This window comes from Pedobacter psychrotolerans (assembly GCF_004340665.1).
Lineage (GTDB): Bacteria > Bacteroidota > Bacteroidia > Sphingobacteriales > Sphingobacteriaceae > Pedobacter > Pedobacter psychrotolerans.
Window position 1 is genome coordinate 173,015 of sequence record NZ_SLWO01000003.1, and the last position, 57,671, is coordinate 230,685.

47 protein-coding genes (2 of these 47 running past the window's edge) are annotated in these 57,671 nt (G+C 38.5%); 23 read left to right on the forward strand and 24 right to left on the reverse strand.

Features of this window, described 5'->3' with window-relative positions; genetic code table 11:
• A protein-coding gene (locus EV200_RS08165) for a porin family protein (RefSeq protein ID WP_132531002.1) crosses the window boundary here: on the forward strand, nt 1-211 show its 3' end. The gene continues 392 nt to the left of window position 1, outside the view; the window shows 211 of its 603 coding nt (coding positions 393-603); the start codon falls outside the window, past its left edge; it ends in the stop codon at nt 209-211.
• Nucleotides 212-344: 133 nt separating this feature from the next.
• Here EV200_RS08165 and EV200_RS08170 read toward each other — a convergent pair whose 3' ends face one another.
• Genes EV200_RS08170 through EV200_RS08180 form a run of 3 tightly spaced genes read right to left on the reverse strand, consistent with a single transcriptional unit; the run spans nt 345 to nt 5,785 of the window.
• Entirely contained in the window at nt 345-1,130 is a 786-nt protein-coding gene (locus EV200_RS08170; RefSeq protein WP_132531004.1) for a DUF4397 domain-containing protein, read from the reverse strand.
• 12 nt (nt 1,131-1,142) lie between these two features.
• Nucleotides 1,143-2,693 carry a SusD/RagB family nutrient-binding outer membrane lipoprotein gene (locus EV200_RS08175; RefSeq protein WP_132531006.1) on the reverse strand — a complete coding sequence of 517 codons (1,551 nt, stop codon included), beginning with the start codon at nt 2,691-2,693 and terminating at the stop codon, nt 1,143-1,145.
• A gap of 11 nt (nt 2,694-2,704) precedes the next feature.
• Entirely contained in the window at nt 2,705-5,785 is a 3,081-nt protein-coding gene (locus tag EV200_RS08180; protein ID WP_208864528.1) for a SusC/RagA family TonB-linked outer membrane protein, read from the reverse strand.
• A gap of 233 nt (nt 5,786-6,018) precedes the next feature.
• On the opposite strand from EV200_RS08180, the gene EV200_RS08185 reads away from it, so the two are divergent.
• Nucleotides 6,019-6,765: a DeoR/GlpR family DNA-binding transcription regulator gene (locus EV200_RS08185; protein WP_132531008.1), complete on the forward strand. Its 747-nt coding sequence runs from the start codon at nt 6,019-6,021 to the stop codon at nt 6,763-6,765.
• A gap of 37 nt (nt 6,766-6,802) precedes the next feature.
• Here EV200_RS08185 and EV200_RS08190 read toward each other — a convergent pair whose 3' ends face one another.
• The 3 genes from EV200_RS08190 to EV200_RS08200 all read right to left on the reverse strand — a co-directional run bounded on the left by EV200_RS08190 (nt 6,803) and on the right by EV200_RS08200 (nt 12,750).
• Nucleotides 6,803-8,101 (reverse strand): RagB/SusD family nutrient uptake outer membrane protein, encoded by a 1,299-nt coding sequence (locus tag EV200_RS08190; protein ID WP_132531010.1) that lies wholly within the window; start codon nt 8,099-8,101, stop codon nt 6,803-6,805.
• Nucleotides 8,102-8,119: 18 nt separating this feature from the next.
• Nucleotides 8,120-11,269 (reverse strand): SusC/RagA family TonB-linked outer membrane protein, encoded by a 3,150-nt coding sequence (locus EV200_RS08195; protein ID WP_132531012.1) that lies wholly within the window; start codon nt 11,267-11,269, stop codon nt 8,120-8,122.
• Nucleotides 11,270-11,553: 284 nt separating this feature from the next.
• Nucleotides 11,554-12,750 (reverse strand): anhydro-N-acetylmuramic acid kinase, encoded by a 1,197-nt coding sequence (locus EV200_RS08200; RefSeq protein ID WP_132531014.1) that lies wholly within the window; start codon nt 12,748-12,750, stop codon nt 11,554-11,556.
• A 155-nt stretch (nt 12,751-12,905) separates the two neighbouring features.
• Between EV200_RS08200 and nagB the strand changes: the two genes are divergently transcribed.
• Nucleotides 12,906-14,831, forward strand: coding sequence for a glucosamine-6-phosphate deaminase (nagB, locus tag EV200_RS08205; protein WP_132531016.1), 1,926 nt, complete (start codon nt 12,906-12,908; stop codon nt 14,829-14,831).
• A gap of 325 nt (nt 14,832-15,156) precedes the next feature.
• Entirely contained in the window at nt 15,157-16,326 is a 1,170-nt protein-coding gene (gene uxuA / locus EV200_RS08210) for a mannonate dehydratase (protein ID WP_132531018.1), read from the forward strand.
• 2 nt (nt 16,327-16,328) lie between these two features.
• On the opposite strand, the gene EV200_RS08215 is transcribed toward uxuA, so the two are convergent.
• The 6 genes from EV200_RS08215 to EV200_RS08240 form a co-directional block, all read right to left on the reverse strand.
• On the reverse strand, nt 16,329-17,351 hold the full coding sequence (locus tag EV200_RS08215) for a LacI family DNA-binding transcriptional regulator (protein ID WP_132531020.1): 1,023 nt from the start codon (nt 17,349-17,351) through the stop codon (nt 16,329-16,331).
• Between the two features lie 73 nt (nt 17,352-17,424).
• Nucleotides 17,425-18,585 (reverse strand): acyltransferase family protein, encoded by a 1,161-nt coding sequence (locus tag EV200_RS08220; protein ID WP_132531022.1) that lies wholly within the window; start codon nt 18,583-18,585, stop codon nt 17,425-17,427.
• A 263-nt stretch (nt 18,586-18,848) separates the two neighbouring features.
• A complete protein-coding gene (locus EV200_RS08225) occupies nt 18,849-19,952 on the reverse strand; it encodes a glycoside hydrolase family 43 protein (protein ID WP_229676807.1) in 1,104 nt (367 codons plus the stop codon).
• A 31-nt stretch (nt 19,953-19,983) separates the two neighbouring features.
• On the reverse strand, nt 19,984-22,845 hold the full coding sequence (locus EV200_RS08230) for a glycosyl hydrolase 115 family protein (protein WP_132531024.1): 2,862 nt from the start codon (nt 22,843-22,845) through the stop codon (nt 19,984-19,986).
• Between the two features lie 4 nt (nt 22,846-22,849).
• Nucleotides 22,850-23,965, reverse strand: coding sequence for an endo-1,4-beta-xylanase (locus EV200_RS08235; RefSeq protein ID WP_229676808.1), 1,116 nt, complete (start codon nt 23,963-23,965; stop codon nt 22,850-22,852).
• 232 nt (nt 23,966-24,197) lie between these two features.
• Nucleotides 24,198-25,742: a glycoside hydrolase family 10 protein gene (locus EV200_RS08240; protein ID WP_132531026.1), complete on the reverse strand. Its 1,545-nt coding sequence runs from the start codon at nt 25,740-25,742 to the stop codon at nt 24,198-24,200.
• A gap of 199 nt (nt 25,743-25,941) precedes the next feature.
• Here EV200_RS08240 and EV200_RS08245 point away from each other — a divergent pair, with 199 nt between their 5' ends.
• On the forward strand, nt 25,942-26,844 hold the full coding sequence (locus tag EV200_RS08245; RefSeq protein WP_132531028.1) for a coiled-coil domain-containing protein: 903 nt from the start codon (nt 25,942-25,944) through the stop codon (nt 26,842-26,844).
• A 7-nt stretch (nt 26,845-26,851) separates the two neighbouring features.
• On the opposite strand, the gene EV200_RS08250 is transcribed toward EV200_RS08245, so the two are convergent.
• The 4 genes from EV200_RS08250 to EV200_RS08265 all read right to left on the reverse strand — a co-directional run bounded on the left by EV200_RS08250 (nt 26,852) and on the right by EV200_RS08265 (nt 32,694).
• Complete coding sequence (locus EV200_RS08250) at nt 26,852-30,580, reverse strand: sensor histidine kinase (RefSeq protein WP_132531030.1); 3,729 nt, start codon at nt 30,578-30,580, stop codon at nt 26,852-26,854.
• A gap of 88 nt (nt 30,581-30,668) precedes the next feature.
• Nucleotides 30,669-31,550: an ACP S-malonyltransferase gene (gene fabD, locus EV200_RS08255; RefSeq protein WP_132531032.1), complete on the reverse strand. Its 882-nt coding sequence runs from the start codon at nt 31,548-31,550 to the stop codon at nt 30,669-30,671.
• A gap of 85 nt (nt 31,551-31,635) precedes the next feature.
• Nucleotides 31,636-32,271: a GTP cyclohydrolase I FolE gene (gene folE, locus EV200_RS08260; protein ID WP_029281826.1), complete on the reverse strand. Its 636-nt coding sequence runs from the start codon at nt 32,269-32,271 to the stop codon at nt 31,636-31,638.
• A gap of 12 nt (nt 32,272-32,283) precedes the next feature.
• Entirely contained in the window at nt 32,284-32,694 is a 411-nt protein-coding gene (locus EV200_RS08265; RefSeq protein ID WP_132531034.1) for a 6-pyruvoyl trahydropterin synthase family protein, read from the reverse strand.
• 101 nt (nt 32,695-32,795) lie between these two features.
• On the opposite strand from EV200_RS08265, the gene mqnB reads away from it, so the two are divergent.
• Nucleotides 32,796-33,419: a futalosine hydrolase gene (gene mqnB / locus EV200_RS08270; RefSeq protein ID WP_132531036.1), complete on the forward strand. Its 624-nt coding sequence runs from the start codon at nt 32,796-32,798 to the stop codon at nt 33,417-33,419.
• 41 nt (nt 33,420-33,460) lie between these two features.
• Complete coding sequence (locus tag EV200_RS08275; RefSeq protein ID WP_132531038.1) at nt 33,461-34,309, forward strand: menaquinone biosynthesis family protein; 849 nt, start codon at nt 33,461-33,463, stop codon at nt 34,307-34,309.
• 87 nt (nt 34,310-34,396) lie between these two features.
• Here EV200_RS08275 and EV200_RS08280 read toward each other — a convergent pair whose 3' ends face one another.
• From EV200_RS08280 to EV200_RS08290, 3 genes are all read right to left on the reverse strand, one after another.
• Nucleotides 34,397-35,092 carry a response regulator transcription factor gene (locus EV200_RS08280; protein WP_188754111.1) on the reverse strand — a complete coding sequence of 232 codons (696 nt, stop codon included), beginning with the start codon at nt 35,090-35,092 and terminating at the stop codon, nt 34,397-34,399.
• A 170-nt stretch (nt 35,093-35,262) separates the two neighbouring features.
• Nucleotides 35,263-37,095, reverse strand: a complete 1,833-nt coding sequence (locus EV200_RS08285; protein ID WP_132531040.1) for a sensor histidine kinase — start codon at nt 37,093-37,095, stop codon at nt 35,263-35,265.
• Nucleotides 37,096-37,319: 224 nt separating this feature from the next.
• Nucleotides 37,320-37,688, reverse strand: coding sequence for a DUF3127 domain-containing protein (locus EV200_RS08290; RefSeq protein ID WP_029281815.1), 369 nt, complete (start codon nt 37,686-37,688; stop codon nt 37,320-37,322).
• Between the two features lie 71 nt (nt 37,689-37,759).
• Between EV200_RS08290 and EV200_RS08295 the strand changes: the two genes are divergently transcribed.
• From EV200_RS08295 to EV200_RS08360, 14 genes are all read left to right on the forward strand, one after another.
• Entirely contained in the window at nt 37,760-38,950 is a 1,191-nt protein-coding gene (locus EV200_RS08295; protein WP_132532182.1) for a THUMP domain-containing class I SAM-dependent RNA methyltransferase, read from the forward strand.
• Nucleotides 38,951-39,000: 50 nt separating this feature from the next.
• A complete protein-coding gene (locus tag EV200_RS08300) occupies nt 39,001-39,495 on the forward strand; it encodes a hypothetical protein (RefSeq protein WP_132531042.1) in 495 nt (164 codons plus the stop codon).
• A 351-nt stretch (nt 39,496-39,846) separates the two neighbouring features.
• Nucleotides 39,847-40,128 (forward strand): helix-turn-helix domain-containing protein, encoded by a 282-nt coding sequence (locus tag EV200_RS08305; RefSeq protein WP_132531044.1) that lies wholly within the window; start codon nt 39,847-39,849, stop codon nt 40,126-40,128.
• Nucleotides 40,129-40,201: 73 nt separating this feature from the next.
• On the forward strand, nt 40,202-40,846 hold the full coding sequence (locus EV200_RS08310; protein WP_132532185.1) for an HD domain-containing protein: 645 nt from the start codon (nt 40,202-40,204) through the stop codon (nt 40,844-40,846).
• Between the two features lie 121 nt (nt 40,847-40,967).
• A complete protein-coding gene (locus EV200_RS08315; protein ID WP_132531046.1) occupies nt 40,968-42,224 on the forward strand; it encodes a putative DNA modification/repair radical SAM protein in 1,257 nt (418 codons plus the stop codon).
• Nucleotides 42,225-42,238: 14 nt separating this feature from the next.
• Nucleotides 42,239-43,003, forward strand: coding sequence for a TIGR03915 family putative DNA repair protein (locus EV200_RS08320; RefSeq protein ID WP_132531048.1), 765 nt, complete (start codon nt 42,239-42,241; stop codon nt 43,001-43,003).
• 33 nt (nt 43,004-43,036) lie between these two features.
• On the forward strand, nt 43,037-44,062 hold the full coding sequence (locus EV200_RS08325) for a sensor histidine kinase (protein WP_132531050.1): 1,026 nt from the start codon (nt 43,037-43,039) through the stop codon (nt 44,060-44,062).
• A 138-nt stretch (nt 44,063-44,200) separates the two neighbouring features.
• Complete coding sequence (gene miaB, locus EV200_RS08330; protein ID WP_132531052.1) at nt 44,201-45,616, forward strand: tRNA (N6-isopentenyl adenosine(37)-C2)-methylthiotransferase MiaB; 1,416 nt, start codon at nt 44,201-44,203, stop codon at nt 45,614-45,616.
• 83 nt (nt 45,617-45,699) lie between these two features.
• Entirely contained in the window at nt 45,700-46,941 is a 1,242-nt protein-coding gene (locus EV200_RS08335; RefSeq protein WP_132531054.1) for a sigma 54-interacting transcriptional regulator, read from the forward strand.
• A 48-nt stretch (nt 46,942-46,989) separates the two neighbouring features.
• The gene (locus EV200_RS08340; protein ID WP_132531056.1) at nt 46,990-47,496 is read left to right on the forward strand and encodes an LptE family protein; all 507 of its coding nucleotides are present in this window, start codon (nt 46,990-46,992) and stop codon (nt 47,494-47,496) included.
• A 76-nt stretch (nt 47,497-47,572) separates the two neighbouring features.
• A complete protein-coding gene (locus EV200_RS08345; RefSeq protein ID WP_132531058.1) occupies nt 47,573-48,613 on the forward strand; it encodes a hypothetical protein in 1,041 nt (346 codons plus the stop codon).
• Between the two features lie 15 nt (nt 48,614-48,628).
• On the forward strand, nt 48,629-48,979 hold the full coding sequence (gene secG, locus EV200_RS08350) for a preprotein translocase subunit SecG (RefSeq protein WP_132531060.1): 351 nt from the start codon (nt 48,629-48,631) through the stop codon (nt 48,977-48,979).
• A 133-nt stretch (nt 48,980-49,112) separates the two neighbouring features.
• Entirely contained in the window at nt 49,113-49,676 is a 564-nt protein-coding gene (locus EV200_RS08355) for an RNA polymerase sigma factor (RefSeq protein ID WP_165877893.1), read from the forward strand.
• A gap of 2 nt (nt 49,677-49,678) precedes the next feature.
• The gene (locus EV200_RS08360) at nt 49,679-50,017 is read left to right on the forward strand and encodes a hypothetical protein (protein WP_132531062.1); all 339 of its coding nucleotides are present in this window, start codon (nt 49,679-49,681) and stop codon (nt 50,015-50,017) included.
• A 156-nt stretch (nt 50,018-50,173) separates the two neighbouring features.
• Here the strand turns inward: EV200_RS08360 and EV200_RS08365 are convergent, their stop codons facing one another.
• On the reverse strand, nt 50,174-50,452 hold the full coding sequence (locus EV200_RS08365; protein ID WP_132531064.1) for a hypothetical protein: 279 nt from the start codon (nt 50,450-50,452) through the stop codon (nt 50,174-50,176).
• Between the two features lie 90 nt (nt 50,453-50,542).
• Between EV200_RS08365 and EV200_RS08370 the strand changes: the two genes are divergently transcribed.
• Entirely contained in the window at nt 50,543-51,778 is a 1,236-nt protein-coding gene (locus EV200_RS08370) for a DEAD/DEAH box helicase (RefSeq protein WP_188754112.1), read from the forward strand.
• Between the two features lie 133 nt (nt 51,779-51,911).
• On the opposite strand, the gene EV200_RS08375 is transcribed toward EV200_RS08370, so the two are convergent.
• Nucleotides 51,912-53,339 (reverse strand): L-serine ammonia-lyase, encoded by a 1,428-nt coding sequence (locus EV200_RS08375; RefSeq protein ID WP_132531066.1) that lies wholly within the window; start codon nt 53,337-53,339, stop codon nt 51,912-51,914.
• A 110-nt stretch (nt 53,340-53,449) separates the two neighbouring features.
• On the opposite strand from EV200_RS08375, the gene EV200_RS08380 reads away from it, so the two are divergent.
• Nucleotides 53,450-53,944: an RDD family protein gene (locus tag EV200_RS08380; protein WP_132531068.1), complete on the forward strand. Its 495-nt coding sequence runs from the start codon at nt 53,450-53,452 to the stop codon at nt 53,942-53,944.
• Here EV200_RS08380 and EV200_RS08385 read toward each other — a convergent pair.
• The 3 genes in view from EV200_RS08385 to EV200_RS08395 are tightly spaced (at most 22 nt apart) and all read right to left on the reverse strand, a layout consistent with a single transcriptional unit that may run on beyond the window.
• Nucleotides 53,941-54,600: an MgtC/SapB family protein gene (locus tag EV200_RS08385; RefSeq protein WP_132531070.1), complete on the reverse strand. Its 660-nt coding sequence runs from the start codon at nt 54,598-54,600 to the stop codon at nt 53,941-53,943. The genes EV200_RS08380 and EV200_RS08385 overlap by 4 nt on opposite strands.
• 22 nt (nt 54,601-54,622) lie before the next feature.
• On the reverse strand, nt 54,623-55,639 hold the full coding sequence (locus EV200_RS08390) for a PorP/SprF family type IX secretion system membrane protein (protein WP_244312979.1): 1,017 nt from the start codon (nt 55,637-55,639) through the stop codon (nt 54,623-54,625).
• Nucleotides 55,640-55,641: 2 nt separating this feature from the next.
• Nucleotides 55,642-57,671, reverse strand: the 3' portion of a protein-coding gene (locus tag EV200_RS08395) for a PKD domain-containing protein (RefSeq protein ID WP_132531074.1). The gene runs 3,898 nt beyond the window's last position; the window shows 2,030 of its 5,928 coding nt (coding positions 3,899-5,928); the start codon falls outside the window, past its right edge — the gene reads right to left on this strand; its stop codon occupies nt 55,642-55,644.

Below are 57,671 nucleotides of genomic sequence, written 5' to 3' on the forward strand. Positions count from 1 at the left end.
TTCGAGTTTCAGTTCTGCTTATCAACAAGCTACTGATTTTGACAATTATAAAAATCAAGCCTTGGGATTACAGGCTGGTGCAGGTGTTGATGTAGGTGCAATCTCCGTTGATTTACGTTACGAAGCAGGCCTTTCCAACATCAGTAAAAGTGAAAAATACAGCCAAAAGCCTAACTTATTTCAGTTGAGTTTAGGATTTAAGATCTTGTAATAAGTATTTATATTAGAAATCTATCATCATGAGCTTGTCGAAGTACTCTAAAGCATTTCGACAAGCTCAATGTGACAATTTAGAAGAGAATCGATTTATAATAACACTTCTTTTTTATGATAACAAAATCCTATTAATAAAATGAGGTATAATAGCTTATACCAAAAGGCGTGGTTGTAGAACCTGCTATTCCCCTCAGGATAAAGGTATAAGCCTGGCCTTTTGTAAGTGTAGCAGTTAAATTTGTAGTTGATATAGGTGTAGTTGTACCAGCGTTGTTAAACTGATAGATATTCGCCTGACCCGGCAAAGGGATTTCAACAAAACCTGATGCAGCATTAAAAGCAATATTTGAGATGATTACCTGACCTGTAGCCTTTTGAACCAAATCTATATTTGTAGGTGCACCTGTGTATAAATTTACCATTCTCACAAATACCTTTGTCGTATCTAAAACAGGTTTCACTTCTTCCAACAGGTACGATGATGGAATCTTTTTATCTGTAGTGTTATAAGATCCTGTAGTAAACAAGGTATAATACCGGCCTCCATTGGTATTGATGTTGGTACTTAAAACGTTTAAGCTTTTATCTACCGTTGCGGAGGATACAATTTTTGCATCAATCTTGTTCGTACCTAGCGTAATCGGCAGGTATTGACCCGATAGATTAGGGAAAATAGTATTGTAACCAAAACCTGTTTCTCCGCTTAAAGCATTGTAAGCCCCTGTAATTCTGACATCGTTTAAGTAGAAGTTAATGTTCGGACTACCTGGCGTAACGTTAATGAATCGCAGAAACGAGTAAGCCGGATCGCCAACATTGATCTTGGTATACGGTGTACTTTCTACTAAATCACCTTTTTTGCATGCTGTAAATGCAATGGCAATGGCGAAGAATATATAGCATATCTTTTTCATAATAATATCTAATTAAGGTTGAGAAAACCACATTTTGTAAGTATGATAATCAGGTTGATCAGCACCAATCACTTTTAAAGCTGCCACGTTCCATAAGTATTCTGAATTGTAGCGCGGACGATAACGTTGTGCGGGCTTGCCGCCGTTATCTGCATAAAATGAATTGGGAAATACAAAAACGCCTGCATAAGGATTATTACCTTTTACATCTCCTGTGTTATAGTTGTACTTACGCAGATCACACCAGGTTTCTACAAAGCCATAACCATATAAAGCCAGGTATTTTTGCAACATAATATCCCTCAGGGTTAATGCAGAAGCACTTTGTTTTACGGCGGCGCTGGCCATGTAAGTGTTTTTTTGAGTGGTGGTTATAGCTGTACCCAGGGTGCTCACAAAATCGATACTTGATGTTATTCCATTCAGGTATGCCGTATAGGCTATAGATAAGTCACCTTTTCTAAATGCTGCTTCTGCTTTGATAAACTGCATTTCGGAATAGGTCATGATGGGGAACCCAACATTATCTTTAAAAAGGTACTTACCAAAACCTGCGCCTGGATTGGCTGATGCCAACACACCCCATGGATTTGGAATTTGGTTTTTCAAAGCCGCCGTGCCGGGATCACTGGAACCTGGTATGGTTCCCCTGTAAACATTATCAGCTGAAGGCGTAATCATCGTCGAGATTCTGGGATCAATAACCGCTCCTGTAGTGCCCGTAAAATAGGTTCCATCCAATAACCCAACAATCATTCTGGTTTGGCGATAAGAAGCCAGGTTTGCCCTCAGCGGACCGAAGAAATTACCGTTTGCAGATGTAGAGCCTGTGTTTGGCACAATAAAGTTATCGGCATTGCTGGATAAGGCTTTGTCTACATATTCTATAACTTTCGCCGGATTGTAATTGGCTTTGTTTACCAGGTTGCTGGCGTTTCTAGCTAATATACCATAGTTGAATTTGATCCATTTGGCATTATCTCCGGCATAAACCAAATCAGCAGCACTCATTTTTGCTACGCTCCCGGTTCCATCAGTTCGAGAGAAATTCGCGATTGATTCATTAGCCAATCTAACCACCTCAGCATATACATCTTCCTGCTTATCATAATCAAATACAAAACGATTCGGTTCATAGGCCTGTTTTAAAATAATATCGCCGTGATAGTCAGTTGTAGTTTGCCAGCTCCAGGCTTTCAAAGCTTGTGCTAAGCCTATAAAATTGTATTCTTGTTTGACCTGAGAATCGTCAATAATGAGATTTAAATTTGCACCTAAGCCATAATAATTGGTCCGCCAGATTTCTCCCATTGCATCACTGCCAGGAATCCAGCCGTGACTTTCTCCAACGTTCACTGCTCCTCCAAAATATTGAATTACTCCACCAAGGTACCTCGCATCGAATTGAATACCCCTTTCCATTTGTGCAAATAGTGGCGGCGTTAAAGTTCTGTTTTCAGGTGTTTGTGGTGTAGCCGGATCTGTATTTACATCCAGATATTTTTTGCAGCCTGCAGATAGAAACACTGCCAATACCACCATTACTGTATATATCTTTTTCATCTTTCTAATCATTAAAAACCAACTCTTAAACCAAAGTTATAACCCCGTGGTTGCCCAAAAGATCCGAAGTCAATTCCTGTTCCTCCTAATCCGCCAGCGGCAGCACTCAAACCATTCACCTGTGGATCTACACCTTTATAGTTTGTAATCAATAATAAATCTGTTCCTGTAAAAAACACACTTGCGCTTTTGAATACATTGCTCTTCGCAAATACACTTTTCGGTAAATTATAAGATAAGGTGATATCCTTTAACCTGATCCAGTTTACATCCTCTTGCAAGAAATCCCTGGTGTTGTAAAACGTAGAATAATAAGATGTGGTAATGTAAGGCGTAACGAGGATATTGTTTTTAGTTGGATTACTACTGTTTTCCAAGCCGTCTTTTAGTACTCCAGTAATCACACGCGGAACTTCACGGTCTAGTGTTAAGGTTGACATTCCTCTGGAATACAAGTAAAATTCGGTCGCATTGTAGATATCGCCACCTTTTCTCATATCTAGTAAGAAGGATAAATTGAAATTTTTGTAAGTGAAGCTATTGGTTAAACCCACAGAAATATCTGGAGCTCTATCGCCAATAGGTGTAAAGTTAGTTCCTTTAATGGGCATCCCATTTTGAGGGTTAATCAATACGTCGCCAGCATTATTCCTTAAGTAATCTATCCCTGCGAATGCAGAAAGTGATTGACCGACGGTATACTGCGCCCTTACATTATCATACAACCAACTATCAGATACATAAAACACATCCTGACCTGCTGGCAGTTCCAGAATATTTCCACGGTCTCTGGCAAAATTGGCTGAAATATCCCAGCTAAAGTTTGTCGTTTTAACTGGATTTCCTTTCACCAATAATTCAAAACCACGTTTGCGAATTTTTCCACTATTGATATAACCTAAAACAGCTCCTGTTGCATAACTCAACCTTGGTGCCGTAATTTGCTTATTTGAAACGGTGTTATAGTAAGAGAAATCGAATGATAAACGGTTATTGAAGAACCCGAGCTCTAAACCACCTTCAGCCATGGTGCTAAATTCGGCTTCCAAATCTGGGTTTCCCGCAGTCACATCAGTAGCAAAACCACCACCCGTTGTGGTTTGCGCAACCAATTTCGTTTTGGTAACGTAAGCATTTCTGGCATCTTTACCTGACTGACCGTATGAAGCCCTTAACTTACCAAACGATAACCAGCCTAATTTTTTAAGTGGAGCAAGGTCTGAAAACACAAAACTTAATGAACTTGCCGGATAAAAGAAACTATAGTTTTTAATGGGTAATGTAGAAGAAAAATCTTGTCTTCCTGTTAGTGTTAAATACAATAAGTCATCATAGCCTAACTCTGCAACAGCCAATGCGCCAACTTTTCGCTTTAATTCATCAGCATAAGCTACGCGTTGCGTAGTTGGATCAGTGTTGTTCATGCTATAGAAGTCTTGCTGGTAGAATCTTGTTCCAAACTGTGCATTGGTTTGGTAAGAAGCATCTGTTAAATCTCCACCAATGCGGAACACTGGTTTAAACTTTCCAAAATCCTTTTTAATGGTAGCAATTAAGGTTGCATTGTATAATCGCTCATTGGTATTATAAGTGTTTATACCCCCACCTAGGTAGGTTGTGCTCGTCTTATTGGCCTCGTAAGATTGCGGATGATAGGCGGAGAGCCCTTGTCCTGCATTAATATCAGCACCTCCACGTGCTGTAATGCTTAACCACTTTGTGGGCACATAATCCATTCCAAAGTTAGCAAGCATCCTATTACTTTTTTCCCAGTTTGGGTTCTTTTCAACGGCCCAATAAGGGTTGTCAAGTTCGGCGCTTAAACTTCCGGTAATGGTTCTTCTATCTCCGGTAGCCGTTAAATAATTTCTCATATCATCAACCAACGGCCATGTTAACGAACTTAACATCGGACTACTTGCGCCTTTATAGGTTTTGTTGGTTTTAGAATTGATAAAGTTGATTGACCCATTCATTTTCAACTTATCACTAATGGTGGATGTAACGCTCAATTTTCCATTCAATGTGTTAAAATCCGTTCCTGGTACAACACCCGTTTGGTTGGTATAACCCAATGACGTTCTAACAGAAAGTTTTTCGCTCCCTCCTTCTATGGAGGCATTGTGTTTTTGTGTGAAACCGGTTTTATAGAAGTTCCCTACATTATCATAAATGGTTCTGTTGCCTGGAATTTTAGCACCGAAATAAGTTCTGGTCCGCACTTCATCATCAAAAAAACCACCAGCACCACCGCCGTATACAGATTGAACATCTGGAAAGCGGTAAGCGGTTTCTACTCTGAATGAGTTATTATAAGTGACTCTCGCCGTACCTGATTTGGCTTTTTTAGTGGTAATGACTACCGCTCCTGAGGCACCCTGTGTGCCATAAAGTGCCGCAGCTTCCGGGCCTTTTAAAATGGTAATGGTCTCAATCTCTTCCGGATTAATATCCATGGCACGGTTACCATAATCATTCTGGCGGTTGAAAGTTCCTTGTCCAACCAGGTTATATTCGCTGAACGTACGGTTTGAAATTGGTAAACCATCAATTACGAATAATGGCTGATTATCTCCATCCAGCGAAACCCCACCGCGAATAATCATGGTAGCCGAAGCACCTGGCGTACCATTTGTAGGCGTAATGGTTGCACCTGCAACTCTACCCTGTAAGGCATTCAGAAAGTTATCACGCTGGGTTTGGGCTACCTCACCACCTTTAATGGTTTGCGTGGAGTAGCCTAAAGATCGAGAAGACCTTTCAATACCCTGAGCTGTCACAATCACATCGTCCAGATTGCTCGCATCAGCTGCGAGCACGATATTAATTGTTGTGTTGTTACCTGCTGTTTTTTCCTGCGTCCTGAAACCGATGTAGGTAAATTGAAGCACATCTGTTTTTAATGCTTTAATCGTATAATTTCCGTCGCCATTGGTTTGCGCTACGGTTGTGGTTCCTTTAATGCGAATGGAAACCCCGGGGATTGGGCCATCTGTAGAGGAGACCTTACCCGTGATGGTAATTTGTTGTGCAATGGCGTGTGCCAGCAACAAAAAAGTACCCATAAAAGTGAGTAGTAGTTTTTTTTTCATAAACTGCCTGGTTTGAAATGAAATGTTTAGTTGATATAGTTGTTTGCCAATATTTTCAAAACACGCATAATCACGCATATTTTTCCAATATTTAGCTAATATCATAAATGTTTTTCATTTAAAAAACAAATAGTCAAGATTTTAACATTCTTATCCCAATATATTATTGCAATAAAACGCAAAAACACGCAATACAAATAAATCCTATATTTACTTTCGAAAAACACCCCAGTATGCTTAAAAAAGAACGCCACGATTTTATTATGCGCCAGATCAATTTACACAACCGTGTACTTACTTCCGATTTGGTTCAACTACTTACTGTATCTGAAGATACCATCAGAAGAGACTTACAGGAGCTCGCAGATGAGGGTTTACTTTTTAAAGTTCATGGTGGTGCATTATCTAAATCTTACCACAGTTCTTTCGATGACAGTACGGTTTATGCCAGGGATAGTAAAATTATCATTGCCAAAAAGGCAACCAATTTAATTACAGACGGAATGGTGGTTTTAACCGGAGGTGGTACCACAATTTTAGAGTTTGTAAAACAATTGCCTAAAAACATTGAAGCTACATTCTTTACCATTAGCCCCTTAGTGGCTGTTGAACTGGCCAAATACAATAATATCGAGGTGATATTGATTGGCGGTTTATTCTCTAAAAATTCTCAGGTTACTTATGGCGGACAGGTGATTACCCAGCTTGCTGAACTTAAAGCAGATTTATGCCTGATGGGTACCAGCGCCATCCATCCGGAGCAAGGGCTTACCGATACTTACTGGGAAATTAATCAATTAAAAAAAGCAATGTTAGCGGCCTCAAAAAAAACTGCGGTATTGTGTATTTCAGAGAAACTTGATATTGCACTGCGATTAAGGGTTTGCCCGATTGGAAGCATCAGCTATCTCATTACAGAACTTGATCAGGATCATGAGTCATTAACCGGATACCGGGACAAGGAGGTTAATATTTTATAGAAATGGGGCTTCGAAGATTCTGAGCCCCATTTGTTTTTTAAAAACCAGGATCAGCAGGGGTATTGGTATTATTATCTCTTTCCTGAAAAGGGTAAGGGAAAAAGTTACGTTTCCGGCTTGCAACTGGTTGGTTAAACCTTCGCATATCTTCAATTTTTAAACCTGAAGCATATAATTCAATAGAACGGTGTTTATAAATTAAATCCAGCAATTGTTGTTGGGTATATGGCCCGGTTAATGCCGGTAATGCAGCTGCTACGCCGAACGGATCGCTGGTTTTGGTTACGACCTTGTTTAACTCCGCTAATGCATTAGTTAAATCTGGCTGCCTTGTCAATACTTCAGCTTTAATCAACATAATTTCTCCTGGCAAATAAACCGGAAATGGCGTTGAAGTAGTTGTAGCAAAACCGCCCATTCGAATGGTTGCCGTTGGAGTACCCGCGAAGAAAGTATAAAATGGTATTCTCTTATCTACTACATCAGGAACGTTGGTGCCCGTTAATCCAAGATTAATATTTATTGGCTGAAAAACATTATTGGAAGAAATAACGGTAAATAAAACATTTGGCGAAGTCGCATCAAATGCAAAAGATGATGTTTTGGTTAGATCTACCAAATTTGCTTCTGTTAAAGCCAAAGGGTAATTCCCAGCAAACAGGGCATATCTTGCTTTCAAGGCGTGCAAAGTATTCACAATGTTAATGGTTGGCGGAATATTACTGTTAAAACTTGATGAAATTGGGTTTGCAGCAATCACGGTTAGCGCATTATCCAATACAGCAATTGCCTTTGCGAAACCTGCCGCTCTGACAATAAAGGGCACGTTTTTACCAGTTCCATCCGGGATTCTTTCCCAGTACTGCGAGAGGTTTCCAATCGCCATAGCCTTAAAAATGCTCGAATATGCAATCAAGCCGGATGCATAACCCTTATCTCCAAGGTTACCCGCATTCGCAATCACTAAGTCGGCATCATAAATAATCTTATTAGCGCTTGTCCACAGGTTAAATAGAATGGTATTCGTACCATCAACGGCTGCTCCGCCTGTACTTAACTGCAACTCGGGTATATTCCCTGAATTGAGCAAAGAAAACTCATTGGTGATAAAACCGTTCGCAGCAACAGAATTAAACATCACTCCGGTTCTGTTTAACGTGTAAACCCTTTGCAAACCAATTGCTACAGCAGTTAAACCTTGCTGGCTAGTTAAGGCAACGTCTGTTTTTGCCCTGGATGGATCCTGATATTCTTTAGTGCAGGAGGCTAAACAGAATGCCCAGGCAATAGCAATACAGGTGATATATTTTGAAGTGGTATTTCTTAAACTTTTCATAAATTTTTCCTTTATCGATTAAAATTTAACTTGTAAACCTAAACTAAAGGTTCTTGGAATCGGAACCGATCCAAAATCGATGTTCCTTAAAATGGTAGACTGACCGCCTGAATTCACTTCTGGATCGTAACCTTTGTAATTATCCCACGAGATCAGGTTTCTGCCACTCAGGGTAACGGTCAGATCACGCAGGTATTTAATTTTTCCTACATTATAACTTAAAGAAATCTCTCTTAACTTCACAAAAGAGCCATCATCAATCCGCCACTCTTCTATCGCATAAACGCCAGCGACATAACCTCTCGGCAGCTGACCTAGTTGTTCTGCTTCAGCAACTTTTCCACTACCCACTCCCTGGCGTGTTCTCCAGTCGGCATTCCAAACATCACCACCCTGAACAGCATCTAACTGTACATGAAGGTTAAATTTTTTATAGGAGAAATCATTCACAAATGAAGCGGTATAATCTGGATTCGGGTTACCCAATACTTTACGCAAGGTTGTTCCGGTAGGTAAACCATCTGCGCCACGCTGTGGTGTAAAGGTGGTTGCCGAATTCTGAACTCCACGCTCTAGCTGCGGAATTCCAGCTGCATTGGTTAACAAACTGCCATCGGGATTCCGGGCAAAGAAAGTTCCATAAAATACCCCTATTGCTTCACCATCAATAATGGCTACTGGCGCACCAGGGTTCGTTGCAAACAACCTCAAACCACCTACATTAAGCGCCTGATTTCTATTTCTGTTGAAAACCACAGTGGTATTCCAGCTAAAGTCTTTTGATTTTATCGGCGTTCCATTCAAAACCAGTTCAATTCCCTTATTTCTCAGCGATCCGATGTTATCCAGAAAACTAGAAAATCCGGTAGAAGGTGCGGTAACACTGGCAATTAATAAATCACTTACCTTCTTATTGTACCAGTTAAACTGCAAGCCTAACCTGTTTTTAAAGAATGATAAATCTGTACCCAGCTCCAGTTCACGCTGGCGTTCTGGCTTAACATTTTCGTTAGCCAAAGTTGCACTCGAAAATAAGGATGCCCGAGCTAAGAAAGACTGTGTTGAATAAGCATTAATCCTGTCGTAAGCACCAATCCCTGTTAAATTGCCAGATTCTCCATAAGCAGCCCTGATTTTAAAGGTATCCCACCATGATGAAACACCGAGGTTTTTCCAGTAATCAGCAGATGACAACACATAACTTGCATTGCCTTTAAAATAGGTTTGTGTCCGGTTATCAGCACCGAATACGGTCGATTGATCCACACGAACAGCGCCGGTTAAGAAAAAGTGGTCTTTATATTTAAAAGTCTGCTGTAAATATCCTCCGGTTACCGAAAGCTGTGTTCTGCCATCTACACTAGGCAGTTGGGTAGCCGCAGCATTAACGGTTTCAATCAGCGGAGCCAAACCACGACCATTTACCAATTGATATCGCGTTTGTTCATACTGAAAAGAGTACCCTAACTGTGTGGTAGAAGCAATTTTATCACTGATTTTTGCCTGATAAGTCGCATTGATATCATTATTAAACTGAAATGCATTGTTACTGGCCGCACTGGCATAACCATTTAGTGTTCCATCCAGTGTTGCGCCACCACCATAAAAATCGGGGTTTACATTATAAGCAAACGGCGGAATATAAGTGGATCCATTAGAACCGGAATTATCTACACCAACCAAGAAGTTTAAAGTCAGATTTTTTACCGGATTAAGTTTCAGATTAGCGCTAGAAATGATTCTGTTGGTTTCCTGGCGTTGCTTAATATCCTCAATTACGGAAACCGGATTCACCCGGCCACGCTCTCCAACCGCCAGCAGATTACCATTGGCATCTCTCGCAAAAATATCATGGAAGTTGCCAATAATGGTTACGGAGTTCATCGGTGAAAAAAATGAGTTACCATCTGGTTTCTCATTGGCGGCACTCCTGATGTAATTCATACCTACACTTAAAGATGCCCAATCGGTAATCTTTTGATCTACGTTTGCCCGCAGATTATACCGGCTAAAATCTGTATTTTTAATAATGCCTTGATTGGTAAAATAACTTGCTGAAGTATAAAACTTGGTATTGTCTGTTCCTCCGCTGATGGAAACCGTGTTATCGGTGCCGTATCCGGTTTGGAAAATATAATCCTGATAGTTGTATCTCGTAACTGGCGTGGTATTGGTTAATAAGGCTGCGGTAGTAGCCGGAGGAGTTACCGCAGTTTGAATCACATCTTGTGTAAATGAATTCACTGAACCACCAAATTTAACCGGCGACTGATTCACCTCAATCTGTTTCCGCAATTCACTTACGGTTAGGCTGGTGTTAAAAGTAACCTGCGCCTTGCCGCTGGCACCTCTTTTGGTAAAAATCTGAATCACACCTGAGTTGGCCCTTGAGCCGTAAATAGCGGCTGCGGCAGCACCGTTTAAAACTTCAATACGATCAATATCTGCCGGATTAATATCGACCATCCGATTTTGACCTATGCTTCCCACTACGTTTCCACCATCATAATTTGATGAAGTATTGGTCACTCTGGTGGTGGAATTATTTACGATTACACCATCAATGATATACAGTGGTTCTGAAGATGAGTTCACAGAACTAATTCCCCTTAACCTTACCGACATGCCGCCAGCAGGGTCTCCAGAATTCTGACTGATTTGTGCACCTGCAGCTTTCCCTTGTAAAGAAGATAGCACATTACCACTTGGTGCTTTATTTAAATCATCACCCTTTACGGTGCTTACATAACTACCTAGTTCTTTTCTGGTTGTTCCGGCAGATGTTCCTGTTACAATTACCTCATCAAGGCCAACAGCATCGCCGCTTAAAACACCATTTAACGCTACAGTTGTATTTTCCCCAAGTGAAACGGCTTGTACAGAAGATTTATAGCCAACAAAAGAGAAGGATAGCTGATAACTTCCAGGCGCCAGGTCTACTGAAAAAGTATAGGCTCCGCTTCCGTTTGTACTCGTGGCCAGATTTGTATTTTGTATTTTAACCACCACCCCGGGAATGGGTGTATTATTAGCCCCATCAGTTACTTTTCCGCTAATGGTATACCGTTTACTTTGGGCATGAGCCTGCACTGTAAATAAGAGCAGGAGAAATGGGATCATCAATGTCATAAATAACTTTGATAACCATTGAAGGTAAATTTTTTCCATAAAATTAGGTTAGGATTAGGATTTTAAACAAATTTAGTAAAATCACTTATAACGCCAATTTTTATTCTTTTTGATGTAGCCTATACGAAATATTAATGCAAAAAAAAATGGAAATCCCTCTCTATGAAAGGAAGTGATTGATGTTATTTTGTGTTGTGCTTCTTATTAAAGAGAGGGAATAAAGGTTAGTGGTTTAAGCTATAGTTTAAACACTTTGTTTTTTTTGCTCCCAGCCCCCTCTCTTTCAGGAGAGGGGATAAAGGGGAGAGGTCCTTTTTCCTCTCCTATTCCGGCAAGCTGATTTTACCCATGCATACCGAAGGGATTCCTTTTCTATTTCCAAAATCAATTGGTGCGCCACATAGTGTTTCATTGGCCAAAACAGCAAACAACACAGCTTCCTTTGCATCAGGGTTGATGTTTAAATCATGGGTAGTTACGAAGCTGGATTGCGGCAACAATTCCTTTAGTAAGCTCACCAATAAAGGATTATGCATCCCACCGCCACTCATAAAAACACGTACTTTTGATTCCTTGCCGAAGCATCTTTGAATGGCATTAGCAATGATTTGTGCAGAGAAATGACACAAAGTAGCCATTACATCTTCTTTTTTAAGATCTGCTGTACCCGAAACTTTTTGTGCAGCATCGAGATAATTCAGATTAAACAACTCCGGGCCAGTAGTTTTAGGAAAATCTGCAGCAAAAAAATCATGATCAATCAAGGCAGATAATAAATCCAGGTTTAAATTTCCTGATAAACCTATGGCAGCATTTTGATCATAGAACTGATTAAAATGTTGTTGCATAAACTGATCCATTAAAGTATTGCCCGGCCCCACGTCAGTAGAAAAAATTTCATCTGCATTCAAGCTTGCCGGGAGGTATGTAAAATTGGCAATGCCTCCAATATTTAGCATGATGCGGTCCTCTCCCGCTTTTGAAAAAATCAAATAATCGCCATATACTGCCAAAGGAGCACCCTCACCACCTGCGGCTAAATGCTTCTGGCGGAAATCAGATAAGGTGATGATCCCTGTTTTCACTGCAACATGGTCGCCATCACCTATCTGTAGTGTTCCATTTGGATAATCTTCCATTTGATGCAACGATTTTGGTGCGTGGAAAATCGTTTGTCCATGGCTGGCAATGAAATCAATCTGCTCATTTTGATAACCCCATTCTTTCAGAGCTTCATTAATTAATTGCGCATGGGTATCGGCAATCAACTCATTCATCAGGCAAACCAATTGCAAATCCACCTCTTTTTTAGAAAAGACAGCCTTTATTTTTGTCCGGAAATCTGCTGTAAAATCTCCGGTTTTAAATTCCAGCACCTCAATATCTGTATTAGCACCGCTCCCCTTAACCTTGCACAGTGCAATATCCAAACCATCCATAGAAGTTCCGCTCATTAAACCTATAATCAACCGTTCGGATTTATTTGCTCTTAAATAGAGGTTTTGGATTTGCTTATTCATTGTCTTGATCGATTTTTAAAAATTGTTGAAGGTTGTTTCTGTACACCAGGCACTTTTCTCCTCCATTTAAACAATAAAAGTAAATAACCTTTATTAAAAACTGCATATAACTCGCTATCTTTACTGCTCCGTACATTAAAAACCATACAAAAAAAATGGCTAGATTAAATCTACTGGAGGAGACACGTTTCGAGAAACTACCCGTAAGCGTGTTCGAAAATCCAAAAATTGCTTCGATTAATGTGGCGCACCGAATCGCCAATCTCATTAAATCCAAACAAGCAAGCAACACACCTGCAGTACTGGGCTTAGCAACAGGTGTTACCCCAATTGCAGTTTATGCCGAACTGGTAAGACTGCATAAAGAAGAGGGTTTAAGTTTTAAAAATGTGATTACTTTTAACCTGGATGAATACTATCCAATGGCGCCAACGGCAGCCCAAAGTTATGTCACCTTTATGAACGACAATCTTTTCGATCACATTGACATCGACAAGAACAATGTTCATATCCCTGATGGTACACTGGCACTGGAAGATATTCCGGCTTTTTGCCTTGATTACGAGAAGAAAATTGGTGATTTGGGTGGATTGGATATTCAGATTTTGGGAATTGGCCGTACAGGCCACATTGGATTTAATGAACCTGGATCGGCACCAAATTCTGGTACACGATTAGTAACCTTGGATGATTTAACACGTAGAGATGCTGCCCGTGATTTCGGCGGAAAAACTTTTGTGCCTACCAAAGCCATTACCATGGGTATTGGCACCATCTTCAAAGCTAGAGAAATTATCTTAATGGCCTGGAGCCGTAAAAAAGCATCCATCATCAAAAAAGCAGTAGAAGGAGAAATCTCTGGTGAAGTTCCGGCAACGTACCTACAATTATCTGATCATGTTGAGTTTATCCTGGATACACCTGCTGCTTCAGAACTGACCCGTTTTGATACGCCTTGGTTGGTTAAAGATTGCGTATGGACTGATGCGCTCATTCGTAAGGCTGTAATCTGGTTAGCCAATAGCTTAGGGAAACCGGTATTGAAGCTAACAGAAGATGATTACAACAATAACGGGATGGCACAACTGGCTACTGAAAAAGGACCGGTTTACAACATCAACATTCATATCTTCAATAAATTACAACATACAATTACAGGCTGGCCAGGTGGAAAGCCTAACGCCGATGATTCTCAACGTCCGGAAAGAGCTGAACCAGCTAAAAAACGGGTAATTATATTTTCGCCGCATCCTGATGATGATGTAATTTCTATGGGCGGTACTTTCATCCGTTTAGTTGATCAGAAACATGATGTGCATGTGGCTTATCAGACCTCTGGAAATACCGCTGTTTGGGATGATGATGCCTTGCGTTTTGTAGAATTTAATGTAGATTTTACAGAGAAAATGGGCATGGATAATACTCACCTGAAAGAACTTTATCATAAAATGAGAACTTTCATTGAAGATAAGCAACCTAACCAGGTAGATACACCGGAAATTCAAACGGTAAAAGGATTGATCAGAAAAGGTGAGGCGATTGCAGGTGCAAGATATTGTGGCTTGGAAGATGATCACATTCACTTTCAGGCACTTCCTTTTTATGAAAGCGGAAAAAACCAGAAAAACCCGGTTACAGATGCCGATATAGATTTAACTATTGAGCTGTTACAAAAAGTAAAACCCCAGCAAGTTTTTGCTGCCGGCGATTTTGAAGATCCACACGGAACGCATATTGTGTGTTTCAATATTATCCTTGCCGCTTTAACCCGCCTCCGTAAAACGGAAGACTGGGCTAAAGATTGCTGGTTATGGATGTATCGTGGTGCATGGCATGAATTTGAAACCCATGAAATTGAAATGGCTGTACCAATTTCTCCTCAGGAACTGGAGCGCAAAAGGAATGCAATTTTCAAGCACCAAAGTCAGAAAGACAGGGCTGTTTTTCCCGGAGATGATTCAAGGGAATTCTGGCAACGGGCAGAAGACCGAAATCGTGAAACGGCTAAAGCCTATGATGAACTTGGGCTGGCAGAATACGAGGCAATGGAAGCTTTCGTAAGATGGAAGTTTCAAGATTAATAAATTAAGATTTAAATCCCCACCTTGAAAAATGTGGGGATTTTTTTGTTTAATCAACTTGCGAAGTCTCAAAGGCCAATAGCCCAGCAAGACTTCGACAGTTTAAACGAAAAACCCTGAAAGACTGACGAAGTTTTTCCATCACTAAATCCCACCGAAACTTAGTAAGTCGGATCAACCTAAATAAATTTAGCTTGATTCACCGTTGTTAACCAATATTTTAAATAACTTTAAGTTTTATCTGTTTGATAAATTTCCAAAAGCTTTCATCAAACAGACTACAACGAGGCTGATTGCATTAAACCAAAAACAAGACTATATAAAAATGAAAATGATTGAAACCATGCGTTGGTATGGACCAGATGACATTGTGACTTTAACAGACATCAAACAGGCTGGCTGCAGCGGGGTAGTTACCGCACTTCATCACATCCCTGTAGGTGAAATATGGACTGTAGAAGAAATTCAAAAAAGAAAAGCAGACATTGAGAAGACGGGTATGATTTGGAGTGTTGTAGAAAGCTTACCTGTACATGAAGACATTAAAAAAAGAGCTGGTGCCTATCAAACCTGGATAGAAAATTATAAAATAAGTCTGGCAAATCTTGCATCCTGCGGAATAAAAGTGATTACCTATAATTTTATGCCCGTGTTAGATTGGATGCGTACCAATCTGAAATACGAAACTGAAAGTGGTGCGCTGGCTTTAAGATTTGAAAAATCGGCGTTTATCGCGTTTGATTTATTTCTGCTGAAAAGACCAAATGCAGCTGCCGATTATACGGAAGATGAAATAACAAAAGCAACCCATTATTTCGAAAAGTTAACTGATACACAAAAGAATGAACTAACTGGAAATTGTTTACAGGGCCTACCGGGTAGCAAAGATCACTTCACTCCTGAGCAAGTCTTGGCATTATTGGATGGCTTTAAAGGAATTACTTCTGATATTTTAAAACAAAATCTGGTACATTTTCTGAAAGAGATTACGCCTATCACAGACGAACATGATATGCAGATGGCCATCCATCCCGATGATCCTCCTTATCCTATCTTAGGATTGCCAAGAATCATGAGCACAGAAAAGGATGCGCAATATATTATCGATCAGGTACCTGCTAAATCAAATGGTCTTTGTTTCTGTAGTGGTTCATTCGGAGCCAGACCAGATAATGATCTTCCGGGAATGATTAAAAGATTAGGTTCAAGAATTCACTTCCTGCACTTAAGAAGTACACAAAGAGATGAGGAAGGAAACTTTTACGAAGCCAATCACCTGGAGGGCAACGCCGATATGTTTTCGGTGGTCAGTGAAGCAGTAAAGCTAATGCATGCAGAAAACAGAACCATCCCTATGCGTCCGGATCATGGTCATCAGATGCTTGATGATCTCAGCAAAAATCCTTTTCCGGGTTATTCTGCTATCGGAAGGTTAAAGGGGCTTGCCGAAATCAGGGGTTTGGAAATGGGTATCAGAAAAAGTTTATTTAATTAAAATCAGGAAGGCAATTTAGCACTAGATTGCCTTTCTACTACTGTTGGATTTAACACAATGTGCTCAGTATTATGATAGGGATTTTCCTGACTGATCATCTTTAGAAACATTTTTGCACATTCTTTTCCCATTTGTGAGGCATGTTGATCAATCGTAGATAAGTTTGGCGTAATATAGGCTGAAAATGCCTCGTTGGCAAAGCCGATTACCCCAACATCCGGCGGCATTTGATTTATTTCCTTTAATTTCTTGATTACACCCAATGCCGTAAAATCGTCTCCGGCTACAATGGCATCCGGTTTATTTTGAAGTCTCATTAATTTTCCGGCACCAAATCGGCCATCTTTAATTGATAATCCGCCAAAGTGAATGTATTCTTCTAAAACAGGCAGATGATTATCTTGTAAGGCGGCCTTATAACCCTTAAGCCTATCATTGAAAATTTTGATCTGATGAATGGTGGTAATGAATGCAATGTTACGGTATCCCTGATCAATTAAGTGTTGAGTAGCCATATAACCTGCCTTAAAATCATCAAGCGTGATGGTTGGCACAGCCAGCTCTTCGTTAACCCGATCAAAAAGGATAAGTGGTTTATTTTGCTTTATGATCTCCTGAAAATGTGATACATCCTGTGTTTCTAAAGATAATGAAGCCATAATGCCATCTACCTGAGCTTCTAGCAAAGTTTTTACACCATTAATTTCATTCTCAACTGATTCATTTGATTGATAAATAATTACGCGATAACCACTATCCTTCAACCCATCTTCAATGCAATGAATAATAGATGCAAAAAAATGAGCTTGAACACTGGGGACAATCACCCCTATGATGTGCGTTTTACCCGATTTAAGTGCTGAGGCCAATCTATTCGGACTATAGTTCAGCTTTTCGGCCATTTCAACCACTGCTTTACGGGTTGCCTCACTTATTGCCGGAAAACCACTTAAAGCTCTCGAAACAGTTGAAACCGTAATATTCAGTGCTTTAGCAATATCGTATATGGTTGTTTTTTTACTCAATTTTAGATGTAATGATGGCCGTACTTTTCTTTGTTTTTTTATATTTCAACCGATTGTTTGGCCAATTTAACAATTAAACCTTAATGATGATATTCTTTTTGTACATGAAATACAAGAGTACATAGAAACCAAGCACATAAGTGATGGCCCAAAGTAAAGATGCGTTTATGGGAGAAAAGAAGGGTGTATAGAATGTGGTATAAACTTTTTCAAGTAAAGCCGATTTTGTACCATCTGCATTAGAAAGTTTAATCAGGTTTAAAACGCGTGGCATCAGCCCTGCCAGAAAAAAAACAGTGATGGCATTTACCCCGTAAACCACAAAAGGTGTGGTTATTCTCTTATAATCCTGAACATCAATAAGCCAGTAACAAAGTGCAAGTCCGATAGATGCCAAACCGCCAGCATACAATACATAAGAACTCGTCCACAAGGCTTTATTGATGGGAAACTGCAAATCCCAAAGTAAACCCAAAACAACAGCAGCCACACCTGAAGTAAACAACCAGGCTACTTTTGTAGGTTGATCTACTTCTTTTTTACGCAGCCACACGCCTACCAGAACGCCAAATAAACAAGTCGCTATAGCGGGTAATGTACTCAATACACCTTCGGGATCCCAGGTTTTTGATGATGCCCAGGTATGTGCTTCCGTTAAAATCCCTCTATCTATCCATGCGGCCAGATTGGTCTCTTTCTCAAGATTTGCATAACCTATTCCAGGCACAGGCACGAAAGTCATAAGTGCCCAGTAAATGGCTAAAATGGCGATGAATAGTTTAAATATTCCTTTGTTGGAAATGCGAAGAAAAATGATGCTGCTGATCACAAATACAATTCCTATACGCTGCAGAACCCCTAACAATCTCACCGTTTGAAATGCTTCAAGTAGGCTTTTGCCATCAATAATGACCGCCATTATCTTGCCGAAGATGGCCAGAAAAAATCCTAATAAATAGAGTGTAATCCCTCTCTTAATGGCTTTGATGATTGTTTTCTGATGTGTAGATGGATCTGCTTTACTACTGCTCATGGCAAATGCGATCGAGACACCAACAATCCATAGGAAAAATGGAAAAATTAAATCTGTTGGTGTACAGCCATTCCATTCAGCGTGTTCTAAAGGCGCATAGATATGGCCCCAACTGCCTGGATTATTCACTAAGATCATTGCGGCGACAGTTAATCCTCTAAAGAAATCGAGAGAAAGCAGGCGTTGTTTAGGCTCGGTCATGATTTAGCATTGGGTTTAAAAACCCAATTTAAAGCTTTGCTTTTATATCGCGAAATAAATTGACCATCAAGCTAAAAGTTTTAAAAGGCTATAACGTAATGGCAAACTTCATCAGTCTAAAAAGTAAAATCTAATCATCCATAAAACTTGCGAAGTCTTTCCAGTACAAATCCTTCAAGACTTCGCAAGTTGAAAATTCAACCTACGAAGCTTAAAGGGATAGAGCGCAATCTGAAATTTTGTTAGTCTCAGGGTTTACCGAATTATTTCTTCATCGGCTCAATTAAAGCAATTGTTCCATCAGCATTATGGGTCAACTCCGTAACTTTTACATTCCTCAGGTGAGTTTTGTCAGAAAGCTGGGTATCATGATAAAAGATATACCATTTGCCTTTTACTTCAATGATAGAGTGATGGGTTGTCCAGCCCTGTACTGGATTCATAAATGTACCCTGATACTTAAATGGCCCATAAGGACTATCTCCAATTGCAGAAGCTAAAAAGTGTGTATCGCCGGTAGAATAGGTAAAATAGTATTTGCCATTATATTTATGCATCCATGCGCCCTCAAAGAAACGTCTGTCGTGGTCTTTTGTCAATAAGGGTTTACCATTCTGATCTAAAATAACCACATCTTTTACTGCACCATCAAACGTTAACATGTCTTTGCTCAGCTTTGCAACTTTAGCTGTTAATGCAGGTTCATTTTCTTTTTGAGAATCTGTTTTTGAACCATTTGCATCATACTTACCATTGTTCCAACGTTGTAATTGACCACCCCAGATGCCCCCAAAGTACATGTATGTAGAGCCATCTGCATCTGTAAATACGGCCGGATCAATACTATAACTTCCTTCTATTGGCTTTGGTTCTGCTTTAAATGGACCAGCAGGATCTTTAGCTGTAGCCACACCAATCCGGAACACATCTTGTTTATCCTTTACCGGAAAATATAAATAGTAGGTTCCATTTTTAAATGCCGCATCGGGTGCCCAGAGTTGGCGCCCGGCCCATGGAATATCTTTTACACTTAAAGCTACGCCATGATCATTAACCTTTCCGTTAATACTATCCATACTCAAGATATGGTAATCATTCATTGCAAAATGATCTCCGTTGTCATTTTCGGGTATACCAGCATCAATATCATGAGATGGATAAATGTATATCTTTCCATTAAAAACATGAGCAGATGGATCTGCTGTATATATTTCACTAATTAAGGGCTGTGAAAGATACTTCGACTTTTTACTGGTATCAGCCGTTTCAGCAGTGCTTGTTTTTTTGGCATTTTGCTGGCAAGAACTGGTTACAGCAAGTGCCACAATTAAAGCCAGGCCAGATACTTTTTTAATGTTTTTCATCATCTTTAAAATTTATAAATGGTTACGATTTATTTTATTTACTTACAAAAGTTTCTGGTGGGCCAAGAAAACTAGGTTTCAATCCGCCAAGGTCCAGCACCAATTTTTGTAATACTACTCCTGGCGTAATCATCCAATATTTGAGGATATGTTTACCACTATTTTCGAATTTCAGTGCTGTTTTAAAGATTTTAATATTATCTGCAACAGATTTCCTCCAGGCACCATCTGTTTGATAAGCCGTACTGATATTGACGATAACTGGTGGTTGATCATCAATAGAAACGGCAAATTTTAATCCATCACTATTGGTAAAATCAATGGTTGGTGAGATATAGGTATTCAGATTAAATGTACCCGGAGTATTTAAATCAATATCATATTCCAAATGTGGCGTATTTACATCCAGGTTTTGAACTGCTGAAGTAACAGGAACCGGAAGCACTCCACCAGTTGTCTTTCCGTAGTTTGGAATGGTTTTCCAAAATACTGGTCGGTTGTTTATCGCCCTGCTGTAATTTGGTGCCTCAATAGAAATATAACCATTGCTGGCTACGAAAGTATTATTTTGCTGATCGGTAGATTTTGAACGATCTAATAGTAAAGGAACCAATAGTTTTGTGCCGTCACTCCCGGAAACCTGGAGATTAGTGTTTATTTTTCCCTTTGGAGCATTGTCCCAATCGATTCTGATCCAGATTCTCATTTCATCATTTAATATTCCTTTCGCCGTACTTAATTTAACATAAGCAGGAGCTTTAATCTGATAGTTTATGGCACCATTACCCTTATTAAATAATTCAATATAATGTGATGGATTGCTATCAACATCAAAAATTGGAAGCGCAACCTTTACTTTTTCATTGCTGACCCATGAAGAATCACTTCCTTCTATAGCCAAACCCATTTGGGCCTTTGCTTGTGCTGAGCCGGAAGCCTGAATTATGGTTTTTGGGATGGCGTTCTTTTCAGGTTGCTGCCAGTAAGTATAGCCTATATGGGTTTGATCCATCATATGATCCCACTTACCATTGGCCATAGTTTTATTATAATATTGCGTAATCTCTTCATCACGTTTATACAATTCGGCAACCTTATCAGCCATTGCATTTGTTGCGAAACGACCTTGTTTGGCATAAAGTTTATTCTTGGCTACATGATAATAAAGATCATAAAGGTTGGCACTGGCTTCTACCGGATGCATTACCAATTGATAGAAAGCATCTTTTTGATCTGTAGGGATATTGTTATAAATGAATCTGGCTTTTTGTTCCAGTTTTCTGTAATCGGCAACTACATTTTCAAATTCGTTGTAATTGGTTAAACTGTAAGTACGGTCATTCAGCAACTCTGGCTTAACCCGCCCATTGTATTTGCTATATTGATCAAGTATTTCAGCTATTTCCACGGCATAGGTTGCACCAAATTGTTTCTCAGACCAATTGATGGTATATTGTTTTAGCTGCTCTGCAGGAATAGCATCCGGGGCCCAGGCATAATCCAGGAAGAATGAAATGGGAAATTCCATTGGTTTCAGGTCACCCACATTTACAATCCAGATCTGATTGGCATTGTATTCATAAGCGAGATTCATCTGCTCCCAGATTTTTTGAATAGGATTGGTATTAATCCACTTGTAATTTCTCGGATCGCCTACATAATCGAAGTGATAATAAATGCCATAACCTCCTTTTCTTGGTGCTTCATTTAGCTTTGGAAGTTTTCTGATATTGCTCCAGTTGTCATCGCAAAGCAGCAAAGTAACATCATCCGGCACCCGCATACCTTTATCATAATATGCTTGTACCTCTTTGTAAAGCGCCCATAGTTGAGGAGTTTCTGAGGCTGGTTTTTTCGTTACCTTTTCAATGATTTCACGCTGGTCTTTCACAATCTTTTCCAGCAAGGCTGTAGCCGTTCCCTCCGTCATTGGTTCATCTCCATCACCGCGCATGCCAACCGTAATGATTTGCTCTTTATCTGCAACACGTTTTAAACCACTTTCCCAAAAAGCCCTCAATTGCTCGGGATTCTGATCATAATTCCATTTGCCACCTTTATATCTTTTCCATTCATCATGCGCCCGGGCCAATGGTTCATGGTGAGAAGTTCCAATTACAACACCATATTCATCAGCCAAAACCGGATTCATTGGATCATCATCATTAAAAGCACTTCCCCACATGGCTGGCCACAGGTAATTGCCTTTTAAACGAAGAATCAATTCAAACACTTTACTATAAAACTTACTGTTAAATCCACCAAATTCCTTTTTACTCCAACCCGAAAGTGCCGGTGCTTCATCATTTAGAAAAATACCGCGATATTTTATCGCCGGGGAAGCAATGAGGTGTCTGCCGGAAGTGGCAAAAAGCACTTCGCTTTTTTTAACGGGTACATCTGCCCAGTAATACCATGGCGAAACACCAATTTGACTGGACAGCTCGTATATGCCGTAAATGGTTCCACGTTTATCGCTACCTGCAATTACCAGTGCTGAATCTATCCCAGGTATCGGATTTTTGACTACTTCTATTAAGGTACTTTCCCACTTACCTGCAACGCCAGCCACATTAATTTTACCTGCCCTGATTAATTGATCTATGATGGCGCTATTCCCTATCGTACCAATAATAATTGCAGTGCCCGCCGTTTTATCCCTAAGAAAAGTTGGTTTTAAACCGGTAACCTTTTCTACATCAGTCTGAAGATCAGTAGCTGCCCTTACTACACCAGGCCACTCATTTCCACTCACTAAGATAGCAGACACAACTCGTTTGTTGGCCAAAGCAAAACTTCCTTTAACGTAGCCTTTTGATATGAATGGATCCGCTCCCGCAGCCACACCAATGGTTGTTAAACCCAACATTACCATTACCAGGATTAGTTTCTTCATATCATTATTTTTTAAAATTGATGACTTCCCAGTAAGCCTTTTTAGGTTGAAGATGGTGATCAAAAAGCAATGGGTAATTTTTTCTTCCTGCTACGGGGTAATTATCCAGCCAGGAATAGCGATCGGAGATATTCCAGAAAGTGACATTGGTAATCACATTTTTATATGCTCGAAAAACTTTAAAAACCATAGCATATTTTTCCATTTGCGCTTTTTCCAATTCAGGCGTAAATGCATCTGATTCGCCTGGTTTTCGGGCACGTTTGATCTTCTCCCAGGGATAAATGGAAATATCCAGCTCGGTAAACTGAATTTTTAAACCTAGTGATGAATAGCGCTCTATTGCGGATCGAAGTTCAGCTTCTGTAGGTTCTACCACAGACCAGTGAGCCTGCAAGCCTACACCATCAATTGGTACACCTTTATCTTTTAGGCTTTTTAGAAGTTTATAAATCTGTTCCCACTTTTCAGGTCTTTCCGTATTATAATCGTTGTAAAACAGCTTCACATCCGGATCTGCCTCATGTGCATATTCAAATGCCTTTGAAATAAAATCTTCACCGCAGATCTGGTACCATTTAGAATTTCTTAAGTATCCGTTTGGATCATCATCAACAGCTTCATTAACTACATCCCATGCATAGATTTTTCCTTTATACCGGCTCACTACTGCAGTAATGTGTGTTTTTAATCGTTGTAGCAATACCGCTTTGGTTACCTGTTTACCTTCGTTATCTTTGAAAAACCAATCAGGTGTTTGCTCATGCCAGCATAAATTATGACCCCTAACCTTTATGCCGTTCTTTTGTGCAAAACTAACGATGGAATCGGCATCCTTCCAATAGAAAAGACCCTCTTTAGGCTGAATGGAAGCCATTTTCATGGCATTTTCTGCAGTAATGCTATTAAATTGTTTTTTGATCAATTGAGCCTCATCTCCCTGCAGATTCCTTACGGCTACGGCTACACCAATCGGGAAATATTTTTGATAGTAATCTTTTAATCCCTTTGCTTTGGGATTCATGGCGTGCTGCGCATTGCTTGAATGAATATAAATCATCAATGCAAAACAAATCCATAACGACCTGGTCAATCTTAACAACTTTGGGGCACTGCTCATTTCTATTTGGTTAATCAGACAAATCTTACAAAATCAGGTTAAGGATTCTCCTGTTCAATTGATTCTGTTATATATTCTATCCTATTTAGAGGAACTAAAGTAGAACTAATTTTATAAATCTGCAATCGGTTGCATAAAAATTTTACAATTCATCTGGTTTGCTTATAAATTCATAAAAGAGCGGGATCATTAAACAAAAAATCCCGCTCGTGAAAGCAGGATTTTGTTATTCTTATTCTTTAGCCAGCGGAACTTCTACACCAATTGGACCGCTTGGCTCACTTTCGTTTTTAAGCCGATCCAGGGCTGTGACCAGATAACTGTATCGCTTGCCATTTTCTATATTAGTATCAATAAAAGACACATAATCTTCAAAACTAATTCTGATGATATTTTTTGGATCAAGTATGGAAATTTTTTCCCCTTCAGAGAAACGATAAATCACATAACCGGATGCTGTTTCTCCATCTTTCGCCTTTAAAGGTTTCTCCCACTTTAAATGCACACCATCTTTTAACGCATCGGCTGATAATTGCTGTGGTTGATTGGGTGGCACTTCATCCAGCCAGGGCATTTGTGGCGGCAAAGCCTGATATTTATAATAATTATTTTTAAGTGAGTCGGCAACAGATCTTGCCACTGTGCTTAATGATTTGGAGCTGAAATACACACTGCCCTGAATACGGTTGTTTTCCCTTAAATATCGGATTTGATTTGGGATTTCTGCAGGATTACGCCAGGCCAGCTCAGCACGTGAATTCACCAGATATGCAGCCTGCCCGATATAAACATGTCGGCCATAGCTATTATTACTCCACCAATCTACCAAGGTACCAAATGGCGCAACTCTCCTGGTAAAAGAGAAGTATATCTGCGGATTGATATAATCTACCCATCCTTCTTTCACCCATTTTCGGCTATCAGCAAATAACTCTGCGTAATTGGATAGGCCGCTGGTAGCCGAACCTTCCGGATCTTCGTTTTTATTTCTCCAGATTCCAAAAGGGCTGACTCCAAATTTCACCCATTTTTTGTAGTGGTGAATACTGTCATCAAGTTCTTTAATTAACAGATTAACATTATTTCTTCGCCAGTCTCTGATATCAGTAAAGTCTTCCTTATATTTATTGAATGTGTCCGAATCATTAATGGTTTGTCCTTCAAGTTTATAAGGATAAAAATAATCATCAAAGTGGATGCCATCCACATCATATTCCTTAACTACATCTAAAATAACCTGAACTATATATTCTCTGACGTCGGGTATACCCGGATCAAACTGCTTTTTACCACCATAAGTAAAAAACCATTCAGGGTGTTTTCTAAAAGCATGATTTTCACTAAAAACAGTACTGCTGCTCATACTGGCCCGATAAGGATTAAACCATGCATGCAATTCCATTCCTCTGCTGTGAGATTCTTTAATGGCAAAAGCTAAAGGATCATATCCTGGAGCAGGTGCTAAGCCTTGTCTCCCCATTAACCACTGGCTCCAGGGTTCGCGAGATTTGGCATAGAAAGCATCACCCGCCGGCCTCACTTGCAAAAGAATGGCATTCATACCTTGCGCTTTATGACGTTCAAGAATTCCAATCAACTCCTGTTTTTGTTGATCAACGGTTAAACCTGGTCTTGATGGCCAATCGATATTCGTTACTGTAGCTACCCAAACGCCCCTAAACTCTCTTTTTGGTGCAATTTTTGTTGATGGTTGAGCATTTGATATATATGGTAGTATAAGTACAATTAAAAGTGCGTATAGAAAGTTTTTAAGCATTATTCTGTCTTGTTTATTATTCGGGATGTTTATTTGTGCGTGTAATACAAATGAATGTTAGCAATTAAACGATTTTTTTTAAAAACTCTTATAAATTTTATTATTAATTCTATTTTGCGCCTTGCTAAATTAATTGTATCCCCAAATACCTATGGGACAACAAAAGTATATTAATTTGAGAAGATACAGCATTATTTAAATGGAACCACAAAAGATTAATAAGGGAGATAGGAATAAAATTTACTTTCTGATCATAGTTATAGCCGCACTTGTTGGAACAAACGCTTACTTATTTTTTAAAGACAAACAACAAAGCAAAAAGTTTGTAACCGTAAGTACAGAAAAAGATAAGCTTCGTTTAGAAGTAGAAAAAATAGAGGTAGAACTGGATAAAGTAAATGCACTAAATCTTAATTTGAATGATAAACTTGTTGAGGAGCAGAAACTGGCCAGAGCAAAAATTGAAGAACTGAAGATTGCCCTGGAAAAGGGGGAGCTTACACAAGCAGAGTTAGATAAGGCCAATAAACAGATTAGTGATCTTAAGGTTTTTGTAAAGAATTATAACGATCAGATTATTCAGCTCCAGAAAGACAACATTTTTCTTAAAAATAGCCGTGACAGCTTAGAAAACACGTTAAAAAACATGAGCAGTAAGGCTTCGAGCCTTGAGGATGAAAATGCAAACCTCAATGCTAAGGTTAAAACCGCAGCTTCATTAAAACTCCAAAATGCTGAAATTGTTGCTTTTAGAACAAAATCAAGTGGCAAAAAAATTCAGGTGACTAAATCATCCTCTGCAGAAAAATTAAGTGTTCGCTTTAATATCATTCCAAACGATCTCGCCGAAAAAGGCCACCACAATATATACTTAAGGGTATTTGACCCAGCCGGGAATTTACTTGCTGATGATGACGATCGTTTTGAAGCTGATGGCCAGGAAATGCAATTCAGCCATTCTATCTATATTGATTACAATAACGACAATAGTTCTTATGTGATCGACTGGAAAAATCCAAAATCATTTATGAAAGGTATTTACACTATTATTTTATACACCAATGGAAGCACATTGGGTAAAGCTCAGATTGAATTAAAATAATCTTAATTTATACTAGAGGAAATGTAAGATAGAAGGTGGTACCAACATCTGGAACCGAAGTAAAACTGACATCTCCACCCGCATTTTCTACCGCTTGTTTTACAAAAGCCAACCCCAGGCCTGTTCCTGAAGTTTTAGTGGTAAAGTTTGGCACAAAAATTTTATCATGTAATGCCAGAGGAATTCCCTTTCCATTATCTTTAATTTCAACGAAGGCGTGTGATTTATCATTATATAAAATAACGCTTACACAACACTGATCATGACCTTCAACTGCCTCGATTGCATTCTTAAACAGGTTATTGAAAGTTCTAAGCAACTGATCAGGATCTGCCAATATCAGAATCTGCTGACTTGATTTATCCAGCAGGTTTATTTCTACATCTCCGGTATTTTTGTAAACTTCTCTTGCCTGCTCTAAAACGGGCAGGATTTCTATCCGCTCTAATTTAGTATCAGGCATTTTAGCAAAATTTGAAAACTCAGATGCAATTTTTGAAAGGCTATCTATCTGCTCGATAAATGATTTACTAAACTTTTTAAACTTAACTTCAAAATTGGGATCATTTTCTCTCCATGATTTCTCAAGCAGTTGTACACCTAATTTTAAAGGTGTTAATGGGTTTTTAATTTCATGCGCTACCTGTTTAGCCATTTCCCTCCAGGCACTTTCCCTTTCTGAACGGGCGAGTTTAACCGCACTTGCTTCTAACGCCGCAATCATACTATTGTACTCCTTAATCAATGATCCAATTTCATCGTGTCTGCGCCACACAATAGGCTCATTCCGTTGTCCTATCCTGGTTCTGCTAATGCTCTCCTGAATGAAAGTTAACGGACTTGTAATTTGATTGGCCAGAAATACAGCCAAAACACCTACCGCAACAAATACCAATGCATAAATATTAATCAGGTTACTTACAAAAAGGGCAATCTTATCTGAGTATTCTTCTTCATTAGAATAATTAGGCAAACCGATATAGGCGATGGTTTCATTTTGCGCATTCCGAATGGGTGCATATGCTGCTGCATAGGTTAGGTTACCTACCTTCTCCTCTGGATTAATATATTCTGATCGCTTTAATTGTTTAAGATAAGTATATGCCAATGGCCCCATCTTTTTGCCAATTACTTTATAACTATACAACTTTGGATAAGTTGTCATAATTAAATTGCCCTGGGTATCATAAAGATTCAGATCTGCATTATTGATATCTGCGAAATTGTTAAAATCTGCAACTGCATTTTCATCATCCTTAATGCCGCCACTAAACACCTGCTTCTCAAAATTCTGTTGTACTTTTCTAATTTTATCTTTAATGGCTGCATTCTGCTGCCCGCGGTATTCATTATCCATGTAATAGTAAGTTACCCAGCCTACAATAAGCAAAGTAGCCACAACAGAGAGCACAATAGAAACCTGAATACGTGTTTTATATAATATTTTGTTTGCGTTAATCATGAGTGAGCGATTAATGCTAAACCAGCCTACCCGTTCATCATCTAGGTTTTTAATTAACCACACCAGTCCATAAAGCAATATAGAGAAGATGATAAAGACCAGAAAGAAAAATGATAAGGCTGCCAAACGCTCTACGTAACCAACTTTTTCTTTACTGATGACCACCATTTTATTGTCTGATGGCTTATAGATCAGGTGGCTGTATTGAAGTGTTTTGTCATTACTGGTTACAAAATCATCTTTTTTACCTTTGAAATTTCTTCCATCCAAAGGATAGGTATAATTCCCAGATTGATTCAACAGGCGGTTATTGTTGTAGAAAGCAATGGAATATCCTCTGAAATCTTCATCTCTGATTAACTTTTGATCACCCAGTAAGTCGGGCAGTCTGTTATTATAATTGTAAGGTTTTGATCTAAGCTCTATCACCAGCGTACCTAATAAAGATCCCTGATCAATAACAGATATAATTCCAAAGTAATCCTGATAACCAAAGGTGTTATTTACCTGGTAAAAATAGTTCCCTCCATTTATTTTTACAGAACCAGATTCAACCAGTTCTTTGTATTTAGAGAACGCCTGACTTTTAATATTATCGATGCTTTCGCCATCTTGATTATAGGGATAAATTTGATAATCATATCGTGATAAATACCCATCCATATAACTTTTGATATGGTTTTTTAACACCGGATAATTGGTTTCTGCTCCCTGCTTAAAATAGCGCACCAAAAAATCATCATTGAGCAATTGTGATTCAAGTACTCCTAACGAAATAATCGCATTAGGGTCTTCGGAAGACTGTATTTTACGGGCCAGCGGTTCGCGCAGGCTACGTTCTTTAATATCTTTGTACTTGATGTATTTGATAGAGGTGTTAAATGCCAGACAGAAGAAAACTATGGCAAACAATCCTACCGAAAATCTTATTCCCTCTACATAAATACCTCTCGCGATAATAAATAATATAAGCGCAAAAACAATAAAAAATGCAGTAAAGTCAGTTAATACCTTATAAGCAAATAATGCAGCGAAACCAGTTAAAAAGATAATCAGTCTTTCTTTATTGGTCACCTTAAGAGGAAGGCTAATAGTGGCAGCGATAACGGTAATCAGATAGATTTGAAACCACACCAGACAAAGTATGATGATACTCACCCAACTGGAGCCACTCAATTTTAAAATATTTATAATTTCAAAATTAATTCTGGAATTATAAATCAGTCCGAAGAATACCTCATCACTAAAATAGGCCACAATACCGATGAAGACCAATAAAATCGCATGAATGAAGATGCCGAGAACCTTGCTCCTTCTAATCCATGCGGGAAACTGATACTCTTCTTTATGATTATAAACAAATAGCAGAAACCAGGTTAAGGAAAATACATTCAGTAAGAAATCGCCCAGAGATGGCATCAAAAAACTATCTCCGTAAATTCTTGGATCAAAAAGTGATAGGGAAAAATGATGGTTAAACCAGCCATAATATAAATCGGAGAACCGAAACACGGCGAAAAAACCCAGTAAAAGAAACGTACCTGAAACGAGGTAACCTTTCTTAGCGATGAGTGCACTTAATGAATTGAAAAACATGCAGATACAAAGCATGCCCCCAATAAAGAGCCAAAGTTGTGTAATCGAATAATAATCGTTGGTGTAGCCTGGTTTTATTTTTAAGCCAAACAAAAATTTGTCATCAAGGCTTTTTATAGCATAAACATCCTTATCAGTGAAAGAGGCTAGCGTTAATATTTTAGAATTGGTTAGAAATGGATCTAAATCATTTTTAAAATATTGGGTTTCTTTAAACGGATATTGGGATTGGATGCCAATCAGAAATACAAAACTAAAATCGCCATCTGTACGCTTAATGACTTCATACCAACCGTTGTAAAAAAACAGTACCGATTTTCCTTCCCTTATTGTAGAAAGATCAATATCCGTAACTTTATAGGTACTCCAGAATTTTAGTTGATTATGGTGAAAAGTTAAGAGATTAATCCCTTTATTTTGCCTGTAATTGGTTAAAAAATCAATGGCATCTTTAGGATTTTGATGCAATTGCTTTGCTTTTTGTACTTCTTTTTTATTAGATAAAAAATCTGCAACGATCTTTTCCTTGATCAGGAGATTGGTTTGAACCTCTCTCGCATATCTTTCTAGCAGCTCCGATTTGGTAGTAAATTTGCTTAAAGTGATAGAGGTTGTAATCAGACAACAGGCCAATACAAACAGCAGAAATCTAAGTTTTACACCAAAGCTCAATGTCATTAATTTTGATAATGATAAATATAGACAAAAACAGCGCCACAAACGGTGTGTTTATGGCGCTGTGTAATTATTTTACTGCATAAAAAGATCAGGCAATAGTTGCGCTACTGGTTTGTACTTCTCTGCTTACCTTTTTCACTAATCCCTGTAAAACATTACCTGGACCTACCTCAACAAATTCTGTGGCTTGATCTGCCAGCATATTTTCAACGGTTTGTGTCCACCGTACGGCTCCGGTTAATTGTTTAATCAGGTTTTCCTTTATTTGTGAAGGGTCTGTATATGGCTTTGCATCCACATTCTGATAAACCGGGCAAACCGGAGTGGAAATACTGGTGGCTTCAATTGCAGCTTGTAGCTCAATTTTAGCAGGCTCCATTAAAGGGGAGTGAAATGCACCACCCACATTTAATTTTAAGGCTCTTTTTGCCCCGGCTTCGGTTAATTTAGCGCAAGCCAGATCTATTCCTTCAATACTACCGGAAATAACCAATTGCCCAGGACAGTTATAGTTTGCCGGAACAACCACTGCATCAATTTCAGCGCAGATTTTTTCAACCACATCATCAGCTAAGCCTAAAATTGCAGCCATAGTAGAGGGTTGTGCTTCGCATGCTTTTTGCATGGCATTTGCACGTGCAATAACCAGCTTAAATCCGTCTTCAAAAGACAAGGCATTTGCGGCAACAAGTGCAGAAAACTCTCCCAATGAATGTCCGGCTACCATATCAGGCTTAAAATCCGCTCCTAAAACCTTTGCTAAAATAACAGAATGCAAGAAGATTGCGGGCTGCGTTACATTGGTTTGTTTAAGCTCCTCATCTGTTCCGCTAAACATAATATCACTAATGCGAAAACCGATAATTTCATTTGCTTTTTCAAATAATTCTGCAGCTTTGGGATTTTCATAAAGATCTTTACCCATGCCTACAAATTGTGCTCCTTGTCCAGGAAAAATATATGCTTTCATACCCTTAATCCCTTGAAGGGGAAAATAAATAGTTTATTAAATTAATTGATTATAGTTACAAGTGCTGGCCTTTAGAGGCCGGGGTTTAATCTAAACTCGCCGTAATTAACCTTAAGAATTCTGCTCTTGTTTTATCGTTACTTAAAAATGTACCTGTAAAAGCAGAAGTTGTGGTAACGGAGTTCTGTTTTTGAACGCCTCGCATAGACATACATAAATGCTTACACTCCATCACTACTGCAACGCCCATAGGACTCAGGGTATTTTGAATACAATCTCTGATTTCGTTGGTTAAACGCTCCTGTACTTGTAAACGACGGGAGAAAGCATCCACAACCCGAGGTATTTTGCTGAGGCCAACTATATGTCCGTTAGGAATATAGGCAATATGTGCTTTACCAAAAAAGGGCAACATATGGTGCTCACACATGGAGTAAACTTCAATATCTTTCACTACAACCATCTGGCTGTAATCCTCCTTAAACATCGCCGATTTTAAAATCTCGTCTGGTTTGATATCATAGCCATGGGTTAAATATTGGAGCGCCTTTGCAACGCGTTCAGGTGTTTTTACCAAACCTTCACGTTCGGGATCTTCACCTAACTGACTCAAAATATCCTTGTAATGGGCAGCTACTGCCTCAATTTTTTCATCGTTATAGCGATCTATTTTAACATAGCCATCTCTCGATTCGCCATTTAATGCCTCTTTAGTACTCATTAATATAGGGTTTTAACCAAAGTATTCAACATAGTTATTTTCAGTTTCGTAGATTTTAACGCTGTGCAACAAGGCGCCAGCTTCTGTAATTGGTGTCAGTAGCTGATTCCAGATTTCAATAGCTAAATTTTCTGTAGAAGCCAGCTTGCCTTTCATAAAGTCTACATCCAGATTTAAATTTTTGTGGTCAACTTTATCTACGACATAAACGTTCATCACATCTTTTAACCACTTTAAATCTACCAGAAAACCGGTTTCAGGATTAACTTCTCCCTTCACTGTAACATATAACCAATAATTATGGCCGTGCCAGTTTGGATTTGCGCACTTGCCATAAACTTCATTATTTTTGTCATCATCCCAATCGGTTCTTGCCAGCTTGTGGGCCGCATTAAATGATGCTTTTCTCGTTATATAAATCATTACTATTGAATAAACCGCAAATATAATGATAATGCCTTAAGCCTAAACATGAAAGCATGAAGAAACCAGAGTTTAATGAAACAATCCGTTAATTTTACCTTATGAAAACTTTAATTGTTGCCGCCACAAGAGCCGAACTTGCTTTTTTTTATCAGCATTATCACCTTCCGGAATATGATTTTGTAGAAAGTAAGCATTTCGATGTGCTGATTACTGGCGTGGGCATGGTGGCAACAGCCTTTGCTCTTGGTCAATATTTAACCAAAAACTACCATCTGGTGGTGAATTTCGGAATTGCCGGCTGTTTTGATCGTGAGATTGAATTGGGCACTTTATTAAATATTACTGAAGATAATTTTGCTGAACTAGGGGCAGAAAACGGAGATGAATTTCTAACCATAAAGGATCTAGGTTTCGGAGAAAATCATTTTATATCGAGAAGCAAAATAAATATTGATTTGCCATCCGTGACAGGCATAACCGTGAATTGCGTAACCGGAAGTGAACAAAGCATTAAAAATCTAAAGAAAAGATTCAGCCCCACTACCGAAAGCATGGAAGGTGCAGCAGTTTTTTATGCCTGTAAACAAGCAAATATTGATTGTATTCAAATCCGTAGTATTTCCAATTATGTTGAGCCAAGGAATAAAGATAACTGGAAAATCGGTCTGGCAATTAAAAACCTGAATGAGTGGGCAATAGCCTTTATTGCAGAAATGAACTGATTATGACGTTTTAGTTTATCGTAAGCCTTAATTTTGATATTATGAAACTTACACTTGGATTTTCTCCTTGCCCTAACGATACATTTATTTTTGATGCACTCATTCACCATAAAATAGATACCGACGGATTAACATTCGAGGTTACTTATGACGATGTTGAAACCTTAAATCAAAAAGCCATGAAAGGCCAGCTGGACATTACCAAACTAAGCTTTCATGCCTTTGCTTATGCCGCCAGTCAATACGCACTTCTTGATGCCGGCAGTGCTTTAGGTTTCGGTGTTGGCCCATTGTTAATTAGTCATAAATTCGACCAGGAAACATTAGCAGAAAGAATAAAAAGTGATCCTGGCAGTCTTCGTGTCGGAATACCAGGGAAATACACTACAGCCAACTTTTTATTAGGCATTGCCTATCCTGAGCTTCAAAACAAACAGGAATTGGTTTTCTCTGAAATCGAAACAGCCTTGCTGGAAGATCAGATAGATTTAGGCTTAATTATCCACGAAAACAGATTTACCTACAAAGATAAGGGCTTAACCAAAATTGTAGACCTTGGCGATTATTGGGAGAAATTAACGGCTTGTGCCATTCCTTTAGGCGGAATTGTGATCAACAGAAACTTAGATCGTGAGGTGCAATTAAAGGTTAACCGACTCATTCGCGAATCTGTTGAATATGCATTTGCCCATCCAAAATCCGGGATCGATTTTATTCGTGAACATGCGCAGGCCATGGATGAAGCCGTAATGTATAAACACATTGAACTTTACGTAAATAAGTATAGCATTAACCTGGGCGAAGAAGGCCGAAAAGCGGTAGACACTTTATTTAATCTTGCTGAGGAAAGAAATATTATTCCTGCTATTCAAGAGAATCTGTACATTTAAAAGGATTGAAAGTTTAAACGTTGTAAAGTTGATTTCGTTGCCTAAAACATTTCAACTTTACAACATCCTAACGTTTGAACATTATACCTAACTCACCAATAACTTGTATCCCTTACCGTGAACGTTAATAATCTCAACATTCGAATCTCCTCTTAAGTACTTCCTTAATTTACTTAAAAATACATCCATACTTCGCCCGTTGAAATAATTATCATCATGCCAGATACTTAAAAGGGCTTCTTCTCTGGTTAAAACCGTATTTTTCTTCAAGCATAACAAGCGCAGTAACTCTGCTTCTTTTGTAGAAAGCTTTTGTTGCAGCTCATGATGGGTGATAATTTGTGTGGTATAATCAAAATTATATTCGCCTATTGCAAATTGCGTTTCCGGTGCTTCTTCAGCCTGATCACCCTTGCTTGCCACACGTTTAAACATGGCATTAATTCTAAGCAAAAGTTCTTCAATACGAAAGGGCTTGGTAATGTAATCATCACCTCCTAAATCATACGCAGCAGATTTATCTTCTAGCATGGTTTTGGCGGTGGCAAATATAATTGGAACCTGGGCGTTTACTTTCCTGACATCTTTACCCAGTGTGAATCCATCCTTTTTAGGCATCATCACATCAAAAATACAAAGATCAAAATTTTGTTTATTAAAGGCCTTTAAACCCTCCTCCCCATCATTGCATAGAACTACATCAAACTTGCCTTTTAACTGCAAATAATCTTGTAATAATAAACCTAAATTCGGATCGTCCTCTACCAGAAGTATTTTTTTCATTTTCTTAATTTTATTCACATATGTAGCATTGGCTACATTAAATGTTTGATTCTGAATATGCATGGTGGTTTAATTATTGAAGATGATTAATACCACGATGTTAGGCAAATTCTCCAAGCAAAAAACCAATGTATCGACCAATCATACTTATCTGCCGATATATACGTGATTTATAAAGGTAAAGATATTTCAAAAGTTGTTCCTTTATCCTTTTCGCTACTTACTTTTATAGTGCCGTTTAATTTTTTTATAATATCCTGAACATAATTTAAGCCCAGGCCAAAACCTTTTACATCATGTAAATTGCCAGTAGGTACACGGTAAAACTGATCAAAAATTCTTTTCGATTGTTCCTTTGTCATCCCTATTCCCCGATCAGAGATTTCGATAATCAGTTGCTTATTGGTATTTCTAGTCGAAATTGTAATCTCAGGTACTTCCGCACTATACTTATTTGCGTTATCAATCAGATTATAAAGTACGTTAGAAAGATGCAGTTCATCGCCATAAACAACTGCATTTGTAGCATCGGTATGAAGGTTGATAATGGCATTACGTTTGTGTAACTGCAGTTCCATGCTGTCTAAAACAATAATGATCAGATCATTCATATCCACCTCAGTGTTTTCCATTTTAAGCTCCCCTTTTTCTAGTCTGGCGATACTTAAAACACGTTCTATATGACTTCCTAAACGGACGTTTTCATCGTAGATAATATTTGCAAGCCTACTCAACCTGCTTTTATCTTCGGTAACTTCCGGATCTTTTAGCGCTTCACTGGCAATCATAATCGTTGCCACGGGTGTTTTAAACTCATGGGTCATATTATTGATAAAGTCGGTTTTCATTTCTGATATTTTCTTTTGCTTTAGAATAGCATAAAGGGTATAAGAAAAAATGAAAACCAATACCAGAAGCAAACCAACCGATGAAGCAAGGGTTGCGCTTAGATTCGATAAAATGGCAGAATTTTTATTAGGAAAACTCACGATTAAGGTTCCGGGATCACGAAATAAATCATTACCAAAAAGTGGAATTTTATAGGTGTTTTCCGGTAAAAATTCTTTTTTAATATTTGAAGCTTCCATGTATAAAACGGAATCTTTTTTTGCCAGTGAAATTTTAAAAGAAGGCTTCTGATTTATGTTATGTGTAAGCAACTCCTCTTTTAGCAGGGTGCCCAGTACATCAAAATTAATGCGTTGATATAAAGGAACATTTACTTCCTGCAATTCTTTAGAAACATCTTCCACCATACTTAAACGGGTATAAGAAAAAGTATCTTTCCCGAGGGATGCAATTTTAAGTTCAAGCCTTTTTTTGGCAATTTCATCCTGCCTTCTGAATTTTTTCTCCAGATCGTCAGAAATTTTAGGTAATCCAACTAGTAAAGGATTTCCCGTCATTGGATCAGCCACTAAGTATCTGATGGTGTCTGGTAGGTTTTGAGGCGTTCTGAAGTTAAAAGTTTTTGAATCAGGAGAAATCAGCTTTGTCCTCATGCTATAACCCTTCAGGTTTAAACTATTCAAGTCAACCAACGCATCTACTTCAACATCTAAACGGGTACCCGTAATGGAAGCCTTTGGTGCAGAAAGTGATTTAAATTCATTTTCAGAAATCAGCTTTGGTCCACGATACGAAGCCCTGATAATGCTATCCTGCTGGTTCAGGTAATTTTCGATCTGGTTCTCTCGCTCGGCTTGTCTCAGTTCAGATTCCTGCGCATATTGCTGTCTTAAATCTTTAATATCAAGTGCTCTTTGTCTGGAATCCTGCAGTCGCCTCAGTTTATTTTCAGCATCTTTTTTATTGAGGTGATCGGCTACATTTAAGCGTTCTACTTTTTTAACCACGTTGGCTAAAGTCTGATTTACCTGTTCATCAAAAAGCTGAGATTTTAAGTAATAAGCCTCCCTGATGTAATATAACTGCATCACAAAAACGCCCAGTAGCGCTACAGTCATTAAAACAGTTATAAACCAAAAGCTTCTTTTTTTCATTAACGTGGTATTGCCTTACCTTTTAAAAGAGATAACAGAAAAGGATTTTTAATTAATCAGATACCAAAAATAGTGATTAGTGAAATGAGAAGATTGTTTTTAACATATTTTAACAAGGGTTATGATGCTGAAAATGAAGATTTAAGAAAATGATTCTTAAAAAAAATGCCGGAGCAAAAGCCCCGGCATGGTTCAAAATTGTTTGCTTAAAAAAGATTCTTTATTTAGAAAGGCAAATCATCATCTTCACCTGGCGCATTGCTAACATCAACCGGAGCTGCATAAGCTGGGGCTGCTGCTGATGGAGCACCTGCTGCAACAGCATTGATTCTCCAGATTACCAGACTATTGAAATAAGATGTTTTACCTGTTTTATCTGTCCATGGGCGACCACGTAAATTAAAGAAAACCTCAACCTCATCACCCGCTTTAAATGTATCTAATAATGCAGTTTTATCTTGTAAAGCCTCAAAACGAATATATTCTGGGTATGTTGGATTTTCTGCGTATTCTACTATTAAATCACGTTTTTTAAACGTTTCACTCACTTGCTGCGTTGCACCTACTTCGTGTACTTTTCCTTTAATTTCCATAACTAATACTAATAATGTACGTATAAAAGCCAAATCTCTATAATTTTATTGATAACTTCGCATATATTATGATGCAAGTTTTCCACAATAAAAGCAAGGTAATTATCACCTGCAATAAACGCCTTTCTCCTTATTTACAAGATGAAGTTACAGCCTTAGGCTATACCATAGAAAGAGCTTTTCAAACCGGCGTTGAGCTGAATATCACCCTTACAGAGTGTATTAAGCTAAATTTAAACCTGCGTTGCGCCAGTCAGATTTTATATTCAATTAAAAGTTTTAAGGCCATTACGCCTGATGACCTATACAATGAAATATCAGCTATTGAATGGGAAGAATTAATTGATTTTTCCGGATATTTTTCGGTAACTTCTAATGTAGATAATCCTAACATTACTACACCGCTATTCGCCAACCTAAAGGTAAAAGATGCTATTGTAGATCGAATGAAAGAGAAAAAAGGGATTCGCCCTAACTCTGGTTCAGATGCAAATAAGGCTGTAGTACATTTATACTGGAAAGATGCAGATGCAGATGTATTTATGGATACCTCTGGTGAAACACTGGCAAAACACGGTTATCGTAAAATCCCTGGAAAAGCACCTATGTTAGAAGCCTTGGCTTCGGGTGTGATTTATGCAACCAAGTGGGATCGTAAATCACCTTTTATAAACCCGATGTGTGGTTCAGGAACGTTGGCTATTGAAGCTGCGTTGATTGCCACTAATCGTGCGCCTGGTTTATACCGGATGAACTATGGTTTCATGCATATTTTAGGTTATGAAGAGGAAGCCTTTTTTGCAGAACGAAGAATTTTAAAAGATCAGGTAATTAAGAATACTGATCTGAAAATTATCGCTTCCGATCTTTCTGAAGATGCCGTAGAAGTTACCCGCAGAAACGCAAAAACCGCTGGGGTTGATACTTTAATTGAGTTTGAGGTATGTGATTTCGAACTTACTCCTGTTCCTGAAGATGGAAAAGGAACTGTCGTTTTCAACCCGGAATATGGCGAGCGTTTAGGTGTTCATAGTAAATTAGAACTCACTTACAAACGCATGGGTGATTACATGAAAACCCAATGCAAAGGTTATTCAGGATACATTTTTACCGGCAACCCTGATTTAGCTAAAAAAATAGGCTTAAAGGCTTCCAGGAAATTGGAATTTTATAATGGAAAGCTGGATTGCCGCCTGCTTGAATACGAATTATATGATGGTTCACGCCGGGCTCCGCAAACCGAACAGGAACCTACTTCGTAAATCTAAATGTATGTACGCTCTCTACGTACCATACGTAAAATAAATAAAATATGGAATTTGATGACATGAACCACATGCCTGAATGGGAACATTTTAGTCGGTTTGGCAGAGATGATGAGGATGAAGAAAATCTATCTCAATATGATGCCGAAAAAGTAAGGCTAAAAGTTAATCGGGCAAAGCTTTTATACAACCAGGCCAGGGCAATTTATAAATGCGCTGCAATTTTCTGCGAGACCTTAGAAGGTGAAATGGCCGAAATAACTTCTGGCTTAATTATGCAGAATGCAATGATGCTTTGCCCAAAAATTATTGGTGCAGAGGGTGCAGATTTGTATCTGTTAAGAATGGAAAATGCATCTATTATCCGTACAAATTGCCGAGAGTTGGAAACCCAGATTAAAGCTGCAGATTTATTTAGCTTGTGTAATGCTGACTATAAAAATATTGTTCTGGATGAAATTGAGAAATTTCGACTGTTGTTTATTGAATGGGTAAAGAATTTCGAAAAAGATGAAAATGTAGATGACTGGGGGCTATATTAACCCCAGTTCTTTCTTAGAGAATCATTAGAAATAGAAGAACGATAGCACATTTAATTACGAAGCTATCCATTAGTTACCTTTGCTCCGCCTACACAATCCTATCCACATTTAATTATCCTCATAACCTAAAGGATGCTTTTTAGCGTCAATTTTATTTCCATAAATGTGTAATTTACTGATTAAAAGGCTCCGAACAGAATATATTAAACTTTTGACAGGTTGATTTGTTTACATTGTACTGTTCATTTACCCATTTACGTAATTCCTTATAGTGCTAAAAATTATAAATTGGAAAAACTGTAAGGATAAAAGGCTCGTATATATTGAAAAATTAAAAAACCAATCCTTTTTATGGAAGATGTATTAGCTTTAAAAACAAAAAACGTTGCCGGGAATATTAGAAAAATTAGAGAATACAGAGATTATACTCAAGATTATCTTGCGGCAAAATTAAAAATTTCTCAAAATGCCTACAGTAAGATTGAACTCGGTTACAGCAAATTAACGATTGATCGGTTATTTCAGGTTTCAGAAATTTTAGAAGTTGAGGTCACGCATTTATTAACGTTAAACCCTAACGATTTAATCAAGATTATTGCTGATGACGAGCATAGAGCAACAGCGGCGAGTTAATTAACTTACCGCTGTTGATATCATTTCTTCCTCCCTGCATCTATTTCCAATATCTTTGTTGCAAATTTTTATGATGCAGGATCCCATTCAAAAAACCATTACGTTTGTTAAACAAACCTTAAAAAATGCAGAGGCTGGCCATGATTGGTTTCATATAGAGCGTGTTTTTAAAACCGCTATAAATATTAATCAGGAGGAAAAAGGAAATAACCTGGTCGTTGCGCTGGCCGCACTTTTACATGACATTGCTGATCCCAAATTTAATAATGGCGATGAAACCTTAGGCCCTAACCTGGCGCAGTCCTTTTTACAATCTATAGCAGTTGAGGAAGAAACAGTGAATCATGTTAAAATGATTATTCAGCATATGTCTTTTAAAAATAGCTTTGATGAAAACAGTTTTACTTCAAAAGAAATGCAAATCGTTCAGGATGCAGATCGTTTAGATGCTATCGGGGCCATTGGCATTGCAAGGGCTTTTACTTATGGCGGCTTTAAAAACAGAGTGTTGTATGATCCTGCAATTAAACCAGAAGAACATCTTTCAAAAGAAAGCTATAAAAATACCACTGCACCAACCATCAACCACTTTTATGAAAAGCTTTTGCTTTTAAAAGATATGATGAATACTGCCGCTGGAAAGAAAATAGCTGAAAAACGACATCAATTTATGCTGGATTACCTGGATCAATTTTACAGTGAATGGGAAGGTAATTAACTGCACCTGCATTTCTATATTTAAACTCATCTTCTTTTTATTCCCTGACAGAGTAAGCTTACAGAACTTATTTACTAACAAATTTAGCTAAATAGCTATATTTGTTAGTAAATAAATCCCTATGTCAGACCGAATTCGTGAAAAGTTAAATATCCTTGCCGATGCGGCGAAATATGATGTTTCGTGTTCATCAAGCGGGGGCACGCGTAAAAATGATAACAAAGGTATTGGCGACAGCCATTCATCTGGCATTTGCCACACCTACACAGAAGATGGCCGTTGCGTTTCTCTTTTAAAAATTCTTTTAACCAATCACTGTATTTATGATTGTTTATTTTGTGTTTCGAGAAAGAGCAACGACATCAAACGTGCTGCTTTTACAGTAGATGAGGTGGTGGATTTAACCATGAACTTTTACCGGAGAAATTATATTGAAGGGTTATTTTTAAGTTCTGGTATTTTTAAAAATGCAGATTTTACCATGGAACGGCTATTGCTGGTTTGCAAAAAACTTCGCCTCGAACAACGTTACAATGGCTATATTCATTTAAAAACCATTCCGGGTGCCAGCGAGGAATTAATTAAGGAAGCTGGTTTATACGCCGATCGAATGAGCATCAATTTAGAAATGCCTACCGAAGCAGGTCTAAAGCTTTTAGCGCCCGAAAAAAGCCATGCCGATGTAATTAAACCTTTGGAATTTGTTCAGCAAAACATTGTTCAATTTGCTGAAGATAAAAAATTAATTAAGCATGTACCAAAATTTGTTCCGGCAGGCCAAAGTACGCAAATGGTGATTGGTGCTACGCCTGAAAGTGATAAAGACATTATGTACACCGCAAATGCTTTTTACAAAAACTTCTCATTGAAAAGGGTTTACTATTCTGGCTATGTACCCATTAGCAATGATAGCAGAATGCCAATTTTAGGCACTCAGCCTCCTTTACTTAGAGAAAACCGATTATATCAAACCGATTGGTTAATGCGATTTTATGGTTTTAAAGTTCAGGAAATTCTAAATGACGCTAATCCGAATCTGGATGTAGATATTGATCCAAAGCTGAGCTGGGCAATCAGAAATATGCAACACTTTCCGGTAGATATTAATAAGGCAGATTATAAAATGATTCTCCGGATTCCAGGCATTGGTGTGATGTCTGCAAAAAAAATTGTTCAGGCCAGAAAATTTGGAAAATTAAGAATCGACCAACTGAAGAAAATTGGTGTAGCGTATAACAGAGCTAAGCATTTTATCACGTGTGCAGATAGTCCCTATCAGATAAAAGACTATCAAGGCACACAGATTAAGGCTTTTATCATGGCAGATAGTCAAAGTAAATATTTGAAAACAGATAATAATCAACTGATATTGTTTTAATGTAACAAGCCCTAATGATTTATCTTTTCGATGGTTCACTTACCGGTTTACTTACGGCCGTTTTTGAATGGTTTGAGCGAAAGCCCGGACGTACTTACTTACAATTGACTGGTATTTTTCAACCCGATGCCTTTACGGAATCTTTTGAGGTGATCAACAATGAAGATAAAGCAGATCGCGTTTGGAAAGGTCTTCAAAAAAAATTGAAGAAAGATTGGCAAAGAACTTTTTACTGCAGCTATTTATCTGAAATTCCCGAAGCCTTTAACCATCTTTTTCAATTCGCTATTTATATTTTTGAAAGTGAAATAGGTGCGGCGGCCAATTATGGTAATGATCATGTAGTTGCCTTATCTAAATATGCCAAAAGTGTGGAAAGAGAGAAACACCGGATGGAAGCATTCATCAGGTTTCAAAAAACCGGAGATGGCATGTTTTATACGTCAATAGATCCCGATTTTAATGTATTGCCTTTAATTTCAAATCATTTTAAAAACCGTTATGCCGATCAGCAATGGGTTATTTACGACTTGAAACGCAAATATGGCCTTCATTATGATTTAAATACTGTAGAGGAAATAACCATCAATTTTTCCGATGGTGCTAAAAGCCCCAATCCTTCCCCGGCCTTAATGGATGAAAAGGAAGAACTTTATGCTGTTTTATGGAAGGATTATTTTAAAAGTGCCAATATTGTTGCCCGAAAAAACACTAAACTTCACCTGCAACATGTGCCAAAAAGATATTGGAAGTATTTAACTGAAAAGCAACTGGCTTAACATCCATTTAATATAAAACCACTAAATTGCACCATGAAATTAAGTGTACTGGTTTTAATTACAGCACTTGCTGTTGCGCTTTCCATTGGCATGGTCAATTTTTATTTCGAACGCAGCTGGTACTACTTCGGAATTTCCTTTGGTGTTTCATTTCTCAGTAGCTTTCTTGTTTTTTATTATTTGTTAGAAAAATATATCTATAACAAAATAAAGCTCATCTATAAACTGATCCACAATTTAAAGCTTGGAAAGGATTTAAAAGATGCTTTGGGCGAATATGTAAGTTCAGACCCTATAAACGATGTTGAACATGAGGTTAAGGAATGGGCTGGCGCTAAGAAAAAAGAGATTGATCTCCTTAAAAAACAAGAGCAGTTTCGCCGGGAGTTCTTATCCAATGTTTCACACGAATTTAAAACACCTCTTTTTGCTATTCAAGGTTATATAGAAACGTTACAGGATTGCATCACTAATGATCCTGAAATGGCCATGAAATTCCTTAAAAAAGCAGAAAATAATGTAGAAAGACTCAGTTATTTGATTAATGATCTGGATGCGATTGCTAAACTGGAAACTGGTGAATCGCCCATCAACTTTCAAAAATTTGATTTTGTTACCTTAGCCAAAGAGGTAATGGAAAACCTTGATGACAGGGCAAAATCTAAAAATATTAAGCTTTTTTTTAAAGACAAATACACCGCAGTTACTTTCGTTAATGCAGATCGAGAAAAAATCCGTCAGGTATTAATTAACCTGATTGTGAACAGCATTAAATACGGAATAGAAAACGGTGAAACAGCCATTAAGATCTTTGAACTTCACGATCAGTTTCTAATTGAAGTGACTGATAATGGTATGGGCATTGAAGAAAAACACCTTGCAAGACTTTTCGAACGTTTTTATCGGATTGATACCCACCGTGCAAGAGAGGTAGGAGGAACTGGTTTAGGTTTAGCGATTGTTAAACACATCTTGGAGGCTCACCAACAAACCATTTCTGTAAGAAGTACGCCTGGAATAGGAACTACTTTCGCATTTACCCTGCAAAAAGTAAGTTAACTTTCTAAATCAATTTTAGACTTACCGGGCAAATATAGTCTAGTTATAATCCTAAGGTAAACATTATAACAAAACGTGCCAATTTGTCACTTTTAATTTATTTTGTGTATTTTTGCAATCCCAAAATCTTTTTAAAGAATGATTGATTTACAAGTACAGGACAAAACGCATGATGAGGCCAGACAAGGTGAAGCCCTAATTTTAGATACACCGATAAAAGCCGACGCACGTAAATTATATATTGAAAGTTATGGTTGCGCCATGAATTTTGCCGATAGTGAAATTGTTGCTTCTATTCTTTCAGAAACAGGATTTGAAACCACAGGAGATTACCATCAGGCAGATGTGATTTTTATTAACACTTGTTCCATCCGTGAAAACGCTGAAACCCGGGTAAGAAATCGTCTATCACAATTTGGAGTGGAAAAACGTCGCAACCCTAAATTAATTGTTGGCGTTTTAGGTTGTATGGCAGAACGCCTTAAATCTAAATTTCTGGAGGAAGAAAGATTAGTAGATGTGGTGGTGGGTCCTGATGCTTACAGAGATTTGCCAAACCTAATTGAACAGGTAGAAAGTGGTCACAAAGCTGTAAATGTGTTATTGTCTCGTGAGGAAACTTATGCAGATATTAGCCCTGTTCGTTTAAATAGTAACGGAATTACTGCTTTTATCTCCATCACGCGTGGCTGTAACAACATGTGTTCTTTCTGCGTAGTGCCCTTTACACGTGGGCGTGAGCGGAGTCGAGATGCACATTCTATTATTCAGGAAGCAAAATCATTATTTGAATCGGGTTATCGGGAAGTTACCCTTCTAGGGCAAAACGTTGATTCTTATACATGGACTTCTGAAGATGGAACTGAAACGGTGAATTTCGCACAGCTTTTAGCGCAAACGGCATCAATTCATCCAGATTTAAGGGTACGTTTTTCTACCTCTCACCCTAAAGACATCACCGATGAGGTTTTAGAAACCATCGCCAGATACGATAATATTTGTAATTACATCCATCTACCAGTTCAATCTGGCAATAGCCGCATTTTAGAATTAATGAACCGCACCTATACCCGTGAGTGGTACATCAATCGTATTGATGCTATTAAAAGGATTATTCCGGGTTGCGCGATTTCAACAGATATTATAGCCGGATTTTGTACCGAAACTGAAGAGGAACATCAGGAAACGCTAAGTATTATGGATTATGTGGAATATGATTTTGCTTATAATTTTACTTATTCTGAAAGGCCAGGAACACTTGCAGCCAGAAAACTAGCCGATGACATTCCGGAAGAAGTTAAAAAACGCCGTTTAGCTGAGATCCTGGCGAAGCAACAAGCACATTCTTTATTGCGTTTACAAGAATGGGTAGGAAAAACCGTTAGGGTTTTAATTGAAGGTACCTCAAAAAAATCTGATCAGGATTATTGCGGCCGTGGCGATAGTGGCGCAATGGCAATTTTCCCGGCTATTGAAGGTGTTAAACCAGGTGAATATGCGAATGTTTTCATTGAAAAATGTACATCAGCTACGCTAATTGGAAGAATTGTATAGGCGATCGCTATAACCTTATAGTAGTAAGATTGCTTCGTACCTCGGAATGACGAAGTTGATCTAACTTAATACTCATAACATAAATGGATACACAAAATATTAAACAACGATTCGGGATTATTGGCAATTCGCCCCTACTTAATCGTGCCATAGATATAGCCAGCCAAGTTGCACCAACAGATATGTCGGTTTTGATTACAGGCGAAAGCGGAAGTGGTAAGGAAGTTTTTTCACAGATTATCCATCAGATGAGTGCACGCAAGCACGGATCATTTATTGCGGTAAACTGTGGTGCTATCCCAGAAGGAACAATCGATTCTGAACTCTTTGGACATGAAAAAGGTTCTTTTACAGGTGCACATGAGGCCAGAAAAGGTTATTTTGAAGTAGCCAATGGCGGAACCATCTTCTTAGATGAGGTGGCAGAATTACCACTTGGAACCCAGGCACGCTTGCTGCGAATTCTAGAAAGTGGCGAATATTTGCGTGTGGGTTCATCTAAAGTTCAGAAAACAGATGTCCGTATTATTGCTGCAACAAACGTTGATGTTTATAATCGGGTAAAAAACGGAAAATTTCGGGAAGATTTATATTACAGGCTAAATACTGTTCCGTTACGGATTCCAGCTTTACAGGAACGGAAAGAGGATATTTATTTGCTTTTCAGAAAATTCTCTGCAGATTTTAGTGATAAATACCGTAGCCCATCGCTTCACCTGGAGCCAGATGCTGTACAAATTTTAACCAATTATAGCTGGCCTGGTAATGTTCGCCAACTTAAAAATATTGCTGAACAGATTTGTGTGCTCGAAAAAGATAGAAACGTTACCGGCCCCGCCATATTAAACTATATTCCTAATGAGTCGGGCAGCAACCTGCCAATGGCCATTAATTCACAATCAAAGGAAGACTTTACAGAAAGAGATATTCTTTATAAGGTTTTGTTCGATATGAAAAAGGACATGGTTGAATTGAAGAAGCTGGTTGCCGAAATTATACAGCATGGCGGCAATACGGCAAGCGTTCTGGCAGATAACCCTCAGTACATTAACCAATTGTACAGGGATGTTGAATTACCAGGCGGCCATGAACATACTTTTACCATTCAGCAGCCTACCCCGAGTAATGGCAGCAATGCAAACAATTCGGATTACTATGCTCATGACGCAGAAGAGGTTGAGGAATCGCTGTCATTAATCGACAAAGAATCTGATCTGATTAAAAAAGCATTGAAAAAGCACAAAGGCAAACGGAAATTTGCGGCCCAGGAATTAGGTATTTCAGAACGGACACTTTACCGGAAAATAAAGGAACTGAGTTTATAAAGCCACCAAAACCCTGAATTAGTCAAACATTAAATCATTCCAACTTAAATGAAAATTAAAATATTTGCACTTCTTTTAATCACCGTACTTACGGCATGTGCTTACAAATTCAATGGGGCATCTACAGTAGGTTTAAAAACGGTTGTGGTGAAGGTTTTTGAAAATAATGCTCCTTTGGTTGTACCTACACTAAGCAATCAATTTACGGAGGCTTTAAAGACAAGGATTCGGAATCAAACCAGCTTAAGTATATCTACAACTGAAGGTGACGCCATATTTGAAGGTAGAATTACGGGTTATGATATCAAGCCTGTTGCGCTACAATCCAGCTCAACACCAACGGCTGGCGCAAATAGGCTAACCATTACCGTAGCAGTTAAATACACCAACAATACCGCAGGAAAAGAAAAGCAAAGCTTTGAAGAAAGTTTTACGAAATACTTTGATTTCCCGCTTAATGGGGCCTCCATACAATCTGCATTGCCAGCAGCAATAGAAAATATTAACAAACAGCTTACAGAAGATATTTTTAACCGTGCATTTGCACAATGGTAATTAGATTTACATCCATTCACGCATAAAACTTTCTAAAAACCGCTTACATTTTTTAACTTAGCGACAAACCCTTATAATGGATCATCAGCAGCTATTGGTAAATTTACTTGCTCAACCTGGAAAGGTTGGCCCGGAGCATATACCAATGCTTCAGGAATTGGCAGTACAATTTCCATATGCACAGCCGATTCATTTGCTTTTGGCGAAGGCCGATCCATCTTTCATTCCAAAGGCAGCTTTATACAGCCATGGAAATGCACTGTTTCATATTCTAAATATAGTTTCGGTTCAAGATGAAGCCTTGAATGAAGAAATACAACCAGAAGAACAGACAGAAACGCCAGAATTTGTTGCTGAACAGGTAGATGATGAAACCACTGAAGAAATTTCAAATGATAGTGAAGGAATTTCTGAAGCAGATACAGTAATAAATCTTACGGAATCGAACCAGAATCTTTCGGATTGGCCTGTTGATGACGAATCATTTATTGAAAATATTGCGACTACTGACTTCTTTGCCTTTGAGCAAAAATTGAGTACAGATGTTATTCAGTTTGCTCCCGAAATAGAAACGGTTGTTCCTGATAGTCATGAAGTTAATTTCGTTTCTAAATATGATGACGATCAACTGCCCTATACTTTTTTATGGTGGCTTTCTAAAACCCGTAAAGAACATGAGCAAATTTTTCAGCCTTATGTTCAGCAAAAACCAGCTATTGTTAAACAAACTGTTCAGCAAAAAGATCCTGCGGAGTTTCAACAACAATATGTTGAACATATTTTTCACATTCAAACACCGTTCGAAGTTGCAGATCATCTAGCTGAATATCCATCAGCTGATGTAAAGGATGTTAAAGGTGCAGAAATCATAGAGAAATTCTTAAAAGAAGATCCTACAATAAAGCCGCCAAAGCCAGAGCAGATTGATAATGAAAATAAGGCAAAGAAGAGCGCTGAAGATCATTATGACCTGGTTTCAGAAACTTTAGCTAAAATTTACATCGAACAAATGCTTTACCACAAAGCCATAGATACTTATAAAAAATTAAGTTTGAAATATCCAGAAAAAAGTGGTTACTTTGCCGACCTTATCCAATCTATAGAAAAGAAATTTTAAAATATAATATTTACCATGGTAACCTTTTTAATCATTTTATTAATTATTGTGTGTGTAGCGCTAGGCTTATTTGTTTTAATACAAAATCCTAAGGGTGGTGGTTTAGCAAGTGGTGGTGGCACAAGCAATATGTTTGGTGTGCAACGTACCGGCGATGTTCTTGAAAAAGGATCATGGGTTTTGTTAGCAGCCATCGTAGTTTTAACATTAGCTATTACCACTATTGCAAAAAGTGGTGGAGGCGCTACCGCTGTAGGAAACTCAGCAATACAGGAACGTTTAGATAAAACACCTTCTCCATCTCCAATTGGCGGAAACCTTAACAATACGGCACCTGCAAAACCTGCAGATACAACTAAAAAATAAACAGACTTTATTCAGTCTGCTAAAGCTTTCCTCTAAAAGGAAGGCTTTTTTTGTTTTAGCCTATTTGATACATTCAGCTAAAAACAGAATAAATTTAAAGTAATTCTGAATCTGATCCGTTTACTGGTTTATAATGCAATTAGTAGTGCCGAATAACGAACCTCAAAATATTATTTCTACTGTAGCTTATTATGGCAAGCGCCTGTTCAGCTTTATCCGTGGGCGGGTAAATACAGATGAAGATGCTGAAGATATTTTGCAGGATGTTTGGTATCAGCTTAGTAACCAGCCTGAGGTTGGTGCCATTGAACAGATTAGTGGTTGGTTATACCGAGTGGCCAGAAATAAGATTACCGATCGATACCGCAAACAAAAAGAAGAGTCGCTTGATGATTTTATTGGTGAAAGCGAAGAAGGTGGTTTTAATTTCAGAGAGATTTTGCTTGCCCAATCCTACTCACCCGAAGAAGAAGGATTGAAAAAACTTTTTTGGGATCAACTATTTATAGCGCTTGATGAATTACCTAAAAACCAGCGGTATGTATTTGTTCAGAATGAATTGGAAGAACGTAGCTTTCGGGAACTGGCCGATGAAAGTGGTGAAAATATCAAGACGCTTATATCCAGAAAGGGCTATGCTGTAAAGCATTTACGGAGCCGTTTACAAAACTTATATCAGGAATTTATAAACTATTAACGATGAGAAATAGAAAATACAGTAAAGCCAAGAAATTTATTTTCTTTTTACCTGTTGTTGCACTCATTGCAACCATATTGGGCTATATCATTATGTCGCTATGGAACTGTATTTTACCCGAAGTTGCACATACCGGCCGGTTAAATTTCTGGCAAGCCCTAGGGCTTTTGGTGTTGTGCAGGTTACTTTTCGGTAATTTTAATAAAGGAGGCGGCGGTTTTCGTGAAAAGGCAGTTAAAATGCGTTCAAAATGGCAGAGCATGAATGAGGAAGAACGGGCTCAATTTAAAGAGGAATATAAAAATAGGTGCAGCAGCTGGAGAAGCCGGAACAAAGAATAGCTATTTCATTAATTGGGATTATTAATTCCGATTCTGTTCCTCAACTTTTTATCTTCTAAGAAAACGCATCTTAAAATATTCAACACTAATCGCTAGTCGGGATTTCTAATCCCGACTGTCTGACTTGAGGATTTCTAATCATCCTCATAACATCCTTCAAAAAATATCTATCCTGATTCTTTTTCCATTAGTCAGGATTTCAAGGTTAGTCGGGATTTCCAATCCCGGCTGTCTTGCCTGAGTATTTCTAATCCTCCTTAAAACATCCTTCAAAATATTTATCCTGCTTCTTTTTCCATTAGTTAGGATTTCAAGGTTAGTCGGGATTTCTAATCTTGACTGTCTTGCCTGAGGATTTCTAATCCTCCTCATAACATCCTTCAAAAAATATCTGTTCCATCGCTTTTGACATGCAAATAAAATTGCAATAATCATTTTAAAACCCAAATCTATCTGATATTTAAATCTGGTTTGCTATTCGCCTTAATTTGAGGTACTTTTGCTAAAAGAAATAAATACAACAGATTGAACTTTAACGATTTTAACTTTGGCCCTGATTTATACGAGGGTCTGATGGCGATGGGGTATAAAAGCGCCACACCAATACAAGAGCAAGCCATTCCGGTAATTTTAGATAATCATGATCTGATTGCCTGTGCCCAAACCGGAACCGGAAAAACAGCTAGTTATTTATTACCAGTGATGGATAAAATTAGCCGTGCTGCTAACAGACATAACAATACCCTAATTTTAGCCCCTACCCGTGAGCTTGCACAACAGATTGATTTGCAGGTTGAGGCTTTAGCTTACTTCACCAATATTAGCTCACTAGCCGTATATGGTGGTGGCGATGGTATTGCATACGAACAACAAAAGCGTTCTATGGTGGATGGTGTAGATATTATTATTGCAACTCCTGGTCGTTTAATGGCTCATTTATCATCTGGCGTTTTAAAACTTGAACATTTGCAGCATTTAATATTGGATGAAGCAGATCGAATGTTAGATATGGGTTTTTATGATGATATCATGCGCATTGTAAGTTACCTGCCGAAGAAAAGACAAACCCTTTTATTTTCAGCCACCATGGCACCTAAGATCAGGAAAATGGCCGGAAGTATTCTGAATGAACCTCAGCAAATTACCATTTCTATTGCAAAGCCGGCAGAGGGAATTGACCAGCAGGCCTACAATATTCACGATCAGCAAAAGCAGGCTTTATTAACTGACCTCTTCAAAGATGGAAAATATAAGAGTGCCATTATTTTTGCATCCACCAAAGAAAAGGTTAAAGCCTTATATAAAACATTTAAAAGCTTAGGTATTAAGGCAGATGCGTTTCACTCAGATTTAGGTCAGAAAGAGCGTGAAGACATTTTACTAGCCTTTAAAAACAGAAGACTTCCCATCATCATAGGCACAGATGTTTTGTCTCGTGGAATAGATGTGGAAGGTGTAGATTTAGTGATCAATTATGATGTACCCGGTGATCCGGCGGATTATGTGCATAGAATCGGTAGAACAGCCAGAGCAGCAACTAAGGGAACCGCAATAACGCTGGTAAATGGCCGGGATAAACGCAAATTTGATAACATTGAAAAACTGATTGAAAAAGCAGTTCCAAGAATGCCCCTCCCAGAGCATATTGACTCAATGGAAATTACGCATGTAGAGGAGAAAAAGCCACAACACGCCAGAAATAACAATGCAAAGAAAAAGGTGTGGCACAAAAAGAAACCTAAGCCTGATACGCAAACTTAAACAAGATTAAACGCCGATAGAAATTCTATTGGCGTTTTTTGTGAGGTAGATAGTAACCGACTGAGACTGGTCTTCCAATCACCGTCTCCGGAATCCGACTAAAGACTTCGGACTAGAGACTCCTGACTCTAAACTAACACTCTGGCAAGCTGATTGGAATGTTAGTTGCTAAACCTCCATCAGAAGTTTCTTTATACTTCGCATTCATATCTAAAGCGGTTTCCCACATGGTGTTTACCACGGCGTCCAGACTAACTTTCGCCTTATCAGGATTGCTTTGCAAAGCCAGCTGACTAGCGGTAATTGCTTTGATAGCGCCCATAGTGTTTCTTTCAATACATGGAATTTGAACTAATCCTCCAATTGGATCGCAGGTTAGGCCTAAATGATGCTCCATAGCTATTTCTGCGGCCATTAGAACCTGGCGCTGAGAGCCACCTAAACATTCGGTGAGTGCCGCAGCAGCCATTGCAGACGACACACCAATTTCTGCCTGACAGCCACCCATAGCTGCTGAAATGGTTGCTCCTTTTTTAAAGATACTTCCAACCTCTGAAGCACAGGCAATAAACTGAATGATTTTATCTTCCTCATAACCATCGCAAAAGGTTATAAAATATTGAAGCACAGCAGGAATTACACCCGCAGCACCATTTGTGGGTGCGGTTACCACACGCCCGAAAGAAGCATTTTCTTCATTTACGGCCAGTGCAAAGCAACTTACCCAATCTAAAATATAATTAAAGCCGTTTCCACCCTTTCTAATCGCTTCTACCCAAGAGGTATAATCCTGGTATTCGCTTTTAGCCATTAGTCGCTTATTTAGCGGGAAAGCCCTTCTGGCAACATTTAAACCGCCGGGTAAAAATCCAGTGGTATGGCAACCCCGGTAAATGCAATCCCTCATTACAGCAAAGTGCTGAAGAATCCGCATTTTGGTTTCCGCCTCAGGTCGCCAGGCAAGTTCATTTTCCAGCACAATTTCACTTACTTTCAATCCTGTAGATAAACACCAGTGTAAAAGTTCTTTCGCTTTCTCTACAGGGAAAGGTAAATCAACCTGTGGTTTCTGGCTATTATCTTCCCCTTCTTTAACAACAAAGCCTCCACCAATAGAGTAATAAGTCTCGGAAAAAGCCTTACCATTTGATAAAAATGCCTGAAAGGTAACTGCATTGGGATGAAAAGGAAGACTTTCGGCAAAAAGAAAAAGCAGATCATTTTCATAATCGAAATCTATTTCTAAATCTCCGGCAAGCTTAAGCTTTCTCTCTTTTTGAATGGCTTCAAATGTTGGTGTAACTGCATCCACATCAAAAGTAACTGGGTCAGCACCTGATAATCCAAGTAAGATTGCTACATCCGTTCCATGGCCCTTACCTGTTTTAGCCAAAGATCCATAAAGTAATATTTTAATCGTCTCCACTCGATCGATTAGACCTTGTTGGTTTAGCGATGCTGTAAATTGTTGCGCAGCACGCCATGGCCCAAGTGTATGTGAGCTTGAGGGACCAATGCCTATTTTAAAAATATCGAAAACGGAGATTTGCTCTTTTATCATGAAAAAAGTTAGTTATACAAAGCTATGATTGTTTTATTGAAATTAAGATCAATAAGTTTTTTAAGCCGTGATTATTTTTTACCTTACTTTAAATTTAATAATGCTCTATAATGAATTTTAATACAAACTACGAAGAAGTAGATTTTGAGTACTGTCGTGCTACATCAGGCTTAAGACTAACTAACTACATCATTGACATGATTTTTTTTTATATGATCATGTTTGGTCTGGGCTTCGTGATTGGAATTCTATCTCCAAGCTTACTCAATGTTTTTGATGGCTTAATGGGTCGATTAATTTCACTAATACTTTATGGCATCTCTATGTCGATTATTGAAGGTATTTCTAATGGTAAATCTATTGGAAAACTCATTACAGGAACAAAAGCCATTAATTTAGACGGAACTGATATGAATTTTGGTCAGGCATTTACTAGAAATATAATCAGGGCTATTCCCTTTAATGCTTTCAGTGCATTCGGAACGCCTTGTAATCCTTGGCATGATCGCTTATCTAATACCATAGTTGTAGAAGAAAAAAAAGTTGCTTTGCTTAGACAGAAGGAAACATTTTTTGATTCATTAAAGCAAAATCCGACAACCTAATAATCAAACTCCAAAATTTCCTTATCCTTCAACATCTGCTCTACAAACTTCTGGTGGTTTTGAGGTGTACCGGTCGCCGTCCAGTTTCCGGTGATGATGTTATTAGCCAATTGGTGTTTGCCTCGCTGTGGCTTTAGTTTATTTTCCCGAAAAACCTCCTCATAACTTTCCAAATCGCCATGATCATGCTGTTTTTTCACAATGCGATAGACCCTCTTCGTGAAACGGCGGTCACCTATTTCTTCCACAAAAGGAAAAATAATTAAGGCCAAAAGGACTACACCCGTAACACCGATGGCCTGCTCGTAATACCCAGAACCAACCGCCATCCCAATCGCGGCAACGATCCAGATGATACAGGCAGTTGTTAAACCTTTAACCCTGTTTTCTTCCTTAAAAATTACGCCTGCACCTAAAAAACCGATGCCTGTTACAATATTGGATGCAATCCGATCCTGACTGGCAGGCCCAATTTTAATGGATAGAATCGTAAATAATGCAGCGCCCAAACCAATCATCATCATGGTTTTTAAACCTGCCGACTTGCTTCTATATTCTCTCTCGGCGCCAATTAAACCGCAAAGCAATGTTGCGAGCAGAAATTTATTAATCTCACTTTGTGTGATAAAATGACTATTATCTAAAATTTCATTCATTGCTGTAAATTAGATCAGCAAATTAGTAAAAATCATAACATCTTAAACCATTAGCCCGCCCACCGCTGGAACTATTTGGAAAATATTTTTCATACCCCACGCCTATTTCAGATGTTCCACCGGTATTGGAGTAATTGATTTTTGAAGTGGTTGCATCATGACTAATTCCTAACCTAAACTTTTCGCCATTGGTTCTCCTGTTAAAAATATCAAAGATGACTGAAAAAACAATCGCATCGTTTCCATTTGCATTACCATCATTCCGATACCAGATACCAGCATTTATGCCAGCATATTTGTATTGTGTACCTATGCTGAAAGAGTTTACGTTGCCTTGTCTATAGACCACCACTGACGGGATCAGGTAGCTTCCATCGCGATCATACTGATCAGGAATGAGGCTGAGTTTATAACTTAAATTGGCAGAAATGCGCATGGGTAATTTTGCCTGAAAACCGGACAATGATTCATCTGGCCGATTTAAATGGTGCGCAGCCACGCCCACCATGAACTTACCATAAACCAAATTGGTACCTGCATTGGCATCAAGATAAAAGCGGCTATCAATAGCGGGTCTTTCTGCACCAGAAATACTTCCAGGGATATAACCTGAATTGATATCAATCTGATCGCCAAAAACCAGTTTATCCCAGTTTAATCTTTGATTGGTAACACCTGCCTGTAAACCAAATGAAAGCGTAAAGTCATCACCACCAATAATATAGGAATAACTAGCGGCTACATTATTTTTAACCAGATAGGCTGTTCCTTCACTACTCCTGTTAAAAATAAGTCCAACACCACTATTAATCTGAGGCAAGTTTAAGTCTGCCGATGCGCTCATATATGAAAAATCGCTGGCCAGACCCGTCCATTGGTTCCTGTAAAGTGCATTTAACCTGATATCGCCCTCAAACTGTCCGGTAAGTGCCGGATTTAAGTATATTGGTGCATTGTAAAATTGCGAGTAAATGTGATCTTGTCCCATTAAAATTTGTGGCAGTGCCCACACCATTACCCATAATATCATCCTGCTCATCATTATCTTATTAAATATATTACACCCGTTTTTCTTGGAGGTGATGAATCATATGTCATCCCTTTCCATTCACTACCATTTGTAAATTTAACCGCTATCTTCCAGTAATAAACACCCTGTGGCTGTTCTTTTCCCTGATAAGTTCCATCCCATCCTTCTAAAGGTGCACCATCATCCAGTTTTGAGCTCTCCCATAAAAGTTGCCCCCATTTGTTAAAGACAGACATTGTCCATTCCTGAATCCCCCTACCCTTTGCTTTAAAAACACGGATTTCGTTTTTAGCACTTGCGGGCATAAAAGAATTAGGCACATTCAAATATCCGGGTACACCTATAATCCTTACCGTTTGGAAGGTATTGGAACTACAGCCTTCTTTATTAAGCACTTTTAAGGTAACGGTATAGGTACCTTCATTGCCATAAGTATGATTTGGATTTTGCAGGGTTGAAACAGCGCCATCTCCAAATGTCCATTCCCAGCTAACAGATCCTGTGCTGATATCTTTAAATCCAAAGGAATAATTCGGTATAGAGATTTCATTACCAGGTGAGGCCGTAAAATTGGCTACAGGAGGTGCCACAACACTAATTGGCGAATTAAGTGTGATGGTATTGGTACAGCCCAGCGTATTGGTGGCCGTTAAGCTTACGATAAAATTTTTGCCTGCCCCATTAAAGGTGTGGGTAGGCTCAAAAGCTGTTGATGTTGTTCCATCACCAAAATCCCAAAGGTAGCCAATGGCATTTTTACTGGTGTTTTTAAAGTTTACAATTAGCCCATCGCATCCACTGGTTTTATCAGCAGTAAAACTGAGCTCGGGTTGGGCTAAAACTTCTATTTCTTCAAAAGTTGATGCATTTGAGCAATCATTAGACGCATAAAGTGTAACCCTATATTTTCCAGCTTTTGTAAAGGTATGCGAAACAACTTCGGGAGCAACATTTCTCACCACCGTACTCCCATCTCCAAAGTCGTAAACAAAGGTATTAGCACCCTTGGTATTATTGAAAAAATCTACTTTTAAAGGTGCACAGCCACGCAACTGACTACTATTAACCACCAGTTCTGCAGTAATATCATTTGGCGCTACATTGATGGTATAAGAAGATTCACTGGTACCACATTCATTGGTGGCCGTCATTTTAACCACATAACTTGTCACAGCTATGGTATTATAGGTGTGTGAAACATTACTCTTATCTGTTTTTGTAAGTGTTGTTCCATCACCAAAATCATAAGTATAGGTGCCGTTATTTCCTGGAGAAGTGTTGCTGAATGTAACAGTAAAAGGCGAACATCCGGCTGTTTTATCAGGAGAAAAGACTGATATTGGTGCTGCTTTCACTAACACCGTGGATGTTTGTCTGCTTACGCCACAAGGTGTGGTGGCTTCCATAGTTACCGTATAAGTGATATCCCTTCCTGTTAAATCTGCAGGATAAACTACATCAGCAGGTTGAACCAGGTTAGAAGTGGTTCCGTTACCGAAATCCCACTTAAAAGTTGCCTCTGTTAATGAATTTGAAGTATTGGTGAACCGCACATTAAGCGGTCCACATCCCTCTACAACACTTTGTGTATAAGCTGCTGTAACATCTTGCTGGGTTGAAAAAGTGTGAGAAAACTCATCACTATTACAGCCCAAACTACTGGTGACAACCAATTTAATGATCACAGATTGATTTTCACTCGTGATGGTGTAACCCGGGAAGTTAATACCTGTACCAATTTGCCCATTATTGGCAAACCAGGTATAAGTGGCATTCCGATCTGGATAAGCGACTGCCCTAATGTTGGCTGTGCTCAATTCAAAAGGAACACAGCCTTTATCTATGGTATAAGTAAATTCTGCCTTTGCTGGTAGATTTACCGTAATTTTAATTTGATTACTGATAATGGCCGAACAAGAACCGCTGGCTACTGATCGTCTGTAATAAATGGTTGCCGTAGGGGTTGGAGGTGTAAAATTGATGTCAGTTGCCCCTACTACATCTGTCCAGGTAGTCCCATTTAAGCTGGTTTGCCACTGAT

Excerpts from the sequence above, each read along its gene's own strand:
- EV200_RS08220 (WP_132531022.1), bottom strand. The coding sequence starts at position 18,585 with ATGACCGAGCCTAAACAACGCCTGCTTTCTCTCGATTTCTTTAGAGGA.
- mqnB (WP_132531036.1), top strand. The coding sequence starts at position 32,796 with ATGAAAACTTTAATTGTTGCCGCCACAAGAGCCGAACTTGCTTTTTTT.
- EV200_RS08320 (WP_132531048.1), top strand. The coding sequence starts at position 42,239 with ATGATTTATCTTTTCGATGGTTCACTTACCGGTTTACTTACGGCCGTT.
- folE (WP_029281826.1), bottom strand. The coding sequence starts at position 32,271 with ATGAGTACTAAAGAGGCATTAAATGGCGAATCGAGAGATGGCTATGTT.
- fabD (WP_132531032.1), bottom strand. The coding sequence starts at position 31,550 with ATGAAAGCATATATTTTTCCTGGACAAGGAGCACAATTTGTAGGCATG.
- EV200_RS08345 (WP_132531058.1), top strand. The coding sequence starts at position 47,573 with ATGGATCATCAGCAGCTATTGGTAAATTTACTTGCTCAACCTGGAAAG.
- EV200_RS08305 (WP_132531044.1), top strand. The coding sequence starts at position 39,847 with ATGGAAGATGTATTAGCTTTAAAAACAAAAAACGTTGCCGGGAATATT.
- EV200_RS08325 (WP_132531050.1), top strand. The coding sequence starts at position 43,037 with ATGAAATTAAGTGTACTGGTTTTAATTACAGCACTTGCTGTTGCGCTT.
- EV200_RS08355 (WP_165877893.1), top strand. The coding sequence starts at position 49,113 with ATGCAATTAGTAGTGCCGAATAACGAACCTCAAAATATTATTTCTACT.
- EV200_RS08265 (WP_132531034.1), bottom strand. The coding sequence starts at position 32,694 with ATGATTTATATAACGAGAAAAGCATCATTTAATGCGGCCCACAAGCTG.
- EV200_RS08360 (WP_132531062.1), top strand. The coding sequence starts at position 49,679 with ATGAGAAATAGAAAATACAGTAAAGCCAAGAAATTTATTTTCTTTTTA.
- EV200_RS08340 (WP_132531056.1), top strand. The coding sequence starts at position 46,990 with ATGAAAATTAAAATATTTGCACTTCTTTTAATCACCGTACTTACGGCA.
- EV200_RS08250 (WP_132531030.1), bottom strand. The coding sequence starts at position 30,580 with ATGACATTGAGCTTTGGTGTAAAACTTAGATTTCTGCTGTTTGTATTG.
- EV200_RS08170 (WP_132531004.1), bottom strand. The coding sequence starts at position 1,130 with ATGAAAAAGATATGCTATATATTCTTCGCCATTGCCATTGCATTTACA.
- EV200_RS08290 (WP_029281815.1), bottom strand. The coding sequence starts at position 37,688 with ATGGAAATTAAAGGAAAAGTACACGAAGTAGGTGCAACGCAGCAAGTG.
- EV200_RS08225 (WP_229676807.1), bottom strand. The coding sequence starts at position 19,952 with ATGATGAAAAACATTAAAAAAGTATCTGGCCTGGCTTTAATTGTGGCA.
- EV200_RS08335 (WP_132531054.1), top strand. The coding sequence starts at position 45,700 with ATGGATACACAAAATATTAAACAACGATTCGGGATTATTGGCAATTCG.
- EV200_RS08240 (WP_132531026.1), bottom strand. The coding sequence starts at position 25,742 with ATGCTTAAAAACTTTCTATACGCACTTTTAATTGTACTTATACTACCA.
- EV200_RS08275 (WP_132531038.1), top strand. The coding sequence starts at position 33,461 with ATGAAACTTACACTTGGATTTTCTCCTTGCCCTAACGATACATTTATT.
- EV200_RS08295 (WP_132532182.1), top strand. The coding sequence starts at position 37,760 with ATGCAAGTTTTCCACAATAAAAGCAAGGTAATTATCACCTGCAATAAA.
- EV200_RS08185 (WP_132531008.1), top strand. The coding sequence starts at position 6,019 with ATGCTTAAAAAAGAACGCCACGATTTTATTATGCGCCAGATCAATTTA.
- EV200_RS08230 (WP_132531024.1), bottom strand. The coding sequence starts at position 22,845 with ATGAAGAAACTAATCCTGGTAATGGTAATGTTGGGTTTAACAACCATT.
- EV200_RS08375 (WP_132531066.1), bottom strand. The coding sequence starts at position 53,339 with ATGATAAAAGAGCAAATCTCCGTTTTCGATATTTTTAAAATAGGCATT.
- nagB (WP_132531016.1), top strand. The coding sequence starts at position 12,906 with ATGGCTAGATTAAATCTACTGGAGGAGACACGTTTCGAGAAACTACCC.
- EV200_RS08285 (WP_132531040.1), bottom strand. The coding sequence starts at position 37,095 with ATGAAAAAAAGAAGCTTTTGGTTTATAACTGTTTTAATGACTGTAGCG.
- EV200_RS08280 (WP_188754111.1), bottom strand. The coding sequence starts at position 35,092 with ATGAAAAAAATACTTCTGGTAGAGGACGATCCGAATTTAGGTTTATTA.
- EV200_RS08315 (WP_132531046.1), top strand. The coding sequence starts at position 40,968 with ATGTCAGACCGAATTCGTGAAAAGTTAAATATCCTTGCCGATGCGGCG.
- EV200_RS08380 (WP_132531068.1), top strand. The coding sequence starts at position 53,450 with ATGAATTTTAATACAAACTACGAAGAAGTAGATTTTGAGTACTGTCGT.
- EV200_RS08235 (WP_229676808.1), bottom strand. The coding sequence starts at position 23,965 with ATGAGCAGTGCCCCAAAGTTGTTAAGATTGACCAGGTCGTTATGGATT.
- EV200_RS08190 (WP_132531010.1), bottom strand. The coding sequence starts at position 8,101 with ATGAAAAGTTTAAGAAATACCACTTCAAAATATATCACCTGTATTGCT.
- EV200_RS08310 (WP_132532185.1), top strand. The coding sequence starts at position 40,202 with ATGCAGGATCCCATTCAAAAAACCATTACGTTTGTTAAACAAACCTTA.
- EV200_RS08175 (WP_132531006.1), bottom strand. The coding sequence starts at position 2,693 with ATGAAAAAGATATATACAGTAATGGTGGTATTGGCAGTGTTTCTATCT.
- EV200_RS08390 (WP_244312979.1), bottom strand. The coding sequence starts at position 55,639 with ATGAGCAGGATGATATTATGGGTAATGGTGTGGGCACTGCCACAAATT.
- EV200_RS08385 (WP_132531070.1), bottom strand. The coding sequence starts at position 54,600 with ATGAATGAAATTTTAGATAATAGTCATTTTATCACACAAAGTGAGATT.
- EV200_RS08300 (WP_132531042.1), top strand. The coding sequence starts at position 39,001 with ATGGAATTTGATGACATGAACCACATGCCTGAATGGGAACATTTTAGT.
- secG (WP_132531060.1), top strand. The coding sequence starts at position 48,629 with ATGGTAACCTTTTTAATCATTTTATTAATTATTGTGTGTGTAGCGCTA.
- miaB (WP_132531052.1), top strand. The coding sequence starts at position 44,201 with ATGATTGATTTACAAGTACAGGACAAAACGCATGATGAGGCCAGACAA.
- EV200_RS08365 (WP_132531064.1), bottom strand. The coding sequence starts at position 50,452 with ATGATTATTGCAATTTTATTTGCATGTCAAAAGCGATGGAACAGATAT.
- uxuA (WP_132531018.1), top strand. The coding sequence starts at position 15,157 with ATGAAAATGATTGAAACCATGCGTTGGTATGGACCAGATGACATTGTG.
- EV200_RS08195 (WP_132531012.1), bottom strand. The coding sequence starts at position 11,269 with ATGGAAAAAATTTACCTTCAATGGTTATCAAAGTTATTTATGACATTG.
- EV200_RS08245 (WP_132531028.1), top strand. The coding sequence starts at position 25,942 with ATGGAACCACAAAAGATTAATAAGGGAGATAGGAATAAAATTTACTTT.
- EV200_RS08180 (WP_208864528.1), bottom strand. The coding sequence starts at position 5,785 with ATGAAAAAAAAACTACTACTCACTTTTATGGGTACTTTTTTGTTGCTG.
- EV200_RS08200 (WP_132531014.1), bottom strand. The coding sequence starts at position 12,750 with ATGAATAAGCAAATCCAAAACCTCTATTTAAGAGCAAATAAATCCGAA.